This is a genomic window from Oceanobacillus arenosus (assembly GCF_003369575.1).
In the GTDB taxonomy this organism is placed as follows: domain Bacteria; phylum Bacillota; class Bacilli; order Bacillales; family Amphibacillaceae; genus Oceanobacillus; species Oceanobacillus arenosus.
On sequence record NZ_PIOC01000032.1, the window covers coordinates 14972 to 72642 of the forward strand.

Below are 57671 nucleotides of genomic sequence, written 5' to 3' on the forward strand. Positions count from 1 at the left end.
CTTTTTCCTTTTCAAGCATGATGAACCTTTTCGTCAGTTGATCTGATCCTGTTAATAAATTCATCACATATGCAGAAGTCTGTTCAATTTTTTCCGAAAGAAAAGTAGTTCGTTCATAAAGTACAGAACGGAAATGGCTGAGCTGTCTGGATATTTTCTCTGTTAATGCCTCTTGATTATCAAGACGACTCAACATCTTCTGTTGGGTATCATCTTGTGCCGACACTTTTTCTGTCAGCTCTTGCTGCAGTTTCATTTGCTCATCCATTTTTAATGAAATCTGTTCATTTGCTACACCGTATTGCGCTAGCTTCTCGCCAATTTCACCATAAGACGCGGTTATATCCTGTAATTGCGTGTTGAATTGTTCTTCGGAAAGCTGATGATTCTCAAACAGCTTTTTCAATCCATCATTACCTGCTTCTAATTTCTCCAATAGCAGCAGGACATGTTGTTCTAACTCCGTATACTTCTCATTCATGCCTTGTAGTTCATGTAATTTATTGCCAATTTCCATCCATCTTGATGTTTGCTGGTTTTCCTGCATTTCATAAACTTGCTTCAGCCCCTGGAATGAATCATGTAAGGAAGCATTCACTTGTTGTTGCTGATGAATCATTTCTGCCATATGGTTTTTTATAAAAAAATCCTGATTCGGCGCTTGAATAACACTATCATTCTTATAAATCTCACCATCTATATGTCGGTTTATATACAATCCCATTTATTAACACTCCTTCATACCGCCTAACATAGCTTATGCTGTTTAGACGATATTGGGACTTTCATGCGGTCGTCTTTATCGCACTATGCCTAAATAGCAACAAAGGATACTGTCTAATAATCGACAGTATCCTTTGATTTACTCTGAGGTAAATATGAATTTAGCTTACTTTTTAACATATTTCTTAAAAGCATTTAAAAATGGAAGGGGAGATGATTTTACAGTATAAGCGTATACCCCATTTGTAGTGTGCACATAGAGGAGTCCCCCTTCACCACCGATTGGTCGATAGGACAAATCATGAATATCCTGAATCGGAAACTCACGGTGTTTGGTGACAAGTTTTTCATTAAATAAATACATTGTCCGCTGATGTTCTGTATCAACTTGGCTGATACTGCTTACTATTCGCTCGACCTTGACATATTGCTGCTGGGCAATTAGATACATCTAACCCCTCCGAGTTAATTGGTACTTAGCGATGAAGGAATATTGTTTCGCTTACTATGTAAACGATACATCATTGGTATTCTTAACCTTCCGCAAGTTGCAATCGATTCAAGCGCCATTGTAACCACTGATATTCACGGGTCTTTCGAGGAAGGAATTGACGAATATCTTCTTCATGGTATCCAACCTGTAATCGTTTTACATCAACCATAATTGGACTACGTAATAATCTTGGATGCTCATGAATCAATTCAAGTAGTTCTTGTAATGGTAATGTTTCAATGTCTAAATCAAGATCCTTATAAACCTTTGATCTCGTTGAAATAATTTCATCTGTCCCATCAACTGTCATTCGAAGTATTCCTTGAAGCTCACTGACAGTTAACGGCTCTTTAATAATGTTTCTTTCAACATATTTGACTCCATGCTTTGTAAACCATTGCTTCGCTTTACGGGTAGATGAGCACGCTGCTCCATAAATTGTAACTGTCATTTATCTATCAAACCCCATTCTATATATTTTTTGAAGACCTTAGTTATACATTTATTATGCTTGGATGGTTTCACTTTTTCTTATAAAGCCCATTTTTCAATAAATTCATTTCCATTCTAAAAATTTCAATTGCTTCTTCATCTGATAATTCGCCAGAAAATTTCTCAACAAAATTGCGAAAGGCTACAGCTGTAACAATCTTTATAATGTGAAATACTTCCTTATCATCTGATACGTTTAAGCACTCTTTGTTTATTAAATTTGTGACTTCCCTCATTTGTTCACTACTATGATTTCCTTCGAATAACGAGGTAAAGGAATTTTCCACTTTATGTGTGACGCTCAATAGGGCATTCTTAAAGAAGTCTCGTTCATTCTCGTCGGGAATCTCAATAAGTAATTTATGGTACATTTCTGTTATTGCATCGATAATGTCTCCATTATTCTCCTTTAAGATGGAAATAAACCGTGCGTTTCTTTCTTTTATTTGTTGATTCAGCAAGAAAAAATAAGCATCCTCTTTGTCCTCAAAATATTGATAAAAGCTCCCTCTTGCAATACAGGCCTCTTTTACAATGTTCGCAATTGATGCCTCAGATAAAGGGGCTCTTGCAAATTCCTTCTCTGCTGCCACTATTAAATTGTACCTTTTACTCTCAGGTAGGTTAAAAAAAGTTTGTTTCGGCAATGCCCTTCCTCCATATTCTTCTGAAGTGACACAGTGTCATATTGCTATATTTCTATAATATATGACACCGTGTCACTTGTCAACATTTAAAGTGACACCGCGTCACCTTTTATTTCTACCTGATAATTATACAATATCAAACAATTGTGGCAGGTTTATGGGAAAAATAGGGTATTTTTTATTTTTTAAGAATGTATTCTAATAGATGATTTTCATTTTAGTAGTAATAATTAGTGAATAATTGATGTAAAGTGCGGACTAACTAAATTACAAATAGTATGTGCTAATCCGCCGTCCGAGTTCGCTACGGGCGGCTGCTTTCCGCGGGCACGGGCACGGCCTCAGCCTCCTCGGAAGAAAAGCACTTCCTGCGGGGTCTTCGGACTCGTGCTGTTCCCGCAGGAGTCTTCGGTGTATGGGGGCTGCGGACCTCGGCAAAGAAATTCTGAATTAAAGTTATCAGCAGTTTATATAAATTACTACAGACAATAAGAAAATGTCTTTTTATATTAACCCAAAGACAGCCATAATATTCGGATTGATTCATATTACAATCATGGATAAACTATTAACTAGAACTTATAGAAAAAGTAATACCATTTTAAAACAATTCGTGTATAATTATTTCGACATGCACGAAAGTTGTTAGAAATAATTAACTTTTAGCTGCAAATATAGTTAGGATTCACTTTAGAAAACTTGGTTGTCACCAAGCCTTTCGGTGACAGCTTTAGTTGCACTTATGTAGTAAGAAAATCGTTATACTTTCTTACCTACTAAATAATCCAATTAACCATGGGGGAGGTACTGCGATGACAAACACGATAATTCAGTTTAATAACGTGACAAAGCAATACGATAATGATCCAGTTGTGCTGGACAATGTAAGTTTTGAGATTGAACGGGGAAAGTTTTACACCCTGCTTGGCCCGTCAGGCTGTGGAAAGACGACGATTTTGCGATTAATCGCTGGCTTTACGGAAGCCACTTCAGGAGACATTTACTTTGATAATAAGAAGATAAATGATATCCCAGCCAATAAACGCCAGGTGAATACGGTCTTTCAAGATTACGCACTTTTTCCACATCTAAATGTCTTTGAGAATATTGCATTTGGCCTACGGATCAAGAAAATGAAAAACACGGAAGTAGAAGCAAAGGTAAAAGAAGCACTTAGCTTTGTAAACCTCCCTGGTTATGAACAACGAGAAATACATGATATGTCTGGTGGTCAAAGACAACGTGTTGCCATTGCACGTGCCATTGTCAATGAACCAGAAGTAATTCTACTCGATGAACCATTATCTGCACTTGACCTAAAATTACGTTATCAAATGCAAGGAGAATTACGAGACCTGCAACGACGACTTGGGATTACCTTTATCTTCGTAACGCATGATCAAGAAGAAGCCCTTGCAATGTCTGATGAAATATTTGTTCTTAACAAGGGGAATATCCAGCAAAGTGGTACCCCAATTGATATATATGATGAACCAATTAACCGCTTCGTTGCTGATTTTATCGGCGAATCCAATATTGTAAAAGGGACAATGATAGAAGATTTTCTAGTGGAATTCGGTGGAAAGCGATTCGAATGTGTTGACCAAGGGATGCATCCAAACGAGCCAATTGAAATTGTCATTCGCCCAGAGGATTTAGAAATTACCTCTTTCGATAGCGGCATGCTGAAGATTGAAGTAACCTCACAATTATTCCGTGGTGTTCACTATGAGATCACGGGTATCGATCACGATGGAAATGAATGGCTCGTCCATTCAACGAAAAAGGCGAATGTTGGCGATAAAATCGGTCTGCATTTTGGCCCTGAGGCAGTTCATGTTATGCGTTTCAATGAGACAGAAGAAGACTTTGACCGTCGTCTAGACTCATACTCGGAGGGGGAAGCAGATGGAAAATAAAGTAACACGTAATCTCTATATGATTCCGTATGCACTTTGGATTATTTTCTTTGTTATTGCGCCGATACTCCTTGTTGTCTACTATTCTTTTCTTGATATTGAGGGGAACTTCTCCATTGTTAATTACCAGAACTTCTTTACGTCGACCTATTTAAAAATGACGTTCAGTTCGTTTTGGTATGCATTTTTAATTACAGCTATTTCTCTTTTGGTTGCATATCCAACCGCGCTTTTCTTGACTAGGACAAAGCATAAGCAGCTTTGGCTATTATTAATTATTGTGCCCTCATGGATTAATTTGCTTCTAAAAGCATATGCATTTATTGGTATTTTCGGCGCATATGGTACTGCAAATAATATTTTGGAATTTATTGGGGTCGGCTCACAACAAATACTTTTTACGGATTTCAGTTTTGTGTTTGTTTCTGTATACATCTTTATTCCATTTATGATTCTACCTATCTTTAATGCTTTAGAAAGCTTGAATCCAACATTACTGGATGCCGCAAATGATTTAGGTGCATCTAAATGGGCAACATTTCTTAGAGTTGTGTTTCCACTAACAATCAATGGCGTGAAATCTGGGTGTCAGGTCGTATTTATTCCAGCACTTTCCTTGTTCATGCTAACAAGGTTAATCGCTGGAAACCGCGTGATTACGCTCGGTACAGCAATCGAACAGCATTTTCTTGTTACACAGGATTGGGGAATGGGCTCGACAATTGCGGTTTTCTTAATCATCATTATGTTTGTCATTATTTCTCTGACCGGCATACGGAAGCGAGGTGCATAAGTTGAGCAAAAAATCATCACTCTTTGCAAATCTATTTTTGATCATTATCTTTTTCGTTCTATATGCACCTATTTTCTATTTAATCTTTTACTCCTTTAATAGCGGTGGTACGATGAGCGGCTTCGATGGCTTTACACTCGATTGGTATAAGGAACTTTTCTCAAATACAAGACTGCTGATTATCGTCTTGAATACCGTTGTAATTGCCTTGTTGTCTGCATTAATTTCTACTATTATCGGTGTACTTGGTGCAATTGGAATCCGCGAGATGAAACGGAGAAAAAATCAGAATACGATACTTGGCTTGAACAATGTACTCATTGTTAGTCCTGATGTAATTATCGGTGCTTCATTTCTGATTTTATTTACAATGGCAGGAGTAAAGCTTGGGTTTTACTCTGTATTGTTATCACACATCGCGTTTAGTATTCCAATCGTCGTTATTATGGTTTTACCTAAATTAACGGAAATGAGCCCATCCTTAATTGATGCTGCCCGTGATCTAGGCGCAAGTCGCTGGAATGTTTTAACAAAGGTTATCTTGCCGTATATTACTCCCGGGATCTTTGCTGGATTCTTCATGGCATTGACGTACTCGTTGGATGACTTCGCTGTTACCTTTTTCGTGACGGGAAATGGGTTCTCCACATTATCCGTTGAAATCTATTCCTTAGCTCGTCAAGGTATTTCATTAAATATCAACGCCTTGTCAGCACTTATCTTTTTAGTTACCGTCGTTTTAGTTATTGTTTATTACTACATTAGCAGACGCGCCGGCAACCAAAATGTAGGAGGATTGAGAAGATGAAGAATCTTATTCGGGCATTTTTAGCCGTCCTTGTTGTTTCGATTGTTTGCTTGGTTGTAATCAATCGATTGAATGCATCTGCGGGGTATTCTAGTGCAAACACACTTACGGTTTATAACTGGGGCGACTATATCGACGAAGAAGTTATTAAACAATTCGAGGACGAGACAGGGATAACCGTTATTTACGAAACCTTTGATTCGAATGAAGCAATGATGACGAAGATTAAGCAAGGTGGTACAACCTATGATGTTGCTGTACCATCAGAATATATGATTCAAAAAATGATAGAAGAAGATCTACTAATTGAATTGGATCGTACAAAGCTTCCAAACTTAAAAAATATCGATGAACGGTTTATGGATCTCTCCTTTGATCCAGGTAATAAATTCTCTGTCCCATACTTCTGGGGAACTGTCGGAATTGTCTTTAATACCAAGATGCTGCCAGATATGGATTTCAATAGTTGGGATGATCTCTGGAATCCTGAATTAAAAAATGACATCTTATTAGTTGATAGCGCACGCGAAGTAATCGGGATGAGCTTAAATAGTTTAGGCTATTCATTAAATGATATCAATAAAGATCACTTACAGGAAGCAAAGGAAAAGTTAAATACATTAACACCGAACATCAAGGCGATTGTTGGCGATGAGAATAAGTTATTAATGATGAATGGCGAGGCACCTGTCGCACTTGTCTGGTCAGGCGATGCATCAGAGATTATGTTTGAGAATGAAGATCTAGATTACTCTGTCCCTGAAGAGGGATCCAATCTATGGTTCGATAATATGGTCATCCCTAAAACAGCAAAGAATATCGAAGGTGCACATCAATTCATTAATTTCATGCTTGATGCTGAAGTTGCTGCACAGAACACAGAATATGTTAGTTATTCCACACCAAATAAAGAAGCATTAAAGTACATGCCAGAAGACATGGTGAATGATGAACGCTTTTATCCATCACCAGAATTAACGGATAAACTGGAAGTGTATGATAACCTTGGTAAGCGGAATTTAGCATATTATAATGCGTTGTTTTTGGAGTTTAAGATGTATCGGAAATAGAGCAGAACAAAAGCGCTTGCGCTGGACGTGGCTATTCTCAGTAATTAAGTTATCCACAGCACCCAATTTTATAGTTTCCTAAGCTATTAAAAAGAGCTTGGATAGCAAAATGCTATCCAAGCTCAACTTTCTTCCTATCTTACTTATCAAACCATCACTTTACAAATATCATTCGTAAATTCTACTGGGTCATTGATTGGCAGTCCTTCAATAAGAAGTGCTTGATTGTATAATAGGTTTGTGTACAATTTCAATTTATCTTGATCATTTGCAAATGCATCTTTTAATGCACCAAATACTTCATGGTTGACGTTAATTTCTAATACTTTATCAGCCTTGATATTTTGATCATCTGGCATTGCATTGATGACCTTCTCCATTTCGATTGATATTTCTCCATCAGCAGTAATAACAACTGGATGTGATTTTAATCGTTTAGATGCTCGTACATCTTTCACTTTATCAGCTAAAATAGTTTTCATTTCCTCGAAAAGGTCTTTGTTTTCTGTTGCTGCCTCTTCTTTTTCTTCCTTATCTTCATCTTCAATGCCTAAGTCGCCACTTGAAACAGATTTAAATTCTTTTTCTTTATAGCTCATTAGCATTTTGATTGCAAACTCATCGATTTCCTCTGTGAAATATAAAATTTCATAGCCTTTATCTGCAACAACCTCTGTTTGTGGCAGCTTGTCAATTCGTTCATTAGAATCACCAGTAGCATAATAAATATACTTCTGCTCTTCAGGCATTCTTGATACGTATTCCTCGAGGGTTACCATTTTCTTTTCTGTAGAAGAATAGAAGAGAATTAAGTCCTGCAATACCTCTTTATGTTGACCATAGTCGCTATATAAGCCGAATTTCAATTGTTGACCAAATGATTGATAGAACTTCTCATAGCTTTCACGATCGTCTCTTAATAGGCTGAGCAATTGACTCTTAATTTTCTTGCTAATGTTTTTAGCGATAATTTGCAGCTGTCTATCATGCTGCAGCATCTCTCTAGAAATATTAAGTGATAAGTCTTCTGAATCTACCATCCCTTTAACGAAGCTGAAATAATCTGGAAGTAATTCAGGACTCTTCTCCATGATTAACACGCCACTAGAATATAATTCTAAACCTTTTTCATATTCACGTGAATAATAATTATATGGTGCGCTTTCTGGGATGAACAGAATTGCATTATATCGAACCGTACCATCAACACTTAGATGAATATGTTTTAATGGCTTATCGAAACCATAATGCTTTTCATTGTAAAAGTTCTCATAATCCTCATCCGTAAGCTCACTCTTATTCTTTTTCCAAATTGGAATCATCGTGTTGACGGTTTGTTCTTCGACTACATCTTCAAATTCGTTCTCAGAACCTTCTTTAAGCTTACTTTCTGTTACGTCCATTTTGATTGGGTAGCGAATGAAATCAGAATACTTCTTAATGATTTGCTTCAAGCGGTATTCTTCCAGAAACTCATCATAGTTGTCATCTTCTGTGCTCTCTTTAATTTTCAGTGTAATTTCTGTTCCTACTTCGCTTTTTTCCGTAGGTTCAATTGTATAACCATCAGAGCCTGTAGATTCCCACTTATACGCCTCGTCACTATCGATTGATTTACTTACGACGGATACAACATCGGACACCATGAACGCTGCATAGAAACCAACACCGAACTGACCGATAATATCATGGCCATCTTTTACTTCATTTTCATTTTTAAACGTATGGGAACCACTCTTAGCAATTACACCTAGATTACTTTCTAGATCCTCTTTCGTCATCCCAATCCCAGTATCAATGATTTTAAGGGTGCGTTCTTCTTTATTCGGAACTACTTTTATGTAGTAACTCTCTTGATTAAAACTTAAATTATCATCTGTTAATGCTCGGTAATAGATTTTGTCGATTGCATCACTTGCATTGGAGATAAGCTCTCTTAGGAATACCTCACGTTGCGTATAGATAGAATTAATCATCATATCTAATAGTTTTTTTGATTCTGCTTGGAACTCTTTCTTCGCCACTGCTATCTCTCCTTTAAATAAGATACTCTTCATTAGCACTCTAAGGGCCTGAGTGCTAATCCCTATACTTTAAATACCATATCAACCATACCTGTGTCAATCAAATTAACCAATAATGAGATAACAGGTATCGTTAGAAATAGAATAGCCTGGAAGAATGGTAAGAGGATATTAAGCAGGGTCTGTTATTCATGATGAAAAGATTGGGATATATTAAAAGAACTGGATGGCTAGCCGCCAATCCAGTTCTCCTCAAGGTTTATTTACAATTTATACCTCTACTTCATCTTCCCAATCGAGCATGCCGCCTTCCATGTTGATAACATGATAGCCCTCTGCCTCTAGAAATGCACTTGCTCTGCCGCTTCTTCCGCCAGAGCGACATACCATGTAATATTGCTTCTCTTTACTTAATTGATCTAATCGATCAGGTAACTCTCCTAAAGGAATATGTGTTGCTCCAGGGATTTTCCCTTGTGCTACTTCTTCATCTTCACGAACATCAATAATATGTAATGATTCTCCATCATTTAATTTCTTTGCCAATTCTGTTGCTGTGATTTCTTGCATTACTTCTAGCCTCCAGTAATATTTTATTAATTTTAATTTCCAGGTAAACTTCTAAGTGCCAGAGGCTCTCAAGCCGCTCGCTCCAGAAATACACTTCGCTGGGATAGGACTGAATCAAGATACAAAAGAATTACTTACCCACTAACTCTAGGAATAAAGACTCTTGTGAATAGCAACAACTGTCTAGATTTCAAATAGTAATTTTCTTTAGTTCACACTTTATATCAACTGCGGGGTAACAAAGGCAGATGTCTATAAAATTTAACTTATAACTAAAATAAACTATCTACTTTTTACTAGCAAATTAACTGCTTCTTGTACATGATCTTCGGGACTCTTCCCATTTCCTTCTTCATCACGGATGCTTTGCTCTAAATTCTGGGTGACGATAAGTGCGGCGGTACGATCTAAGGCATTTCTGGCTGCCGTTAACTGTGTGATCACATCTTTGACTGCCTTTTCCTCTCCCATCATTCTTAAGGCACCTCTCACTTGCCCTTCAATACGCTTCATTCTATTGGTCACTTTTTCATCATACTTCATTCTACACTTCTCCCTTATCCATTGATGTGAAGAACCCTAGTAGTACTTGAAAATATATGCATAAGACGGTACGGGTATGGAAAAAAATCCCAAGTGATAAGGGATTCATTTCTTCCATTTATAATAACAACTTATGCCATCCATTTCGGTGGCGTATTCTTGTCCCAGTAAATCTCGCCTATTTCATGATGCTCTTTGAAGCCATCCTCGCTTAAATGATAATGAAAGTTAAAATAATGGCCTTCTAATGGACGGTTATCACGGCGAACATGGAATCTTGCAATATCTTGTTCATTTAAATTATCGTAAACATGAAAGATTTTCTCTCCATATCCCTTTGATGGTTGCTCGGTAATTGCATAATAGCGGGATACATCTTCATCGACATCCGCTACTATTGACTGTAATGCCAATTCAATATTCGGTAAAATAAACGCGGTAAAGTCATCCTCTACCTGTTCTGCGATTTTAGGTCCAAACTTTGTAATCGTTTGGTCTTTCGCCTTTTCGATTAGATTATGAAAATAGTAATCCGAATCATGGAGATAATCTGTATTGATTGCATCATCAACTTCCGCTTCTTCCCTTACTTCAGCAATGGAGGTCGAAGCTGTCTCATCGGCCTCTGACGCAATACCATCCTTACTCTCATCTGCATCGACTTGTAATAATTCTGTTGGAATGTATATGCCTAGTGTAGCAACTGTAACCAGGGCTACGATAATCTTTCTCATCCATAACTTCATCGGAAAGTCCCCTTTATTTGTAAGCACTTACTAGTAAGTTTAACATGCTAGAGATAGATGTCTACAATATTTTCAATTTTTAACTAAAAATTAATACTTTTCGTCATAACCTTGATCCAAGTTAAGCTTGAATGGCCATTTATGCCAATGCCAACTTCTCATACTGCTTATATAGTGCGTGAAATTTCCCAGTATAGAATTATTATAACATGGTGGAAATTATTTATAGTGAATGGACTACATTTCCATTTAATAGATTGAATTTACAAAAAAATTAAATTCCAATGAATGTTTCTATGCTAGAATAAGGAAATGAGACTTTAATAGTTAGCAATCAAGTTGAGAGGATGAAAACAATTGAAGAGGGATATTCGCGTTTCTGAGAAGGCATTATTATTTGGTTATAGCTTTATCCTACTGTTCATGTTGGTACAAGACTGGGTCCCTTTAGGTCCATTAAATGACCTCGAAGCGATTGCTGCAGAAAACTCCACTAGTGAATTAATCGTTGTAACCTTAATTGGCGTTGTACAGATTTTAATCTTAATGGGACTTCTTTTGTTATTTGTCGGTAAAAGATATCCAATTTGGGCGAAGCTCTGGCTGATCATTCATCCATCTTGTATTTTTGCTGGAGCACTGATGAGCTGGTGGGTCCCATACTTCTTTGGAATTGGTGCAGAGGAAAGAGCGGAAAGATACGACACGATGTTTGGAGATACACACTCCTTCCTGCCAATTATGAATGGAATAGCGCCTAACACGTTACATTCCTTATTCCATGCTGTGCTTCTCATATGTATTATCCTTACTATTTATATTAGCGTCACAGATCGAAAAAAGAGGGATATGGTTTTCGAAAATAAGAAGGCCTCAATTAATTAAAACACCTCCAACCACTAGATGTACATCCAACGATTGAAAGTGCGGTTCAATATAATGCGATATATGTTTTTAATTATTCGTTGATGCTGGGAAGTAGCGATTCTTCAATTGCGTTGAGATAATTTCTAATACCACTGCGATAATTAGAATGGCATACGTAATGAAGCCAACTTCACGTAGATCAAAGTAGAATCCAGATGCCATGAATAACTCAAAGCCGATTCCGCCTGCACCTGCAGCCGCTCCCATCGCTACAGCAACACCAAAGTTAATCTCGAAGCGCAGGAATACCCATGATAGAATGTAGGTAAATGTTGATGGCAATACGCCATGTGTTACAACGTGCCACCAGTTTGCACCTGTTGCACGAAGCGCTTCAAGGATTCCTGCATCAACTTCTTCAAACGCCTCAGAGAATGCCTTCACTAAATATGCGGTGGAGTGAAATAACATCCCAAGAACGGCCGCTTCACTTCCAAGACCAGCAGCAATTGCAAAAATTAACACCCATAATACGGTTGGAACTGCACGTATAACGGCAACAACCGCACGAATCGATTTCGAAATCCATGGTCTTGATAGGTTTTCTGCTGCCATAAGTGCTAAGAATAATGCAATTACCGCACCAATAACCGTTGCAAGAACTCCTAGACCAACCGTTATCCCCACTTGATAAAATGCTTCTCCCCAGCTAAAGTGATTTAAGGCTGGTTCAAGGAACATCACACGTAGATTATGGGCTGTTTCCGGAATTGCCCGGTCCCATTGCAAGCCAATGTAATTAAAAAAGAAAAAGGCCATTACCGTTAGTATTGAAAGAATGATTAGTGTCCATTTGACAACAAGATCAATTTTATTGCCAGATTTTATATTGATCCGACCATCCTTCGTCCGCTTTATATATGGCAAATCATTTGTTCTTCCTGCTTCCATTATAAAATCACCCTCCGTATCCGGTTAGAAATCGAATCAATAATAAGCACGGCGATGACAATTGTAATCGTAACGAGTGCAACTGCATTATAATTTAAAGACTTATAATACAAGTCGAACGTATAACCAATTCCAGTCCCAGTTAGAATACCTACTAATGTTGCACTTCTAATATTGGTCTCGATCATAAATAAAATCCAGCTCAGCATTTGCGGCAGGCTTTGAGGAATAACGGCTTTATTCACAATTTGAAAATAGGTTGCACCAGTAGCTTGTAGCGCTTCTACAGCATCTTGGCTTGCTTCATCAATTGATTCAATAAAGGCCCTCGTTAAGAATCCAAGCGTACCGACAAATAACGCGAGAAATCCTGTAACAGAATTTTGACCAAAGGAAATTAACAAAATGAGTGACCATGCGACAACGGGAATATTTCTTGAAATGGAGGCGATTAATCGAGCGAAAATACTAAATATATTGTTTACCTTCGTTGTCTTCGATCCCATTAATCCTAAGAAAATAGAAAGAATTGCTGCAATGGTTGTTGCTGCAATTGACATAAAAATTGTTTCTAATAGTTTTTCCATAATTGCTGGCAATCTTTCTAGTGTCTCTGCAGTAATCAATAAATTACCAGCCATCCATCCCAATGCTTTTGGTATTGTTGCTAATCCGTCAAGAAAATTAAACTCGGTTATCGCAGCAGATAAATATGTGACGATAATGATGATAAGTAGGAAGACTACCGTCTGCATTCTGCTTTTTCGCATCTTTTTTTCGTTCACCTTCATTACTCCTTATACCGTAATTAATTCTCTAAGTTCCGTTCCATAAATATGATTGATTTGATCTTCATGGAGTAATTTACTCGGCCCATCAAATACAATTTCGCCCTTCCTGAGGCCTATAATTCGATCCGAATAATCCTGTGCAACCTCAACTTGATGTAGGTTCACTAAACAAGTAATCCCCATATCCGTTGTGATTGACTTCAAATGATCCATAATGACCTTCGAGGAATTTGGATCAAGCGATGCGATAGGCTCATCACAGAGTACAAGCTTTGGCTCTTGAATAAGCGCGCGACAAATACCAACCCGTTGCTGTTGACCACCACTCAACTGATCACAGCGCTTATATGCGTGGTCTTCAATGCCTAGTTTCTTAAGAAGCATAAATGCATGCTCCTTTTCCTCCTCTGTAAATCTACCCATGATTCCTTGCATCGTTGTCTTATAACCAAATCTGCCATGCAGCACATTTTCAATGACGGTTAATCGAGGTACAAGGTTGTAGTGCTGGAAGACCATCCCGATATTCGTGCGAAGCTTACGTAATTCCTTCTTCTTTAACGAGCCTACATCTGCATTATCAAAAATAACCTTGCCTTCATTTATTTCGACCATACGGTTAATGCAACGTAATAAAGTAGACTTTCCCGCTCCTGATGGACCAATAATGGAAACAAATTCGCCAGCGTTTACTTCAAAATCAACATTCTTCAATACTTGCGTCTCTGAATTATAAGACTTCCCAAGGCCTTTAACCTGTAGCAATGTCATGATAATTGGCTCCTTTTTTCCTTAATTAGTAGACACTTAATTTCCAATGAAGCATTTATTCTCTAAAAAGATTAGAGTATGCACTGTTTCGTACATGCATACTCTAAGTTTACAGTTATGAAGGAATCCCTGGTTTATTTTGAAAGCTCACGGATTGGATCAAACCATGAATCTTCTGCTTCTACAAATCTTTCATCAGCAGATTTGAAGAATAGTCCTGGCTCTCCTGAATCTTCAGGAACAAAGATCTTCTCATTATTAGCAACTTCATCAGAAGTAAATAATGCTTTTAATGTATCAAAGTCTTCTTGACCTAATACGTCAAGGTTCGCTGCAAATGGTGCGTTTAATACTGGTGTTACACTCATTAAAGTAAATTCTTTTCCTGTTACTGTGTTAAACGGCTCAGCAGCATCGTCTTTTACTTTATAAACCGCACCAACTGTATTCACATCACCTTCTGCAACATCTACATAGTTTTCTACGCAAGTATCACAGAATGCTGCAACATCTGCATTACCATTTAATAAGTTAACTGCTGAACCTTGGTGAGATCCACCGAACAATACTTGTTCAAATAATGGACCACCCTCCATTAAATCTTCTTGAACTAAATCAGCATATTCTTCTTGTTCGTTGAAATGAGCAAGAATACTTGATGATGGTACAACAAATCCTGAAGTTGAGCTATTTGATACGAACGAGAAGTTTTTACCTGCAATGGTATCAAGTGAAAACTCACCATCTACTTTATAATTATCCTGATCATCGACATTAACAGCTAACCAGCTGTAATAAATTGCATCGTCTAATGTACCAGACTCACCAGATGGAACTACTAAAGGAGTAACTGCATCATTACCGTTTTTTGCTTCGATATATCCTTGTGCACCCATAAATGCTAAGTCTGCATTATTATTAATTAATGTTTCAATTGCAATTGCATAATCTGTTGTTAATTGGTGTTCTACTTCCTTACCAGTAGCTTCCGTGATAACTCTGCCGATTTCATCTCGAGAAGCTTTCATATCATTACCAGATTCATTTGGATACCATACGATATTAATAACATCGTCTACTTCTGCTGCACCAGCACCTTCACTATCTTCGGAACATGCAGCAAGAAGAACTGCAAAAACGATTAGCATTACAAATAAAGACCATTTCTTTTTCATTGTAGACTCTCCCTTTTCACTTTGTAATATGATAGTATTCCTGTTAATCCCTGTACTGAGTAGCAAACGAAACTAGCATGATTTCAATCCCTAGAGAAAAAAACACCCCATTCCTTTCTCTACTAAGAACTAGTCTAATTGAAACATATTTTCTTGGAAAATCGTCCATTTTTACGTTATCTTCACGAATACTTAAGGTAATTTACATTATCCTAACAATCGATTAATCGGGCTTATGATTCTTCCAACCTCGATTGGTTCCCCAAATGAACCATGATAATCCGTTCCACCTGTCATCATGAGAGCATACTGCTTCGCTAATGCTTCTACCTTTTGAACATCTTCCACTACATGATCGAAATGATTGCGTTCAATCCCACCTAGTCCTGCTTGGACAAGCTCTGGAATAAGATCATAGGAATCGAGTTGGCCAGGATGGGCGATAACCGCGACTCCTCCATCAGCAATAATTGCACGTACTGCATCAAATACATCAACATAGGCAATGTCACCTGAAGCAGCACCACTCCCTTTAAAAAGCTTCATATAAAGCTGCTTATACTCAGGCGATGTGAAGGCTGCGTCCGTTAAACATTTCATAATATGCTGTTTATAAACAGTGTTACTTTGCTTTGCAGCTTCGATAACTGCATCGGCATCTAATTGATATCCAGCAGCATTAATCTGCTCCACTTGCCATAAGGAATGCTGATTACGTCGCTTAAGGAGCGGATCACAAATTGCTTTAATGTTTGTGGCATCTCCCTGGTGATTATATCCAAGTACATGTACCTTCCGATTTCGTTTAAAATCATATGCAGAAATTTCAATACCTGGAATTACCGTTATGCCATATTCCAAACCATGCTGCTGTGCTTCTGGTAAACTAGCAACTGTATCATGATCAACAAAGCTTATATGCGTAACGCCATTATCCTTTGCTTGTTTCATTACCTCCTTTACTGTATTAGATCCATCAGAATAATTGCTATGCACATGCAGATCAGCCTTCATTAGAAATCACCTCATGAACGAGCTGTCTTTCCTTCATGTCATAAACCTTGTCACAAAGCCCTTCCATAAATTCGATATCATGAAAAATTCCTACTAATGTCGTTCCATTCGCTTTTAGTTTCTCAATGATTTCCCGAACCTTTAATTTGGATTGCTGGTCTAGGCTTGCTGTTGGTTCATCGAGCAATAATAGCCGTGGCTTTTTCACCGTTGCCATGGCAATGTTTAGTCGCAATTTTTCCCCACCGGAAAAGGTATTTGGATAGGTATCCCATAATTTAGGATCAAGCTCAAAATGTGTTAATGCCTTTTCCGCTTCTTGCCTTGCAACTGCCTCTGATTCTCCCATTTCTAGCAATGCTTGCTCCACAAGCTGTCTAGAAGTCGTCCTCGGCATCACATTTAGGAACTGTGATACATAGCCAATTTCATGCTTTCGCAAATATAAGACTTGCCGCTCGGAAGCTTGGCATAAATCAATTCTCCCAAATCGGTCCGAATCATAAAAAATGCCGCCGGTATCAGGTAAGTAGGTACGATAAATACTCTTTAGAATGGTTGATTTTCCACTGCCACTCTTGCCAACAATCCCAATAAATTCTCCTTTTTCTAAGGAAAAGTTAATTTGTTCAACTGCTTGGCGTGTTTTACCTAGATGGTGAATCGTAAATCGCTTGCCAAAATCAATAATTGTAAGCATCGACATGATGTAACCTCCTCCTTATTTACTTCACGCGATAATTCGTCGTGGTCATTACCGAGCCATTGACCATTGTCGTCGTCAACATTGGATAGCCATCATCCATTCTTTCAATAATGAGAATATCCGCCTTCTTACCAGGCTTAATCGACCCAAGCTCGTCATCCATTCGTACAGCCTTCGCTGGATTCAAGGTAACCATCATAAACATTTGATGTAAGTCATTTCCGTATTTTTCACTTAACTCGAATACCGCATGCAGTAATGCAGCTGGATAGTAGTCACTGCAAAGAATATCGACACAGTTATTCTCAATTGCTTCTATAGCAGATAGGTTACCAGAATGTGATCCTCCTAATAATACATTTGGTGCGCCTGCAATGGTCTGTAATCCCAATTCCTTTGCCCTTTTAGCTACCTCTAATGTGATTGGAAATTCACTAATCGTTGTGCCGAATGATTTGACTAGTTCTAGTTTTTTAATATCATCGTCATCATGGGAAGCTACTGCAATGCCTTTCGATAATGCAATATCTGCGACCTGTTTAATCTTCTCCATTGTCATATATTTGCTGTTTTGACGTTCTTCGATAATTTCATTCACTTCATCATCAGATAAATCGCGATATCCTTTTAATGTTTCTCGATATACCTCTAGATCTCTGTACTGGCCTTGCCCAGGTGTATGATCCATAAAGGAAAGCAAATGCACCTTATCGTTGTTGATATTATTAACAAGTCGATCGACCTCATCAATATTGTCAATTTCAAATCTTGCATGGAGTCGATGGCGGATCAGATGTAATTCATGATGGGTTGCATCAATTGCATCGACTAAACGTTGCACATTTTTAGGATAACGCATCGGTTTATGTGTAAACACATCTTCACGGTAGAAGGATAGGGAATGAAACATCGTCGTAATCCCATGGCTAATTAAGATTTTCTCTGCCTCACGTAAACTAATATTGACATCCATCATACTTGTCGGACGTGGCGATACAATTGACTCGATATAATCGGAATGAATATCAATAAATCCCGGTGAAATATAGCCGCCATTTGCATCAATTAGTGTTGCGGACGGATGTTCAGATGCCTCATCCTCAGGTATGATTGCTTGAATATATTCGTTTTCAATCACAACTGCATACCCACTAATAATTGCTTCTTCTGTTACTATTTTTCCATTTGTAATGATATACATCGTTCCACTTCCTCCTATAACAATGAATAAACTAATTGCTGTGTATATGCATGCTGTGGGTCCTCTAGGATTTGATCTGTTAGTCCTTCTTCAATTATCTCCCCATTAAGCATGACAATGGTACGATCAGCAAGCATGCGGATAACTGCTAGGTCATGTGAAACGACAACCATGCTGATCCCCAATTCTCGTTGAATTCTTTTAATCAAGTCTAAAACATTCGCCTGTACAGATAAATCAAGTCCTGTCGTCACTTCATCTAGGAAGAGGATTGGTGGATTATTGGATAATGCTTTGGCAATTTGCACCCGCTGCTGCATGCCACCCGAGAAGTTTTTTGGTGCTTCCTTCATCCGAAATAGCGGGATATGGACATTTTCCAGCAACGTTTTACCGACTCCCTCCATTTCCGAAACATTACGATTTCCTGCTGCGATTAATTTTTCTGCAATATTGCCAATGGATGAAAAGTTCATCTTTAAGCCATGAACAGGATTTTGATAAACCATGCCATATTTATGATTGCGAATGTAGCGTTTTTTCTGCGAGGATAGTGAGAATACATTCTGCCCATCAAGTGCAGCATCATGAATATAGGCTTCTCCCGATGTCGCATCCGCGTCAAAATATAAGCACTGCATTAATGTCGATTTTCCACTTCCGCTCTCTCCAACAATCCCAAGAATTTCACCAGGGAATAAATCAAAGGAAATATCCTGACACGCATAGACGGTGCCGCAATTCGGACAATAGTTTTTCTCTAATCCCTTGTCATGTTCTTGATTACATTGGTGGCAGCCTGGTCCAAATTGCTTTTTCAAATTACGTACGCTTAATATTGGTTCCTCATACATGGTTTTCTTCCACCTCTGCTTCCACATTCGCATTTAAGCGTTCCATGCAATAGCTTGTATCATTACACTGATAAATCGTTTCACCTGTACTATGATCGATCAATTCATCCATGAAGACATTCGTTGCTCCACATAAATGACAATGCTTGCCTTCAAACGATTCAACGGCAAATGGATAATCATCAAAGGCGAGTGAGGCTACATCTGTGTATGGTGGTACAGCGTAAATTTTCTTTTCCCGACCAGCCCCTAAGAGAATCAATGCTTCTGATTGATGCATTTTTGGATTATCAAATCTAGGGATTGGGCTTGGTGCCATCACATAGCGATTATTTACGTATACGGGGTGATCTGCTCCTGTCGCTGTTTGCCCGTATTTCATAATTTGTTCAAAGAGCATCAGCCATGCCCCGCTATAATCTTCCTCAGAATGGAGGATTTTCGTCTGGTATTCTTTTGCTTCGTATGGTCTAAGCGGTTCTGGCATTGGAACTTGCAAAACTAAGATTTGCCCTTCTGTTAAGGCCACCTCTGGAATCCGGTGCCTTGATTGGATAATACTTGACTCCTGTGTCCGCTCCGTTAGCTTTACGCCGGTTGTTGCTTGCACTAATTTCTTAATACTGACCGCATTTACAGACTCATCTGCACCTTGGTCAATCACTTTCAATACGTCTTGTTTACCAATAATCGAGAGGGTAATTTGTAATCCGCCAGTACCCCAGCCACGAGCAATTGGCATCTCTCTTGAGGCGAATGGTACTTGATAGCCTGGAATTGCAACTGCTTTTAAAATGGCACGGCGGATTTCCTTTTTCGAACCTTCATCAAAAAACGCGAAATGTGTGTTAGTTTTCATCCTTGAATCCACCTTTCTTTACCTGACGAACACTGTCCAACTTCGATTGGAATGTTACATAATGTGGTAGCTTCAAGTGTGAAATAAACCCTGTCGCTTCAACAGAATCAATGTGCAATAGCACAAATTCCTCATCATGTGTCGGAAACTCCGCTTCCGGATGTTCTAAACATTGGTCTAAGATGCTCATTGCAATTGCTTTTGTTTCATTTTGCCCATAGCAAATGCCATAGCCAATTTCAAATTCCAACTCCGATTCATTCTGTTCGTTTTTCACCGTGACCGGGACAAACGATTCTACCTCGGTCACTTTAATTTCGCCGATATAAAATTCATTTTCCTCATTTTGTTCCATTTCATTTGGATGTGCTACATAGATTGGCAAATCGCCAACACGAACTTCGCCAACTGTCGGGTGGACTTGACCATAACCACGAAGTGACGCGTAGCCTAATGAGGTGACAGCCCCTGTTTGTCCACGGGTCAATACTTGTAATCTTGCACTTCTTGATGCTGGAAAATGTAAACTCTGTTTCGTAATATCATCTGGCTTTTCATTATCCATCTCGTGTCTTTTAAATAGACCTTCTTCACGCAAATAATCGACTACCTTAGGAAAATACTGCACTCCATCCAATGCTTTGATTTCAGCTAATTTATCTTTATAATCCCGTAACCATTGTTCGTTATGATTTTGATCCTCATCGATTAATTCAAAATCTAGTAGACGATGGGTGTAGTCGCGGGTAGCTCCGAGCAGTTGTCCACCAGGAATATCTTTAAAACTTGCGGAAATACGACGCTCCACTAACATCGATTCCGATTCGACTGTTTGACTATAATAAAGCCTTGGTAATGTGGAACGATGGGCACGCATTAAGAAAACTGCTTCTTCCATGCTGCCCTCGGCTTGCTTGATTGCGAGTGCTGCTAAAAGCGGGGAATATAAGCTACTCTCTGACATCACGTGATCAATCATCGCTTTCATCGTAGCTAATATTGTGTTGACTTCTAATATTTCTTCATCCTTTATCCGATCGTACTTCAATCGTTCAATCGAAGCCTCAATAGCGTTCGTACCGCCTTTTACCGCAACATAACCCATTATTCCACCTCCAGTATTACCACAGAAGTCGTTCGGGGAACACAAGCCAATTGTGCTTGTTCATCTATAAAAATGAAGTCAATCCCTAATGGATATTCGCTGGCTCGTTCATTTCGTGTCTGCCATATTTCCGGTGTTAGCCCTACTTGGAGCTGTGCTTCCTGTTTAATACCGGGTCCTGTTAATGTAAGTTCCGCTTCTTTTGCTATCAAGGGACTCTCAATTATCCAGGTTGCGGAATGTTGTGGATCAAGTAAATTACCGTTTTTGCAACGCTCCATCGCTTCTATAATGGAGGCTTCTGTATCATCTTGCAAAACAATCACAAAATCCGCTTCCGTAATGGCTGCATATTTTGCTAAGGTATATTCTGAAATTTTTTCAATCAATTCCTGATTTTTCTCGGATAGAATATGAAATGTTACCTCAGCGTCTAGTAATGTCATCACGCTTAGAAATGTTGCCCGATAGCAAGGAAGCTTATATTCCACTCGCTCTGCAATCTCGCGAATCGATGAAATCGTGCCTGGGCGTGACATACTTTGTAATAATTTCCTGTAAACCTGCTGCATATCATGTACTTGATCAATCGCCATTTTTTCACTCCTATCTGACTTTATTAAACGTCCATCGTTTCAAAATTAACCTTGGTTTCAAATAACTCTGCTTGTTCTTTCGCGCGTTTATTTATCACCTGTTGCTCTGCTCTCTGCAACTGTGAATTCCATTCCATTGTCTCTGGCAGGTTCGCTTTATATGCCGCATCAATTATCGCTAAATGCCTCGCAAGCTCATCCTGCATCCCTACGACAATCCCTATGCCAATTTGATTATTTATCTCAACTTTTGCTTCGGTTACAAGTACTTCACCAATATAAAAAAGAGAATTCTTTGCTGATTCGCGCATCTTAACCATCGTTAAGCCATAATGTGGAGCAACAATTTCCTGACAGTTATAGTTTTGAATAATCGATTCTGCGAAATCCTTCGCTAAACGGTGATCACTTTGAATGAGAATCTGAGTTCTTTTTCGTCTTTTCATCATTCGATACACCCTCCTTCATTTAGAAAACTAAGGTTCAACCAAGCATTTATTTAGATGACAGCCTTAGTTGCACTTACCTGACAAGACTAGCTTAACTTGTCGCCAAGTGCTTGTGTTTTAAGAAAAGGTAAAGTATATGTAAAGAAAATTAATAAAACGTGCTCGGGCAGTGCCTGTCAGTCCCAGAGTTTTGTCGAAAGTCAAAAAAACAGATAAGCAGCCCAAATCTAAGGGACAGCTTATCTGTTCAATCCATCGTTATATCATATTTAAATTTATCACTACGATATAAGATTTTCGTATGTTCTAAAACCTGCTTCGATTCTATATCGATGCAATCACTTTCAACTTTAATGAGCGGTACCATGCTTTTGCATGAGAGAAGTTGCTGTTCTTTTGAAGTCGGGAACGTGATACTCAGCATCGTTTTACGGCTGGTAAAATCGCTAAATCCTTGTTTTCGATAATACGCAAACATCGATTCAATTTCTGGACCATCCTCCTTAATTTCTGGAAAGCTGGATTCATTTACATATGAATTGTGGATTGCAATTGGTTCACCATTTATATAACGCAAGCGTCCAATTCGGTACACCGAATCATGCTCATCTGCATTTAATTTCTGATAAACCTCCATTTCATAGTCCATTTTTTCACAGTAGATATTGCTCGTCATTAGGTCATAGCCCATTTGATTCATCTTATCCGTAAAACTAATTCTCCCTGTTAAGCTCAATTGAATTGGAATCGATGCCTCTTTTACGTAACGCCCTTTTCCTTGCTTTGAATAGATATATCCACGTTCTTCAAATTTCGTTAATGCATTCCTTACTGTCATCCTTGGGACGCGATATTCATCCGCCAACTCATTTTCGGAGGGTAGCTTTTCCCCTGGACTTAGCTTCCGCTTAACAATTCTATCCATCATATCATCAATGATTCGGCTTTCCTCATCTATCGAAATAACAACAACCTCCATATCTTCACATCAATATATATGCGATGTTCCTATTCTTATTATAATCCAAATTCCCCTTAGGAAGGAAATCCATCAATTATGACCAATGATATAAAATAAGATATAATTGCATAAAAAACGAAGGAGCTGGCAAAATGAACCGATTAAATTTAATAACCCTAGGTGTAAAGGACATGGTAAAGTCCCTTCGATTTTACCGCGATGGGCTTGGATTTGAAGTAGTTGTACATGGTGATGAAACAAATCCGGACGTAATTTTCTTTAATAATGGTGGGACAAAAATATCGCTATTCCCGATCGAAAACTTAGCAAAGGATATCGATGAATCTAACCCGCCAGCAGTAACTGATGGTTTTAGCGGAATTGCGCTTGCATATAATGGCAAATCGAAAGAAGAGGTAGATGAGGTATTTGCATTAGCAGAAAAAGCTGGTGCAAAGATTGTTAAGAAGCCAGAAGTGGTTTTCTGGGGCGGCTATAGCGGATACTTTCAAGATCCAAATGGATTCTATTGGGAGGTAGCATTTGGAGAAGATTGGGCATTCGATGAGAATGATATGTTAATTGTAACGGAAAATTAATCCATTCTTACTGGGAGTGGTATTATGAGCCATCAATCATATATATAGAGTAAACGGATTCTATGGAGGTGATAGGATGGCACTTTGGATTGATATTTCAGTTAGTAAACATCAGCTAAAGCTTTACGATGCAAGCACATTGCTTAAGGAGTATCCAATTGCAATTGGGAAGATACTGACACCTACACCAACAGGGAATTACATGATTTCTAACAAAGAGGAAAATCCTGGAGGACCCTTTGGAGTATTGTGGATGGGCTTATCCAAGCCACATTACGGGATACATGGCACTAACGATCCATCCTCAATTGGGAAATCTGTTTCACATGGCTGTATTAGAATGCAGAACGATGATGTGGTAGAACTATCGAACATGGTTCCACTTGGCACAAATGTCTATATTCATCCTTAATAATAGAGAATTTTAAGATAAAAAATCAAATTGAAAAATAATAGGTTGTGACACCTCATTACTTTCTAACTAGCTTTAGCTGCTATCATTTTCCAAATGATGATAGTAGTCCTAGCTTTCTGGCTGGTATAGGAAAAAGATAGTATGAATATTTCGATTTGTTAAAAAACATTTACATGCATGTAATCTCCTATTAAAAGAGGTAGCTTATAATGAAGGGGTACCAAAATTGTTAGGAGAGGTGATCATGTTGAAGATTAAGAAATTAACATTAGCAACAATGGGGGCAATCCTTTCTACTGGTCTATTGTTTGGATGTGCGGCTGGAGACGAAGAAGATCCGGCAACAGGCGAACCTACCGAAGAACAAGATAACACAGAGGATGGTACTGGAGAAGAAGTACCTGAAGATGGTGCTGATGCAGAAGAAGGTACTGAAGGTTAAACTTAATGAAATAAGAATTTGGAAGCCTCCGCTTTTATTAGCGGAGGCTTTAATAGCCTTTCTTACAATCAAAGAGAGAAAGCCGTCTTAATTAATCAATGCCTGCAACGGAGCTGCGATTCTTCCACCGCGTTTAATGAATTTTTCTGAGCTATATGGATTTACACCCATAACAGGAGCACGACCAAGAAGTCCGCCAAACTCTACCATTTCGCCTTCTTCCTTTCCAGGAACAGGGATAACCCTTACTGCAGTCGTCTTTTTATTTATCATACCAATTGCCGCTTCATCCGCTATAATCGCAGACAAGGTAGCAGGTGTTACATTGCCAGTTAATGCAATCATATCAAGGCCGACTGAACAGACACAGGTCATTGCCTCTAATTTTGGAAGCGTTAAGGAGTTATCAGTAATCCCGCGAATCATGCCATTATCCTCGCTGACAGGAATAAATGCGCCGCTCAGTCCGCCGACAAATGAGCTAGCCATTCCCCCGCCTTTTTTCACTGCATCATTCATTAATGCTAGTGCTGCAATTGTTCCATGTGTCCCAACACGTTCAAGGCCAATCTCTTCTAGGATTTCGGCGACACTATCATTCATTGCATTCGTTGGCGCTAGAGATAAATCAACGATTCCGAATGGGATTTGGAGGCGCTCGGCAACCACTCTACCGATTAATTCCCCTGCTCTTGTAATCTTAAAAGCTGTTTTCTTAATAATCTCTGATACGTCGCTAAGGTTTGCATCATCGTGTCGCTTTAGTGCGCTTAGCACAACACCTGGTCCACTTACACCAACATTGATAACAGCTTCACCCTCACCAGCACCGTGGAATGCCCCTGCCATAAACGGATTATCCTCTACTGGATTACAGAAGACTACTAGTTTCGCACATGCTAAACCGTTTTGATTTTTGGTCCGTTCTGCGGCTTCCTTAATGATTACTCCCATTTTTGCAACAGCATCCATGTTAATTCCCGCTCTAGTCGTACCAATGGAAACGGAGGCACAAACTCGCTCCGTAACACTTAATGCCTCTGGCAGAGCCTCAAGCAATGTCTCGTCACCCTTCGTCATACCCTTGTGAACGAGTGCAGAATAGCCGCCAATAAAATCTACTCCAAGCTTAATTGCAGTCTTATCCAACGTTCTTGCTATTTCAATTGCTTGTTCCTTTGTAGCATTTCCTAGAATCTCTGCAATTGGTGTGATCGAAATCCGCTTATTAATAATTGGAATCCCGTATTCCCTTTCTACCGCTTCAGCAACTTCCTTTAGCCTCCCGGCATATCGGGTAATTTTGTTATAAACATTTTGCTTGAGGTTGTCGAAATTAGCATCTGCACAATCTTGCAGACTAATTCCCATTGTAACGGTACGAATATCTAAATTCTCCATCTGAATCATTCGTATTGTTTCGATCATTTCATTATGTGCAATGTCCATTTCAAAACCTCCTGATTATTATACCCGGTGCATCGCTTGGAAAATTTCCTCAAGCTGAATATTAATTTTTAAACCAAGATCATCTCCTAAATGATTAAGCTGATCCTGTAACTGGTCGAGATCCTCTCGTCCAGCCACATCTACAATCATCATCATTGTAAAGAAGTCTTGAAGAATTGTTTGGCTAATATCTAGAATATTAATCTGATTATCCGCTAATATATTGGTTACCTTTGCAATAATCCCGACTTGGTCCTTACCAATCACACTTACAACCGCATGTCTTTCCGTCATCCTGATCACCTCTTAAAAATATTTATAAAAAAGTTACTTTCTAATTATTGATGCTTACTCAAATGAATATTGATATTTAGTTGTTGATGAAAACTTTGGACTAGTTTAGTGCTAAGGGCTCTCAGGCCGCTCGCTCCAGAAATACACTACGCTTTTCGCGGGGAGCTGGTGAGCCAACTCGCGCTATCGCGCTTCATTGTCTCACCTAGGCTCTTCTTCCCGCAGAAGTCTCCGTGTATTTCTTCCGCTGGGATTGTGAAAAACCACATATAAAAGAGTTACTTACCACTGACAATCGACGTTAGACGTAAATAGAAGTAAAGGAGTGAAACTCACGTGTGAACAGCAACTACTGTCTAGATTTGAAATCAAAATTGTCACTATTCCGCTATTTATCTAAATACCAACAAACAAATACAAATGAGCTTTAAAAATAAAAAAACGAGATTGGAATCGATCCAATCTCGGTAGATGTAAGAATAACATACATAAAAATATGTATACGTTACTCTTCCGTCCTTTTGCCTGAGATTATGAATCCTTCGGCGCCGCAAATTGCGATCTCTTCAGAAGTTGCTCCCATTATAGTTTTATCCATAATGCTCATCGCGTATTTAATTAAAAGATAGGATTATCTTAGCAATTAACAGTGAAATGGTCAATAGGTGATTTCTATATTAGTGTTTGTGTATTAGTGTCGACATTACATCAGGACAGTGGTTTATAGCCCACTGTTCCTTAATATTGTCCTTTGAACATGCACTATAATGTTTATTTTACATTTACTTCAATATCTTTCTCTTCATCCGAAGGTTGCCCTGGTTCTCCTTCTACAGGTCCAACTGGTTCATCCTCAATAAATGCTGGTGGGTTAGGCGGTGCTGAAGTATTATTGCTAATACTAATCTCCACTGTGTAAGTCATTGGTACAAATTCATTAAATTTACTCATACCGACCACCGTCCCCTTTACTTCCGGGGCATTGACAAACTTAACAATATATTTGATATTAGCACCTTTTGATTGATATTCCTCATAAAACAATCTTGGCAAGTCACCCTCTAATTGTCCTCGAAAATCTTTTAAGTAAGGTCTACCTAACGAATATGTAACTGTAACATTCTTATCATCTTTTTCCGTTAACTTTATATCTGCTGCAACAGATTGTGAAATAAGTGTTCCATAAGAAGCGTCTGCATTGAATACCTGTTTTGTTATCACGTTTAAATCTGGATAATTAATAGCAGCTTCCTCCGCAGTCAGTCCCCAAAAATTCGGAACTACAGTGGCTTTACCTACAGATACAACAACTTCCATCTTGTCCCTTTTTGCGATTTTCCCATCTGCGGCTTCACCTTGACTAATAATATTTCCTGCTTCGATACTATCAGAGTCTGCCTCTTCATACGTCATCTCAATTTCATTGGTTTCCGCCCATTTCTCCACTTCTTCTTTGGCAGTTCCTGTAAAGTCAGGTATGGTGATATTCTTTTCGAAGACTTCTTTCCCTTTTGAATAATAGACAGCAGCACTGTCTTTACGTTGGTATTCTGATTCAGCAATTCCACTATCCTTGATGGTAACCTTAATAAAGGTACCTTCTTCAATATCATCACTGTATTCTGTGACCATCTGCAGGTTTTCTGCTTTATTTTCATCAATCCAGCTCTCTGCTTCCACTTGACTCATTACTGAAAAATCAGCAAGTGGAATAACTTCTTCTGGATCAGGACCTAAGCTGCTCATTAATTGGAGTGTCTTCCCTTTTCGTATTTTATCTCCAGCAGGTACACTCTGCGAAATAATCTGATTTGCATCATGCTCCATATTATATTCTTGTTCTAATTCAACCTCTACATCATTTTCTTTCGCCCAAGCACGGGCTTCTGCAACAGGCTGCCCCACAAAATTTTCAAGCCTAACATGAACAAGCATATAATAAATGAAGGAAATCAAAATACAAGCTATAACAGCTCCTGCAATAATCAGCCACATCCGACGTCTCTTTTTCCTTTGATAATCCACATCAATCTCAACTTCTTCTTCCGCATCCTCTCGACGGCTGATCCTAGAGGAAACGGGACCTGGCTTAATCTGGGTCTCACGCTCAGGTACAATTTCTTCTAACTCCGCAGCAGAAGCAAGACTCTCCTGCGTTTGCTGCGATTCTGTTTCTTCCTTGTTTTCCGCTTTCTTATCATTTCCATCTTTTATTTTCTTGTCCTCTTGCTCATCCACCAGGTCATGATACTTGTCTTTGTTGAATTTTGATAAAAAATCACTCATAGGAAGACAGTACACCCTTCCTCAAATGGAAAGCCTGATCAGACTGCAAAGCAATTTCATTGGAGTGCGTTACCACAATGACACATTTCTCGTGTTCATGTGCCAATTTTTTAAAGATATCAATGATTTCCTGCTCCATCTCTTCATCAAGGTTTCCTGTTGGCTCATCGGCAAGAATTAATTCCACATTAGTCGCCAGCGCGCGGGCAATAGCCACACGCTGCTGCTCTCCCCCAGAAAGCTTATTAACGAAACGATCTGCTTTGCTTTTTCCAATACCAATGAAATCTAGTAAATTATATGCCACTGTCTTTGTATCTTCCGGAATTTCATTTTCCGTAATCGACATCGGAACGAGTACATTTTCCACAGCTGTAAAGGTCGGGATTAAATTATAGCTTTGAAAAATAATTCCGACATTATTACGGCGGTATTTTTCATAGCCAATTTTCTTAATGTCTTCTTCGTTAAATGATACTGTTCCACTTTGTGGCGAATCCAAGGCACTGAGTAATGATAACAACGTGGTTTTCCCTGAACCAGACTGTCCTAGAATCGTATAAAACTTACCCTTCTCAAAAGAGACAGATGTATCTTTTAATATATAACGACGCTGCTCACCATCTTGATAATAATAATTTAAATCTTTCGCTTCTAATATCATAATCTCACCTCCCAATTACATCAGTATTTTCTTCGGATTTAGCCTTACAATATAAATTAGCGGAATAACGGTTGAAATTAACATCGTTAACAGACCGATTCCATAAAAACCTAGAATATAGCTTGAATTAAGGTTTACCTCATAAGAATCTAAGACATCTTCTGTTGTTAAATTGGTTTGCTGAATCTCACTGTAATAGATAATACCTTCATCAGACGTATTACTGTCCGCTTTCATCATCGTATCAGATACCTGTCCAGCTAATAAGTTTCCGCTGAATAAAGATAAAGTGATACCAATTACCGCGACAACCATTACTTCGATTAGTATTTGTCCGACAACACGGCTTCGTCGTTCTCCTAAGGATAAGTAAATACCCAATTCACGTTTTCTGTCCCGGAGGAATAGTAAAACTACTAACCCAGTTATCAGCAACGTTGCAATTACTGCAGCTATCAGAACATATTTTGATAGATTGGACATCGACTTCATCGGGCCGGCAATGCTATCATATTGATCTGAAGCATTGATTACTGTATAAAATTCCGGCAGCAATGGTGTTACCTCTTCCTCAAATGCTGCACTATCTTCGGGGTTATTTAAGACAAACATCGGCGTGTAATATTCGAAAGTTTGCTCTTCCCCCTCCATCGCTGCTGCAAATTCCGCGTCTGCTTTCATGTATTCTTCCATATTGAATTTAGTTTCACTGACAATAATTTCATTCGGAACATACACCGTATTTTGATACTCAATGTCCATCCAATCAAACATACCGCCATCTGAACTCTCTCCCTGGTCTTCTTTGATTGATTGGGGTTCAAATAATCCAATGACTTCTAATACGACATCACGAGAATTAGCTAGCTCCTCTTCACCTGTCTTGTCATCATATGTATAGACCGCATTGGTCAATGTAAAGGTATCTCCAACTTGAAGATTATTTTTTTCTGCTAATTTTTTTGAAATAATGGCAACAGAGGTACCGTTATCCACTTCTTCTTGGGTGAAAACGCGACCATCAACTAATTTGCCCTTCTGCTCTTCAAAATCAATTACAGGAGCATAGTTAATTCCTTTCAGTCTATAGTCCATGCTTGGACCTGTCATAACAACTTGATCTTCCATCCCTTCACCCTGATAACTCTCAATACTCTCTGATCCTAAATTGGTAGACATACTGTAATCATAATATTTTACATAGGAAAGCTCACCAATTTGTTTAATCAAATCAACGCCTATGTTCTCTATCTCTACTCCTTCCCAGTCTGCCTCGCTTAGCGCATTCAATTCTTCTTGATCAAGCTCAACCGTCGCAGCAGCTCCGAGTCTTTCTTTAATGTTCTTTTCTACATTACCAGTTGCTTGTTGAATAGAAAATGCTCCTGATATTAAATTTCCTAAGATAAAAATAACGGCTAATAAAATTAATGATTTCCCTTTTTTTCTTGTAATACCTAAAAATCCACGTTTAATAAAATTCATTTCAAGCCCCCTTAAAATCATCCTACTTTTAATTTTCAAATATTTCTATCTACACAAGAACATTATATATGATAGTTAACCATTATCCAAGTACATTTTTAAGTATTCTTACCTACTAAAATTAGACTTTCGCCTAGTAACTTTTCTAGGCATCCGCATACCTTATAGAGAATGTTCAAAGGTCTTATCATAGCGACCATTCGAACTTCTAAGCATTTACGCTTAAAAAACTGCTTTATTATAGTTCGTTGCTTCATAAGGTAAAAAATAATAACGATAGCAATAAGCATCTTTTAAACAATTAAAAAGGAAATGAGGGTTACTTAATGGAAAATCAAGTGCAGGAAACGTTTCAATCGCAAGAGCCCCTTGAGATGCAAGATAGTAACAACATGCAGGTTCAAGGAGAATATATGTACGAAGATCTATATAGAAGACCATTTCTCGGAGGTTTCCATGGTGGTTTTGGAAGGCCTTTCTTTGGAGGATTCCACGGCGGATTCGGAAGACCTTTCTTTGGAGGATTTCACGGCGGATTCGGAAGACCTTTCTTCGGCGGATTCGGTGGGCCATTCATTGGAGGATTCGGTTCACCATTCCTTGGCGGATTTGCAGGAGGATTATTAGCTAGTACACTTTATAATCCATATGGATATGGCTATGGTTACGGCTACGACGGATACTATCCACCGTACTATTACTAAAAATGATTTAAAGGAGCAGTCAGCATAATGATTGCTCCTTCGCTTTTACATACCACCAAGATATGCCTTCCTGATTTCCTCACTTGCCTGTAGTTTCTCAGCAGTTCCTGAAGTAATCACCGATCCAGTTTCAATGACATATGCCCTAGTTGCAATGGATAGTGCCATATTTGCATTTTGTTCAACTAAAAGAATAGTCGTTCCATTCCGATTAATTTCCTCAATAATACTAAAGATCGTCTTGACTAATAGTGGCGCTAATCCCATTGATGGTTCATCAAGAAGGAGCAGCTTCGGCTTTGCCATCAGCGCTCGCCCCATCGCCAGCATTTGTTGCTCACCACCGGAAAGCGTACCAGACAACTGTTTCTTCCGCTCAAATAATCTCGGAAACAATTCAAATACCTTTTCAAAATCATTGCGAATCCCTTTCAAATCCTTTCTCAAATATGCACCAAGCTCTAAATTCTCCTCTACCGTCATATTTGCAAATACACGGCGTCCTTCTGGAACATGAGAGATACCTGCTTTCACGATAACTTGGGCAGGTCTCCCGGCAATCGATTTATTGCCATATTCGATTTTTCCCTTCTTTGGCTTTAATAATCCAGATAATGTCTTTAATAACGTACTCTTTCCTGCCCCATTTGCACCAATCAATGTCACAATTTCACCTTCATTTACATTTAGGGAAATACCCTTTAATGCCTTAATATTTCCATAATAAACATCAATTTCCTCCACATTAAGCATGGGAACTCACGACCTCCTCACCGAGATACGCTTCAATTACTTTTGGATGATTTTGTACTTCATTGGGTGTCCCCTCTGCAATCAGCAGGCCATGATCGAGTACAGAGATTCGCTCACATATTCCCATTACTAGTTTCATATCATGCTCGATTAGGAGAATGGTCAAATTAAATTGTTCTCGGATAAAGGATATTAATTCCATCAAATCTTTTGTTTCCTGTGGATTCATACCCGCTGCTGGTTCGTCGAGCAGGAGCAACTTGGGACCGGCTGCAAGTGCCCGCGCAATCTCTAGTCTTCTCTGCCCGCCATATGGTAAATTCTTCGCCTTTTCATCTTTTACTTTATCCAATTGAAAAATCCTGAGAAATGCCAACGCCTTTGCTTCCATCTCCTTTTCGCCAATAAAATGACTCCGCAAGCGAAAAATAGAGCTGAAAATCGAATGGCTTGCTAAAGAATGATATGCAACCTTTACATTGTCTAATACAGACTGCTCATTGAAGAGGCGGACATTTTGAAAGGTACGACTAATCCCCTTGCGCGTCACCTTATAAGGTGCAAGCCCATTAATCCGTTCACCATTAAAGACTATATCACCCTCTGTTGGTGTATATACCCCTGTTAATAGGTTAAATACAGTCGTTTTTCCCGCGCCATTTGGTCCAATGAGTCCAATCAATCCCCCAGGATAGAGCTTCAGATTAAAGCCATCTACAGCCTTTAATCCACCGAAGTTAATCCCAACCTGACTGACGTGAAGAATCGGCCTAGCCTCCATACTGATTTCCTCCTTTTACCCGCTTCCATTTCCAATTTCCGAAGTAATCCGTTATTTCACGCGTTCCCATCAATCCTTGAGGCCGATAAAGCATGACCAAAACGAGTACTAAGCTATAAATAATCATCCGTGTCTCTGGAAGCTCTTGAAGAAATGTGGATACAACCGTTAATAATATTGCGGAAATAACAGCCCCAGATAAGCTTCCCAGTCCACCTAATACAACAAGAATCAATATATCAAATGATTTCAAGAATCCAAAGTTTGCAGGTTGAATGATATAGAAGTTATGTGCATATAATCCTCCAGCAATCCCAGCAAAGAAGGAACCGATTACAAATGCGGCAACTTTATAATATGTTGTATTTATTCCCATTGCATCGGCAGCAATTTCATTTTCACGAATGGAAATACATGCACGGCCATGTCTAGAATTTGTAAAATTAACGATCACAACAATCGTGAGGATTAGGCATAGAAAGGATGTCGTCCATGTTGTTGCATGAGTGACTTGCATTCCTGCTGCGCCACCAACATAATCAATATTCAGGAAGATAATCCGAATGATTTCCGCAAAACCAAGTGTGGCAATTGCTAAATAATCCCCGCGTAAACGTAAGCTAGGAATCCCAACAACTAACCCAGCTAAGGCCGCAACAATCCCACCCGCAAAAAGAGCGAACGAAAAAGGCATATCAAGCTTCATCGTCATAATCGCTGAAATGTATGCACCAAGGGCAAGAAACCCCGCATGTCCGATAGAGAATTGTCCGGTAATCCCGATTACTAAATGCAAACTCACGGCGAGAATTATATTAATACAAATAAAGATAAGTGTATTCGTATAAAACGGATTTAAAAATCCGTTTAAAATAAGCAGTTGAACAACCCCATAGAATACAAATGCAAGAACGATAGCTAACCAAAATGTACTCACCTTTTTCAACATGTTACACACCTACACTTTCTCTTTCGAATTTTTCCCAAAGATGCCTGAAGGTCTAAAGATGAGGATTAAAATGAGAATAATAAATGCTGCTGCATCTCTCCAAAGGGAAAATCCAAGCGCACTTACGACTGTCTCGACAATTCCTAGAACAAATCCGCCAATTACAGCTCCAGGAATAATGCCAATCCCCCCTAGAACAGCGGCAATAAAAGCCTTTAATCCAGGAATAACTCCCATCAATGGATCAATTTTTGTATAGTAGACGCCAAAGATCACGCCTGCAGCCCCCGCAAGTGCAGAACCAATTGCAAATGTGGCGGAGATCGTATTGTTTACATTAATCCCCATCAATTTCGCTGCATCCGGATCATAGGAAACGGCACGCATTGCTTTGCCAATCTTTGTTCGATGGACAATAAATTGCAAGACGATCATAAGTACGACAGAAACGACTAGAATAAGGAGTGATTGACTACTAATTTGCACACCAAATACATCAAACGATCGATTAGGTAATACATTCGGATATGCCTCCGGTTGTGCTCCGCGAATATAGATAACGACATATTGAATCAATAAGGAAACCCCAATCGCTGTAATCAAGGCAGCGATTCTTGTAGAGTCTCGCAGTCGCTTATATGCAACCCTTTCAATTAAAACTCCAAACACGGCACAAACTGCCATCGATAGAATAAGCGCTGGAAAAAATCCAAGTCCCCAAAATGCTATTGCATAAAATCCTGTAAACGAGCCAATCATAAATACTTCCCCATGGGCAAAATTAATGAGCTTGATAATTCCATAAACCATCGTATAACCGAGGGCAATTAGTGCATAAATACTGCCGAGTGATATGCCATTAAAAAGCTGCTGGAGCCATTCCATCGATTCTCACCCCTTAAATCATAAGTTTATAAATGGGAGAAGTTTCCTTCTCCCATTAACCAGTTTGCTTTATTGATAATACTTAAATGGACATTTCTTTTTATGGCTCATTATGGATTAATTTTTGTTTTAAAGACTTGGTTCCCATCAACATATTCTAAGATCGTTGCTGATTTTATTGGATTATGGTCCTTATCGATTGTCACAACCCCAGACACAAGCTTAATGTCCTTCGTTTCCGCCAGTGCATCTTTAATTGCAGTAGAATCCGTACTTCCTGCACGCTCGATTGCATCTGCTAAAAGATAGACAGAATCATAGCCAAGTGCATTAAAGGCGTCAGGTGATTCCCCATTATATTTTTCTTTATATTTCGTTACAAAGTTTTGAATGGTTTCATCTGGATCTTCCGATGAGTAGTGGTTAGTAATAAATGTATTATTCAATGCTTCCGCGCCAGCTAGCTTTACAAGGGTAGGAGAATCCCAACCATCTGCCCCCATAAGTGGTACATCGATACCAATTTCCCTTGCTTGTTTAACAATTATTCCTACCTCTTCATAATATCCAGGAATAAAAATAAATTCTGGGTCTGCAGACTGAATACTTGTTAAGATTGAACGAAAATCAGTATCCTTCGCTACATAAGCCTCCTCCTTTACAATTGTTCCACCAGCCGCTTCAAAGGTTTCCTTGAAAGCAGTACCTAGCCCTTTCGCATAATCGCTTGCATTGTCTGCTAGAATCGCAGCATTTTTAATTCCTAACTCATCAATTGCAAAATTTGCCGCTACTGTTCCTTGAAAAGGATCAATATAGGATGTACGAAAAACAAATTCATTCAATGTTCCATCATCCTTAATCGTTACATTCGGACTCGTACCAGAAGGAGAAAGCAGTACCGTCTCTGTATCATTGGCAATTTGCGCTTGGGCTACCGTATTTCCACTCGTAGCAGCTCCAATAATCGCAGTAACCTTATCCTGACTCGTTAATTTAATTGCCGCATTTGTTGCCTCCGCTGCATCTGATTTATTATCTACTTTAATCACCTTTATCTGCTTCCCGTCGATGCCACCATCTTCATTAATCTCTTCAACAGCAAGCTCAATTCCTTCCGTATCTGATTGTCCATAAGATGCAACCGCTCCAGACAGCTCCATGTTAACACCGATATCGATCGTATCCCCGTTACCATCACTAGTATCGCCTGAATTCTCTGAACCACAAGCTGCAAGTACCATTCCAAGTAAACCTAAGGTGAAAAGAATCTTCATTATGCGCTTCTTCATGACCAAATTCCCCCTCTTCCATTATCTTTTCCAGATAATTTATATCGAGCTGCTTCGTCCTTTATGTATTATTCTGATTAATTATCTGAAAATAAAATATTTATTTATTATTTAATTAATTTATAATATTATAAATCCAAATAGTGAGTTAGTCCAGCTATTTTTTCAATTAGTACACTTTGCAATGTTTGTTGCTATATAGATAAACTGCGAACTAACCAGAAGAGCAATTGCTCTTCTGTTGCTCCATAAATACACCTCGCCGAGATTGTGTGAAAGCATTTAATTTCTTAGCTCTATAAAGGTAAGAAAGCGTTCCCCTGGATTATCACCATTAATTGCTACTCTTGCTTTTATTATCGACGCTTAAATTATCTGAATTGCACAAGGTAAAATTAGTCATTGACTTAATCAAACTTTGAATCTATGATTAGATTTAAATCTTACAAAAATTAAATATACATCAATTCTTATCAAGAGAGACTGAGGGATAGGCCCGATGACGTCTCAGCAACAGGTTCTAAATTAGAATACTGTGCCAATTCCTACAAATGCCGATGCATTTGAAAGATGAGAACTAGGGTGGCTTCTAATAATAGAATCCCTCTTTTCTTATCTACTTAAGAAAAGAGGGATTTTTCGTTTTATCTCTATAATATTCAAGGGGGAACAACAGACGATTGAATTATGGAAGATTTACAAGAGTAACAATGATAAATAGGGGGAGATTGCAATGAGTACTGTAAAAGATCGTAAAGGCGTTTTGTTTCAATCGATTGAAAAGAATAAAGAGTTTTACATAAAAACGAGTCAGGATATCCATGCGAACCCTGAAATAGGCAATAAGGAATTTTATGCAAGCAAAATACATGTAGAAAACCTAAGAAACGCTGGGTTCGATGTTACAACAGCTGTAGCTGGACATGAGACCTCCTTCTATGCCGAGAAAGATAGCGGCATTGGAGGTCCAACGATTGCATTTCTAGCAGAATATGATGCACTACCTGGCATCGGTCATGCCTGTGGTCATAATATTATCGGTACAACAAGTGTTGCCGCAGCTATCGCATTAGCAAAAGCCTTACCAGAAACAGGTGGACGCGTCATTGTACTCGGAACACCAGCAGAAGAAGGCGGACCGAATGGAAGTGCAAAGGGAAGCTTTGTAAAACATGGTTATTTAAAGGACGTCGATATAGCGCTTATGCTACACCCAGCTGGAAAAACATCGCTAACTAGTGAAACACTTGCTGTCGATCCACTTGACTTCCATTTTTACGGAAAACCTGCACACGCAGCTGAAGTGCCTGAGAAGGGAATTAACGCACTTGATGCGGTCATCCAGTTATTCAATGGCATTAATGCCTTGCGCCAGCAGCTGCCATCTGATGTACGGGTTCATGGCATCATTACACACGGCGGAGATGCACCGAACATCATCCCTGAATATGCATCCGCACGTTTCTTCATCCGTGCAGAAACATGGGCAAAAACGATTGAAACATCTAATAAAGTTCGTGCCATCGCTGAAGGTGCAGCACTTGCTACTGGAGCGTCAGTGACAATTGAACGTTTCCAAAATGAAGTGAAAGACTTTGTACTCAATAGTGTGTTGGATAATGTGTTGCAGGAAGAGCTCGAGGCACTCGGCGAAGTGGTTCATACGGAACAACCTAAAGGAAGACAATCCACTGATGCTGGAAATATTAGCTATGAAGTGCCAACTGCACATGGGCATATCAAGATTGGTCCAGACGATCTCATTGCCCATACAGCTGAATTCCGAGAAGCAGCTAAATCGGAGCTAGGAGATCAAGCATTGATTACCGGAGCGAAGGCACTAGCATCAACAGGGTACCGTTTACTAACAGACTTCGAACTGTTACATCGGATAAAAAAGGAATATGAGAGCGCACTAGCAGAGAAACAGCAATAGAGGGGAATATAGGCTGAAGTGACGACAGGTCGTTTCAGCTTTTTATTTTGGATAATAAGATGTTGAGAACTTGCGAAGCACTGATGCAATCTTACTTAACCTCGCACGCTAACATTCGTTGCTGAATTTTCCCAATAAATTCTATTCCACATCTCCCTATAAAAATGGAGGTATAATGCTGACACCAATCATTTTTTCGGATAAAATATTTGAATGGTACCACAACATACATTTTTTCTAATACGCTTTATAGCTTCTTAAGGAGGTACTATTTTCATGAAAAATTTAATTGTTATTGCCGGCTCACTTATAATAGCATTTGCCTTTAACTTCTTCCTCGTACCGCACGGCATTTTGAGCAGTGGAATAAGTGGGATTGCCATCTTACTCGGAATTCTTACACCGTTTAATACAGGCTTACTAAATCTAATACTTAATCTGCCTTTACTTATTTTAGGCTATTATAAGCTTGGGAAGAAAATTACCATCAATACTATGGTTTGCGTCGTATCGCTTTCCGTATTTTTATACTTATTGCCAGTCATTACCGTTACCGACAATATTCTGCTCTCATCTATTTTCGGTGGGGTAATTGGCGGGCTTGGGATAGGGTTCGTCATGAAATACTCTGGAACTTCTGGCGGGCTTGATATTATTGCCATCATTGTTTCACGAACTAGTAATTTCAGTGTCGGTCTGCTGCTTACAGGAATGAACGGTGTAATTGTACTAATCTCCGGCGCGGTCTTTAATTGGGACATCGCATTATACACCCTGCTCTCGATTTACATAACAGGGAAAATGATCGACAAAGTACACACAGACCATATCAAACTAACGATGCAAATTGTCACGACTAAAGGGGAATTAATCCGTGACGAATTACTAGCATCAATCTACCGCGGAATTACCGTAATGAATGGTTACGGCGGCTATACAAAAGAACCAAAGCAGATCATTATGATGGTCGTGACACGCTATGAGACATTGCAAATTAAGGAAATAGTCCGCAAGCATGATGATAAGGCATTTATTAATGTCTATGAAACTGTTGAGGTCGATGGAGAATTCGCACAGAATACAAAGAACTAACTTATGCTCATCTTTAACAGCCCCGATTGCAATCATGCAACCCGGGCTATCTGCTTCCTTATTATCGAGCAGAATTCAATATTTATTAAACATTCTTCCATACCTTTGCATATTTCTTTTGATATTTAGCGTCTGCTTCCTTTTCAATTAAGTCTAGGGCGATTCGCTTAATTCCCGCTTCCTGTATTTCGTCATACAGGTTTCTCAAGTCTTGAATGATATCAAATCGGACGAGCGTGTAATTTTTCTCTCCCTCATTTGTTTCAAATCGATTAACAAGCTGATTAACGACCATGTCTCTCTGTTCCTTCCCCGCGAGCGCAATTCGCCAAATCGCCTGCAAACTATGTCTTGCAGTAACTGTTCGTTTATCCTTCGTCACTTCCCAAACAGTAGGAAAATCCGTTAGCATCCTTTTTTCTGGATCACTAATCGCTAAATTGGCAAGAAACTGCGCATAGCGTGAGCGTTTATGATTATCAGGTGATGTCAATCCTATAATTAATACATCCCAAACTTCATATGCCCAGTCCACTTCTTGCTTTGTTGCTTCAATTATATTCATAAATGCCTGATACTGAAGATTCTTATCTTCTGATTCCAGATTATCAAAATTTGCTTGCATCGCTGTGTCCATCTATTCCACTCCCCTAAGAAATCGGTTTGCTTTCATACTTAGTTTACCAAATAAGGGGCGAAGGATAAGCTTTTCTAAAAAAAAACTGGAAAAGTGACGCGTAAAGTTTTATAGTTTTATATAGATTCAGTTGAAAGTGAGGGCACAACATGGGCCGTAAATGGAATAATATTAAAGAAAAGAAAGCATCAAAGGATGCAAACACTAGTAGAATATATGCAAAATTTGGTCGTGAAATATATGTAGCAGCAAAACAAGGGGAGCCAGATCCAGAGGCAAACCAAGCATTAAAAGTTGTACTTGAGCGCGCAAAAACATACAGCTTGCCAAAGCATATCATTGATCGAGCAATTGAAAAGTCAAAAGGCGGAGACGAAGAAAACTATGACGAAAATCGTTATGAAGGCTTTGGACCCAATGGATCAATGGTCATTGTTGATACATTAACGAATAATGTTAATCGTACGGCATCTGAAGTACGTGCTGCATTCGGTAAGAATGGCGGAAACATGGGTGTTAGTGGCTCCGTAGCATATATGTTTGATCATGTTGCTGTTTTTGGTATCGAAGGAAAATCAGAAGAAGAAGTACTTGAGCTTTTAATGGAAGCAGATGTGGAAGTCCGTGACATCTTAGACGAAGATGGAACGATTATCGTTTATACAGAGCCAGATCAATTCCATACAGCACAGGAAGCATTTAAAAGTGTTGGCATTACCGAATTTACGGTTGCTGAGCTAACCATGCTTGCACAAAATGATGTCACTCTCCCTGCGGATGCATTGGAACAGTTCGAGAGAATGATTGATGTATTAGAGGAATTAGAAGACGTTCAACAGGTTTATCATAATGTTGATTTAGGTGAATAATTTAGAAAAGCAGACCAGGTGAAGGTAACTGGTTCCCTTTAAGAGTACAAAACATTAAATAACAATCCTTTTAGCAGTTCAATTATCATATAAATTGGACTGCTTATTTTTATTGATTTATCAATGTTTATATATAAAAGTAACATTATTAGCAGCAGCTAATTTGACAAGGTGACATAAATTCCTGACATCCGAAAAACACATAAGCTAAAACGTTTACCAAAATATATGTTAAAATCTAAATAGACTGATATTTTGTACAGAAATTTATGATGAAGTAAATATAGAGATTGTGAAGATATTCACTTAAACTAATGGGGCAGGTTAGTTGAACAAGGCATTTGAGTTATAATTACATTAAAATTTCGATAGAGGTAATAAACTGAAACTTATTTTACTAGCTGCGCCAATACTTTCTGCAATGTTTTGATAGCTTTCGTTTTCAGTTAAATAGTGTTCCACCGCTTGTAATTTAACTTCTACTGTATATTTAGACATAAAAATACCCCGTAAATGTTAGTTGGTGTCTAACATTTATAGGGCAGTTCAATATAGGAGTTTTTTGATAAGCAATTTTAGCGCATAGCACATAAATGGCTACTGTAAATTTAGAAACGCCCCCCGGCAGCGAAGCCTTTTGGAGAGATACGTTCAATTTCTTTGAAATCCGCTGGAGTAAGTTGAACCTGCAGAGCACCAAGATTCTCCTCCACCCGGTCTGTTCGTCTTGTGCCAGGAATTGGTACAATGAAGTCTTCTTGGGCGAGGAGCCACGCCAATGCAAGTTGAGCAGATGTACACATCTTTTTAGAAGCCATCTCTTCAATCTGCGCTGCGACTTCCACATTTTTAATGAAGTTATCACCTTGGAACCGTTCATAATTTCTCCTATAATCATCCTTTGTCAAATCCTCGAACTTTTTAACTTGCCCTGTCAGGAATCCCCGTCCAAGCGGGCTATAAGGTACAAAACCAATTCCCAATTCTTTGAGAAGCGGAAGTACTTCATCTTCTACTTCTCTACTCCATAAGGAATACTCCGTTTCCACTGCAGTAATGGGATGAATGGCGTGCGCACGACGTATGATATCAACAGGTGCTTCGGATAGACCGATAAAACGAATTTTCCCCTCTTTGACCAAGTCGGTCAACGTTCCTATGGTTTCTTCAATAGGGGTATTCGGATCGTAGCGGTGTTGATAATATAGGTCAATGTAATCCAATCCGAGATTGGATAAGCTAGCATCCAGCGATTTTTTGATATACGCCGGATCACCTTTAGGCCCCTGGGTATGCGTTACACCAAATTTCGTGGCAATCACCGCTTTATCCCGTCTAGACTTAAGCGCACGCCCTACCAACTTCTCATTTTCTCCAAACCGTTGCTGTGCAAATTCACCATAAATATCCGCTGTGTCAAACATAGTGACGCCGATATCCAGCGCCTCATGAATCACACGAACCGATTCCTCGTTATTCGGCATCATCATGGTTCCGAGACCTAATGCTGAAACCTCTAATCCCTCTCGTCCAAGTTTCCTTTTTTGTATAGCTTCCGAATTCATCCATTTTACCTCCTAGATTTAATGGAACCCATTTTTGGGTTTGCACTTGCCCAATCTCTTATCTAGATTTATCTGAAGTTGGTATTGAAGTTGCTGTCTTAGATGATGCAGGACGTGTCATACGTTCTGTCATGATGGCCGTAAATTTTCGTGTTAGAAAGCGAGCGCTTTGAGCCAGCCAATAATTGGAGGTGCCATCTATGATATAGCTTCGCCCTTTATCGATTCCACGGAAGCCAGCTTTCACAACTGACTCGGGAGTGCCGTTAATTCCTCCTGGCATTTCCTTCGTGCCAATCACATCGAAAAATTCCGTCTTGGTCGTTCCCGGGCATAATGCAAGGACACGCACCCCAAGATGGCGGTTTTCTGCAAAGATTGACTCAGTGAAAGAAAGAACAAATGCTTTGCTCGCTGCATAAGTGGCCATATATGGGATTGACTGAAAGGAGCCAAGGGAAGCTACATTTACAATAATCCCATCCTTCTGCTGCTGCATATAGGGTAAAAATTGATGGGTCATATCAACGAGCGAAGCTATATTCAGGCTAATCATGTCCTGTTCCCGCTCACTTGAAATCTCTTCGAAACGACCGTGGGTACCGAAACCTGCATTATTGATTAGAATGTTCACGTTCAGATTTAGCTTTCCGATTTGTTCAGCCAACAGACGCGTCGCAAATGTTTTGGATAAATCAACCGGTATGGCATACGCCCTAATGCCGTATGTGGATGACAATTCCTTCGCCAGCGTCTCTAATTTGTCCTTCGAACGCGCTACCACAATCACATGGCAGCCTCTAGCAGCCAGTTCCGTAGCGTATGCCTTTCCAATCCCTGCTGAAGCACCGGTAACCAGTGCTACCTTTCCTTTGTAATCGACCATTGAAAAACCTCCTAGAATAAAATTTTAATTTCTGGATTACTTATCTCTCTTTAGAATATTTATTCCACTTCACTATAGTTATTAAATAGAAAGAAGTCAATGAATTTCGGAATATATATTCTAAAATTATGCATTAATCACTTTAAATCACTTATTAAAAACAAATATACACCTTTTTATAGAATATTTATTCCGCAGTTTGACACATTATCAATCAAACTGTATTATAAATTAGAATAATTATTCTTTAGTGAGGTGCGAAATGAGTAAACGTGAAGACATTTTGGTTGCAACACTTGATTTAATTACCGAAGAGGGCTTGCAGTCCGTTACCTTTTCGAAAATATTCAAGAGGGCAAATGTAGGTTCTAGCACCTTTTATAATTACTTTAACAGCAAAGAGGAACTAGTTAGTGAGCTCTTTATGAATGCTCGTACTCATATGGGAGAAACAGTTATGACTGGGAATGATTCTAGTCAGACTGTCTATGAAAGAATAAAAGGTATTCTTAAAAGCACGGCGGATTATGCACTCAACTATCCCAAGGAACTTTCGTTTATTGAGAACTATTGCGAGTCACCATATATCTCCGAAGAATTGAGGAATAGGTTAGATCCCTCGGCCATTGAAATTTTTTCAATCATTGAGCAGGGGCAAAAACAGGGCATTATCCGGGAAATGGATATCATATTATGTTGCCAACTTGTCACCGGAATGGTCAACTCCGTGATAAAAGGCTATTTGGCAGGAAAATATTCTCTTGATGAATATCAAATTCAGCAGACTATTGAAGCTTGCTGGAAAGCAATTAAGGTTTAATGAAAGAGCTTGTGTCGATTAATACTAGGTGGGGATTCACAACAAGTATCCAGAAAGTGTTCCTCAATGGTAGAATTTTTTACACGATTCATAATCAGTACTGGGGAAAATGGTACGGAAAAGAAGAGTTAACAGGTGCACTAAGTATTGCTTTTTAGGACTTGCTGTTTCTTCAGATTGAAGCATGTATAAACGTTGATAATATACCTTATTAGCAGAAGAGAGCTGTTGTGGAATTTGACTGTGTCGTAAAGAGGTTGTCTATGAATATGAGTAGTGGACTGGCCATCTGGTCTATTACAAATTCCAATAATCCTTATTGAGCTAACTGGTGCGTTAGTCAAATAGAGCAACGTCACTAGGTGGTTACCGACACCCGAAAGTAACAGCGTCGTGAATTTGATAGCACACATTTCGGTTGTTGTTCATCAATGGTTTTGAAACCGAATACTTCGGTATACTGTTGGAAAACAGTTTGACTTTGATCGAACGATCGATTATAATCGGTTTATGGAAAATAAAACCGAAAACAAAATGGAACTTATCTATCAGACAACCATTGCACTTCTCAATGAAATAGGGCTATCTGATATATCCATGTCCAAAATTGCGAAAAGGGCAAGCATCTCTTCATCATCCATTTACTTTTATTTTGAAAGTAAAGAAGACTTACTGATTAAACTATATTTTAACCTCAAGGATCAAATGCATCAGGAGATGTTTAGAGGCATAACGGCGGATATGTCAGTCAGGGATGGTTTTGAGAAAATCTTGCGTAATTATTCCAATTATATTGTGAATAATAAAGCTAACTTTCTGTTAATGGAACAGTTTCTTGACTCTCCGTTTATACGCAAAAGCTGTAAAGATCAAAATGGTGGTGTGTTCAAGCCGATTTATGCTCTATTCGAGAGGGGGATCAAAGAAGGACTATTCAAGGATTTGGAGACCAATCTTCTGGTTACCTACTCCTGTCTGCCATTTGTTCAAATGGGGAAAGAGTATATAAATGGTGAATATGAATTCAGTTCTGCTAATATAGATATAATGATTCAAATGAGCTGGAATGCTATTAAAGCATAAACAGCCCTTTTTTTGAAGTAAGTTGAACGAACGTTCGATAATTTTTAGGGCATATTGAACGAACGTTCGACATTTTTTTTAATGAAAATTGAACGAACGTTCGATAGAAAGGAGGTGAACGTCATATGCTTTCTAACAACAGCCAATGGCATCCTGATGCGTAGGAAAGCCTGTTGAAGAATTGATTTTATTTATTTAGATTCAATATCCATTTTATATTAGGAAAACGGAGGATCAGAAGCATTATGAAGGACTACAACATGAAGAGCTACAAATTGATTATTTATTTTCTTGCACTAGGTGCGACCGTGGTCGGTACGGCCGAATCGATTATTACTGGAATTCTTGACATGCTTGCCTCTGATATAAATGTATCAATAGGTCTTGCCGGACAATTAGTTACTGTGTATTCCCTTGCCTACGCATTGGGTACGCCGATTCTAATCGCAATCACATCAAAAGTAGATCGTAAAAAGCTATTATTGGCAGCATTATGTATTTTCGTTTTCGGCAATATCATTGCTGTTCTAAGCCCTAATTACGCATTACTTATGATTTCCCGGGCTGTCTTGGGAGTAAGCGCAGGCGTTTTTGCCGTAGTTGCTTTGGGTGTAGCTGCACAAATAGCTCCGCCGGAGAAAAGAGGAAGTGCTATCGGTACTGTCTTAATGGGAACAAGTCTTTCACTCGTCATCGGACTTCCTTTAGGCACTTTGATCGGGGAGTACATGGGATGGCGCTGGATCTTCGCTATACTTGGCGTAATTACCATAATAATGACTGTTCCCATCGTAAAAGCCGTTCCTAAGTTATCCGGTCAAGAAGCGATTCCGCTATCTAAACAACTGGCCGTACTCAAAGAATTCAAAGTAATAAGTGGCTTGTTAACTTCTTTGTTCTTTATTACAGGTTATTCTGTTGTTTCTACGTATCTAGCTCCATTGCTGCGCGAAAACGCAGGTCTTAACTCCAATACAATCAGCCTTGTCTTGCTAGGCATGGGACTAATGGCAGTTGTAGGATCGCGTGTAGGAGGTTACGGAGCTGATAAATGGGGAATTGGTCGTACACTGATTGCAAGTCTGCTCCTTCATGTGATTGCCCTGTTTTTTCTCCCGATTGTTGCGGTCACCTTTTCAGGTGCCTTGTTCATACTAGCTCTTTGGATGCTTGGAGCTTGGACAACGGCCCCAGCACTGCAGTTTAGTCTGGTTACTATGGCTCCTCAATCAACCGATATTATTTTGAGTTTGAATTCCTCTGCATTCCATCTTGGTGTCGCCTTGGGGGCAGTTCTAGGTGGTGTGGTTGTCGAACAACTCTCCCTATCATCGATTGGTTGGGTCGGAGGGCTAATCGTATTGCTTGCAACTGTATTTGCAGTGAATTCGATTGCTTTGAAAAATAAACAGAATGTAGCAGAACAACTCAAAAGAGTATAGGAAAAAGATATCGAAATGCAAAACATACCGTTTTGTGATTACAACATTGAACATGAGGAGTGATTTTTTTATGGAGAAAAGAGCACTTGGATCAAGCGGGCTGGAAGTATCAGCTCTTGGATTAGGCTGCATGTCCATGTCGGACTTTTACGGCAGCGACCGGGATGAACAAGAATCCATACGGACGATTCATCGTTCACTGGAACTTGGTGTGGGTTTCTTGGATACCTCGGATATGTATGGTGTCGGCGAAAATGAAAGACTGGTGGGAAAAGCGATCAAAGATCGACGTCATGAGGTCACTTTGGCTACCAAGTTTGGGGTAGTACGAGACAAAGGGCCGATGTGGGAATATAACGGAAGAGCGGAATATGTTAAGGCTGCCTGTGAGGCAAGCTTGCGCAGATTAGGCGTTGACCACATCGACCTGTATTATCAGCATCGTATTGATCCCTACACTCCAATCGAGGAGTCTGTAGGAGCGATGGCTGATCTGGTGAAGGAAGGGAAGGTCCGTTATATCGGCCTTTCAGAAGCCTCGCCAGCTATGATTCGCAGAGCACATGCGGTTCATCCAATATCTGCGGTGCAAACGGAATATTCCTTGTTGTCCCGAGACGTGGAGGACGAAGTCCTTCCTACCTTGAGAGAACTTGGCATCGGCTTTGTAGCCTATAGTCCGCTTGGACGTGGTTTCTTAACAGGTACGATTCAACGATACGAGGATTTGGGAAACGACGACATCAGACGAAACTTCCCTAGATTTCAGGGACAAAACTTACAGAAAAACCTTCAATTTGTCGCCCGGATTCAAGAGATGGCTGATGAAAAGGGGTGTACCGCACCGCAATTGGCGCTGAAATGGATATTGATGCAAGGCAGCGATATCGTACCTATTCCAGGAACGAAAAGAAGAAAGTATTTGGATGAGAATATTGGATCTTTGCAGGTTGAGCTTACGGATTCTGATCTTAAACGAATCCATGAAGTTGCGCCAAGAAACGTTGCCGCAGGACATCGATAATATTTCTGTCTGCGATCAACACGATAAGGAGGATCAGCTATGGCTGAATATACAGATAACTTTGAAATAGGCATCAATACTTTTCTAGAGAACTCACCGGATCCCGTAACGGGCAAGAGGATTAACCATCCCGAGCGGATTCGGAACGGGATCGAAGAAATCGTTATAGCCGATCAAGTCGGCCTTGATGTGTTTGGAATCGGAGAGCATCAACGGTCGGATTATGCCTCTGAATCGCCAGCCGTGGTGCTTGCAGCGGCTGCAGCTTTAACCAAGCAAATTCGGCTCACGAGCGCCGTTACCGTTCTTTCCTCAGATGATCCGGTTCGAGTATATCAATCTTTCTCAACGTTGGATAGCATCAGTAACGGCAGGGCGGAGATTATGGTGGGTAGAGGATCCTTTATTGATTCATTTCCATTGTTTGGATATAGCTTGAATGACTACAGCGAATTGTTTGAAGAACACCTTGAGTTGCTTCTGAAGATTAGAGCTTCGGAAAAAGTCACATGGCGAGGTGGTCATCGCCCCGCGATCCATGATCTTGGCGTCTATCCGCGATCCGTCCAAGAATCGCTTCCGGTGTGGGTCGGAACCGGAGGGCGCCCAGAGTCGGCCATTCGAGCAGGAGCGCTGGGGCTGCCCATCGTCTTCGCCATAATTGGCGGAATGCCGGAAAGATTTGCTCCGTTAGTCGAATTGTATAAACAAGCTGCTGCCGAGTTACACTATCCTTACACGTCGGTTCAAATGAATGAACTCGGCAAAGTGTTAGGATGGCCGCCATACAGCCGTGCATCCTACGATACTGCGCGTAGTATTGATGGCGCCCTTTATGTTGGCGATCCTGAATATGTCGCGGAGAAGATTCTTCTCGTCCGCAAAAATCTAGGAACAAACCGTTTTTTCTTACATCTAAATATCGGTACATTGCCGCATCGCGAAGTCTTGCGCGCCATCGAGTTGTTTGGCACCCGCGTCGCACCGATTGTTCGAAAAGAGATTGCTCGAGAGAGCAAGCAAACAACCATTTGAAATCGCCTTCCCTAAGGTGGAGTCATGGATAAAGGAGTTTAGATGAGTATGACGCTAAAGTCAGCGATTGATGACAATGATGATGCATCCAGGGAACCTGGAATCGCTTTGAAGTTAGATCATCCTGTTGAAACTTCTCTTCCTCCTGTTAGTGCCGGATTTTCAGAGGATGGTCGTCTTACTGTGCGAGTAGGGTCTGATTTTCTGGTAGGAGATATGTTTCTTGCGGATATTCTGGAAACGATTATTGCAAATGAAAGTTTCATATATATGTATTTGAACGAGGATGTGTTATCCCTTAGCAATTTGTTGCTGAAGTCAGAACTCGTATTATTATCTGAAAGACTTAAAGAACACTTTGCTAAAACGATCAGCCATCCTATTGACCCTTTCCAGCCTGAAGAAATTGTCGGATTATTGAGTCTTGACGCCGCTTCAATAAGCAACGAGGCTAATAAAGATCTTTTGCTTGAGAATTTAGATGATGTATTGGTGAGACGTTTTGGTTTAATTTCCGATACAGGCAAGTATAGAGAGTCTTGGGGCAATAACAGAGCATTAGAGATTAATAATGAAGGAACTGCACACTCGACACTGAAAGTTACGTTGAATAAGGATGAGGGAACACTTATGTTCCTTGATTCTTATTTTAAAGCAGAAGTCGTTTCTACGTACGGAAATACAGCAATAGGTGCATCTGAGACGGTTACAGCCATTACCAAAACGATAACAGTATTTGAACGTATCATCCCTCAGCTTGGGATGTACTATGCTTTATCTCAAGCTAAGATCGCCTTGCTTCGTTTAGGATGGGGATCAGAGGACTTGAAACGAAACGACAGCGTATTAAAAAACTGGATTAGCGATGCTGCCGCAAAGCTGGTACCTTCAAGGAGAATGCCCAGCGAAACCACGATTTTATATTTCATGAAGGCGACTTTAGCGGATGGTTCCGAGATTAATGGGATGTGGCCCAATACATTATCAGCCGATTTATTTTACAACCTTGAAAGCGGTCTTGTAGAAAAGTATGTTTCCGAGCATGAACATTACTTGGAACTGAAGGATGGAAAAAGATTCACCATTGCTAACACGGCGGATGGGGGTGTATCCGTCAGAGTCGTTTCGGATCATACTGCTGATACGCATCATATCCTTCATTTCTATTACGATACCGAAAGTTTGGACAAAGGTTTACTATTAGCAGGTGCAGACTGCACAGTTTCTTTACTTGGTCAAAAAAGCAATACAGCCAGCCCTTATAAAACAGTGCATTTGAGAGCCCCTCGGGGCAAGGAATTTAGATTTGTCATGTGGGGATCAAATAATTTTGATGTTTATGTAGTTGAAGAGGGACTTGGTGGGGTTTATACAATAAATGATACTTTGGGCAGTTAACTACCTATGTCAAAAGAGATTGAAAGTAGGGTAAGTTCACTTGTCGTTTTCGTTTTCTAAGCACTAAGCTAGGCCCGTAAGGGGGCACTACGTTTTGCCGAATTGGGTTTACCCGGACCGCTTCGCTTTCAACCTGCATCCTGGAGCTTGATTTGATAGATGAGTATAAAATTACGGTTTCACCCGTCCTGATTGACAGCGGGTTGCCGTTATTCCAAGGTCTCAAGGAGAAGATCAATCTTAAACTTATCGAAAACAAGACATTTGATTCTGGAGCCATAGGCCTCGTTTACCAGAAGGTTAGATGACCTTGTCTCCTAAAGTAGATTACGCTAACCTGATTACGTTAGCACAATAAAAGCAGCGGCAGTCTAGGTCTTTCGAGTTCCTAGACCGTCACTGCTTTTTTTACGAGTCAGTCTAATTCAGTTTGTCGGGTGATCGTGTCGTTAAGATTGGATCTTCCACAAACGGGCGAAATTGTTACATAAGCTTCTCTGTTTCTTCTTTTCCTATATGGTGCGATAATCAAAGAAGGATTATCGCACCAGTTTGTTGAAGTTATTAAAAAATGTCAATCTCAGAGCTCGCCGAAAAAGCAGGAGTTGCGAAGTCCTATTTAAGTTCTATTGAACGAAATTTGCAATCCAATCCTTCGATCCAGTTTATCGAGAAGATTAGTAATGTGTTGGGAGTCTCTATAGACGACTTAATTAATACCAAGGAAAACGATTCATCTGAATTAGACAGCGAATGGTTACGAAGGAGTTGACGTATTATTTTAGAAAATATATTTGCTGTCATAATCTTTTTGTTAATACTAGGGTTTTGCTTTTTATTAATGTATCCAGGTTTTAGAATCATATATAAAACAACACAAATGTCAAAAAAAAATAGTGATACAGAGTTAACAAGGGAATTAGATTCATTGAAACAGCGGGTTGAGTTGCTTGAAAGAAAATTAGATAACAGATAAAAGAAATAAACACTAATTCGTTATTCAGTTAACTGGTGCAATCCTTAAAGAAGGAAAATGCACCTTTTTTGTTGAATTTATACTATAGAGTTAGTAAAGATGAATAAGTAGAAAGGATATGTTTGTTTGGCATTAAATGTTGATTTATCTAAATTTAAAGTTAAAAGAGGTAAGACTGAAGTAGTTGATGAATGGATGAACTTTTTAAACGAACATATTGATCAAGTACTCTTAACTTTAAAAGGTGAGAAAATGTATGTACGGGTGGCGTCAAGAAAATGCGGATTTACAACGCTAAGCACATTTCCCTGACGCCACCCGAGAATAGACTCTTAAAATGGAGAATTAATTTTCCTGTAACTCTTTCACTTTTCTATAAAATGTTGTCTTTTTATCCTCTGTCGTAGTCAATGATTCTCATTATGAGAATCAAAAAGCATTAGATATGCAAAAAAATTAGGTGTGTCTTGTTTAACATGAGATGTGTCGATTCCACGTTCGATAAGCATATCCACTTTTAGTTCTTCGCAATTGGAGGTTATTTCATTTAACTGGGATTCAATAATGACAAGTATTCTTTCATTACCGGAGTTAATCTTCATATGATTGTAGTAATAATCACTTTTTTCATTTTTTACTACTTCATACGAAATGAAATTTAAGTTATCCAAGTTAGATATTATAGGGTCGTTTTTGTGTGCATGAGTATAGTTAAGAATTGTCATTTTCAAGAAAATAATTTCAGATTCAGATAATTCTGTTTCGACAAGATCTAATTTTTTTTGAAATGCGGAGATAACGTCATTAACTGATTGTAACGGTCGAATCTTATGGGAATATTGCTGTTTCAAATATGCTTGGTACTCATCATGATCCACTTAATCACCTCAATAAAAAAAGAAATGAGAGATGCTCTAGAGAACATCTCGATATTATTACTATAGCATATAATCGCATAGGGTACTTTAACTATACCAACAGTTACTTCTGATCTGTACCTTAGTTTCCTTAATTGGGCTTCTTGAATAAGCCATGATGTTTGCTGTGAATCAATAAGTATAAAGTTTTATTGAATTGGCCATTGTCCAACAATATTCGTGGTACTCAACCAACCGGAGCTTGTTACATATAGACCAGAATTGTTACGCATGAAAATATAATGGCCTTGCTATTATATTTTTATAATAAAGAGTTTGGATTTGAAGATTGGAATAAGATAAGTAATCCAGATATTTATTTATTAAAGTCAGAAAACAATGAAATAACATGTGAGCGTATATGGAGTTGAAATGTTAGCTGAGATTGTTAACATTTTCACTTGAACTAACGGGTGCATTACTTCAAGAAGGAGTTCGCACTCTCTTTATTGAAGTATAAAGAGATGTAAGTGCTGCGGTAATAACGAATTAAATAAAAGAGAGGGGAATTTTTTTGGGACAAAGTACTACACATACATACACACCGCCAAAACATTTTGTTTCAGCTGCAACTATTGTAATTAATGATAATAAGGAAATTCTGTTAATCAAAGGTCCTATGAGGGGTTGGGAAATGCCAGGTGGAATAGTTGAATTAGGAGAATCATTGAAAGATGGTGCGATTAGGGAAACCAAAGAAGAAACCGGCATAGATGTTGAAATTTTAAAGTTCTGTGGCATATTTCAAAATGTAAAGAAATCAATTTGCAATACACTCTTTTTAGCTAAACCTATTGGTGGCAACTTAACAACCTCAGCAGAAAGTTTGGAAGTAGGTTTTTTTCCTATTGAACAAGCCTTGAAAATGGTTACGGTAGGAAATTTCAGAGAAAGAATTGAATACTGTCTTGATAATAGCAAACACCCTTTTTATATAGAATTTTAGATTTCATGGAAATTAGAGATATTGGTATTTGTTCTTCAACAAAATGGTGCTTTAACACAATAAGCAGATCGTCTATACGGCGGTCTTTTTTTAACTAATGGGGCAGAGCTGAAGAAGGAAATAGAAAATAAAAGTAGAATTTATTTAAAGGATTGAAATTCTTATTCTGAGTCAGAATAGTTAAACAACGATTAATTAATTGGGAGTTAGAAGATGAAAAATAAAAAAAGAAATAGAGACGGCTTTTTTAAAGATACCCTAATTGAGTTTTTATTTGAATTGGTTTGGAACATCTTAATGTTTATACCAAGAATGATAATTCGCTTAATAGGGAACATTTGGTGAAGTAGTTAGTCAAAATAGAGCTAACGAGGGCGATTACAAATAAGAGCTGTCGTTTTTTTACAACTAGATAGGTTAGTGGAAGAAGAAACTTATGATAGAGTATTTCCGACTATATATAAAGGGGGTAATACATTGGCTAAAAAGTTATTTTACGTACTGATTGCATTAGCGTTATTTATGATTAGTGGATGTTCTAATGAAGGGGAAGCAACCACAGTAACAAGTGACAGTATTGATGCTGAAGAAGTCTTAACATTGAATCCTGATGCTGATATTTTCCAGTATGATGGAGTTATTTATGAAACTAATATCGATTGGGTTGAAGAATTGTCTTTAACAAAAGACGTTCAAATCGGTGAAATAAAAACAAAAAATGATAGTAATACAGATTTCAAAGATGAAATGGCAAATAAACTTCCAGTTGGTGCAAAGATTTTTTCAGCCAAGGAAAGAGGAGATATTTTAATCGTTGAATTAGAAGGAGAAATCTTGAAATACCTTGCAATAGTTGAAGGGTAATCAATAACAGTCAATGATTGTGAAAAACAACCTTTTTAAACATACAGGGCAGGATTGTTTAAAAAGGTTACTGAATTTATAAGGGAAATACGTATGGAAGCCAGTGGATACAAGGGAGGAGAATTATGAAGAAAACAATTAAACTACTTATTTTCGGGATTTTAGGGGTACTTTTAATATTTATGGTTATTGGAATAGTTTCTTTGTATTCTACATCCAAGTCCGAGAACCAAATGCCAATTGAGATGGTAGCTTTCAGTAGTTTAACTGATGAAGAAAGTGCTTTAATTCCAGTAAGCCCAAAGGATTCAATTGTAAAACAAGTACCTGTTAATAATGATATAAAAGCATCAATTGATAAAAATTATGCCAAAGACAAAGTTTATTCTGTTACTTTTAATAACACTGAGACTGATACCACTGGAAACCTTGTAGTGTTTGTTGGTTTGGATAAAAAAACAGTTCTTGGGAAATGGTTCACCAGTGAATAAAAAAGGTTCTTCAACTAACTGGTGCTTTACTTTAATAAGGATTGTACTCAAAAAATTTATAAAACATAATCTTTTGAGTCAATCTCTTATTTTTAATGATTTTATGAATGGTGAAATAGCGTTCATGTAAGAGAGTATGGCATAGGTGCCTTACCAGTTAAATTGTAATGGTGTAATTTCGTTCAAGCGTGGATATATTACTTGAACCACTCCATGGTATAAACTTAGTTGAATTAGTTGTGGTTCGGTTGGTTCAGGGAGTTGGATAGTTCGTTCAAAGTCTCCATAATATCGTTCTGTTACGATGGCTGTTTCTGGTGAAAGCGATGGTTGCTGAACCGTTCCCTTAATGATTAATTGATGTCTTGACTGTAAAGATATGTGAATAGCTTTCGGGTCTATTCCAGGAGCTTCAATCAAAATATAAATATGCGTACCATCATTATAAACATCGATTTTAGGATAATCTGTTTCTTTCTTTAGATCTACGGAATCCTTCTTTTCTTCTCTTTTGAAGAATTTTTCTGGTGGATATTTATCATTCATATTAGGCCATAATCCGCTTTTTTGGAAGCTATGCGTAAAGTCAACCCACTTTTTTACTTTCTCCACATCCATAACATCACCCCACTAATATCCACTTAGACCTGACCAACCATTGGCAGTGATGGGTTTGCTATTTGATCTTGATCACTAACATCTGAATCAGCAATACTTGTATTTAATTGTGATCTAGCACCAGACAAATCCCCCATAGAAAAGTTAACACCAAATAACTTTGTATTAGAGGTATGACTGTTATGAACAGTTGGACCAAAATCTAGATTTCCATTTTGTGTTACACCGTTTACCTTAATACCTGAAATGTTTATCTGATAAGGCATATGAATTCTCCTTTTTTTAAAATTCTCCGAGTTTTAGGTTTGGAAGCCCTATATTGGCTGAATCGGCATTTCCGATGTCTGTTTGATCATTTACATCTGGATCAATATAAATATTTTCCATCATTGCTTCATTGTTTGATAAATCACCATAAGATGAATTTACGCCCTGGGATTTAATTTTGGAACTATGACTATTATGCACTGCTTCACCGATTGTTATTGAGCCATTACCTGAAATACTATTAACTTTAAAATTATATAGGTTAATCGTAATGTGCATCTTACTCATCCTTATGAAGTCTTTGATGTACTATATGTAAGTTTATACGTATAAGTTCATGTGGAAAGGGCGGACGGTTTTTCTATTCTCCCCGTTCTGACTAATCGGCTAACTCTGCATTATAAAATAGTGTCGTTTTTCTTATATTTCTCTTTATTCGTCTTATGAATCTTCTTACTTAACTGGAAAGGATAACAAACCATGCAAAAGTAACTCCCGAAAAAGTAGTTATGCTACATAATCGGATTTTAGTTCCATTTCTGCACTAAGTTTTTCTCGTCGATTCCTTTCCAGAATAATAAAACAGCAATTAGAATGGTCAAGACGATTCCACCCATATGAGATATATGGTATGTAAATCAAAATCAATGTTAATATCAAATAAGATATATGTTAAGTTATGTCCGTAATAAAATAGATATTTCTCATCGGTTTTGTTGGTTCCTTCATCTCTGGAATGGTTGGGATAGGTGGATCAATCATTATATATTCAATGTTATTATATATCCCTGCAATGATTGGGCTATTTCGGGCACATTGCCATTCAAGTATTGTTTGCAACCATTGGTAGCGTATGGGCATATCGAACAAAACCTTAACCATTTATATGTGTGCTGCTATTCTGATTGGGTATTTTAGTTCCCAGTCCACGTCTGAAAATGGATCAGCTTTTAGAAGACATGCTCATAAATAGGTATCTAACGTATATTGTTAATAAATACCTTTTTAGGAGGGATGTGTTTTGTACTACTACAATGATCCGTATTTGAACAATTTCATTAAGGGGTATAATTTTGATACGCAATATCTATATCCAAGTACAGGAAGTCATTGGTATAGAAATACTGGTTCTATCAATAGAGTTAAATCTTTTTCCAAAGAGGAAGCAGCAGCAATCGCATTACTTTTAGGCATTGATTTTAATAAAAGCAAGTTTGATTTAGATGAGTTCTGGATAGGGGTAAATACAGAACTTGAACATGGAAAAATATCCAGCCAAACGAATGTTACAGACGATAATCCTTTAATTACTGGGAAAATTGCATTGGCTCATCTTAATGAGTTTCCTGATTACTACAAAAGATTAAAGGTGCTTGAGAATGAAGCAAAAGCCTATTGGAATAAATGATTTAATTGGATAAATGATAGAAGTAGCTTATATTCGAAGCGAGTTTGTGAAGAGATAATCAAAAAAATATGCACAAGAGATAGGAGGTTAAATACGTTTACACCAATATCATTTGGGTCTGGGGTACAGCCCTTAGAAATACAAATTATTTATGAAAGAGTTCTTGAATAATATGCGTGCGTTCATGTTTCGTTAACGGGGGCTTTATTTAATAAGAAAATGTTCTCATTGATGGTCTGATATCCAGTTTTCTTAAATATATAATATTATGAAGAGTTTAGAAGGAGGAACTGTGAATAAATATTATCGCTATAGAAAATTCAAGTTGATTATCCAGTTAATTTCTTTTATTTTTGCAATCGTTTTAATTATGTCATCTATTTTAGGTTTTAATGATATGAAATGATTATTATTATTGCTCTATTCAGTATTAGGTATCTTGTTTGCACTTGAAATCACATTTGCGTTATATAAAAAGCTTAATAGAAAAATACGCATTCCACATAAACAAAAAGATGTTTTTTCTTCAACTAAATGGTGCTTTAGCATAATAGGCAAATAGTCAGTATTGCGGTCCTTTTTAACTAAATGGTCGCAGTTTAGTGAATTAAGGCGATATAAAAAAACGCTCGGAGTTGATTTTACTTCGAACGTTTTTCTATGCTAACTGTAATATGACTTATGCTATTAATTCAGTTGTATTTCTATTACTATTTTACTTTTGATTTTTAGTTTTCACCTCAAAGCCGAACCCGTTAATATAAAGGTCTGCTTTTTTACTTCTTATTCGCTTCATAAACTTTGAGTAATTTACCTTTTACTTTCGTGTTCTTCATCGTCTGTAAAACAAGTGGACCCTTGCCATTTAATATTTCTACGAAGGATATCGTATCCTGGATTGTAATAATCCCGATGTCTTCTGCCGATACACCATCTATTTTTGCAATGGTACCAACGAAGTCAACTGCCCGAAGCTTCTTTTTCTTTCCACCATTAAAGTATAACTTCATGATTTGTTTATTTAGCTGTTCACTTTTCGACTTCTTAATTGTTGGCTTCTTTTTCATTTTTTCTTCAAAGCCCGGTTTATTAGTCGCGACTTCCTCTTCTGATGGTGCAAGTCTAGTTGAAATTTTAAAACCGATATATTCCTCAACCTCGCTCAAGAAGCGATCTTCAAACGGCGTTACCAAGGTAATGGCTTTTCCGCTGAGTCCTGCTCTTCCTGTTCTTCCTGTACGATGGACATAGCTTTCCTTTTCTAAAGGGAT

The 57671-nt window shown here is 38.6% G+C and carries 63 protein-coding genes, 3 pseudogenes and 2 riboswitches (1 of these 68 cut by a window edge); of the genes and pseudogenes, 26 read left to right on the forward strand and 40 right to left on the reverse strand.

Annotated features, from left to right (window positions below; all coding sequences use genetic code 11):
- From CWR48_RS20550 to CWR48_RS18630, 4 genes are all read right to left on the reverse strand, one after another.
- The coding region (locus tag CWR48_RS20550; protein WP_115774792.1) for a hypothetical protein at positions 1-724 on the reverse strand (724 nt) is incomplete at its 3' end.
- A gap of 165 nt (positions 725-889) precedes the next feature.
- Positions 890-1174, reverse strand: a complete 285-nt coding sequence (locus CWR48_RS18620; protein ID WP_115774793.1) for a hypothetical protein — start codon at positions 1172-1174, stop codon at positions 890-892.
- Between the two features lie 82 nt (positions 1175-1256).
- Entirely contained in the window at positions 1257-1667 is a 411-nt protein-coding gene (gene spx, locus CWR48_RS18625; protein WP_115774794.1) for a transcriptional regulator Spx, read from the reverse strand.
- A gap of 70 nt (positions 1668-1737) precedes the next feature.
- Complete coding sequence (locus tag CWR48_RS18630) at positions 1738-2355, reverse strand: TetR/AcrR family transcriptional regulator (protein WP_115774795.1); 618 nt, start codon at positions 2353-2355, stop codon at positions 1738-1740.
- Between the two features lie 812 nt (positions 2356-3167).
- Here CWR48_RS18630 and CWR48_RS18635 point away from each other — a divergent pair.
- Genes CWR48_RS18635 through CWR48_RS18650 form a run of 4 tightly spaced genes read left to right on the forward strand, consistent with a single transcriptional unit; the run spans position 3168 to position 6945 of the window.
- On the forward strand, positions 3168-4274 hold the full coding sequence (locus tag CWR48_RS18635; protein ID WP_115774796.1) for an ABC transporter ATP-binding protein: 1107 nt from the start codon (positions 3168-3170) through the stop codon (positions 4272-4274).
- Positions 4264-5067, forward strand: a complete 804-nt coding sequence (locus CWR48_RS18640) for an ABC transporter permease (RefSeq protein ID WP_115774797.1) — start codon at positions 4264-4266, stop codon at positions 5065-5067. The genes CWR48_RS18635 and CWR48_RS18640 overlap by 11 nt, the downstream gene beginning before the upstream one ends.
- Position 5068: 1 nt before the next feature.
- Entirely contained in the window at positions 5069-5875 is an 807-nt protein-coding gene (locus CWR48_RS18645; protein WP_115774798.1) for an ABC transporter permease, read from the forward strand.
- On the forward strand, positions 5872-6945 hold the full coding sequence (locus CWR48_RS18650) for an ABC transporter substrate-binding protein (protein ID WP_115774799.1): 1074 nt from the start codon (positions 5872-5874) through the stop codon (positions 6943-6945). Before CWR48_RS18645 ends, CWR48_RS18650 begins: the two co-directional genes overlap by 4 nt.
- A 146-nt stretch (positions 6946-7091) precedes the next feature.
- Here CWR48_RS18650 and htpG read toward each other — a convergent pair whose 3' ends face one another.
- The 4 genes from htpG to CWR48_RS18670 all read right to left on the reverse strand — a co-directional run bounded on the left by htpG (position 7092) and on the right by CWR48_RS18670 (position 10828).
- A complete protein-coding gene (htpG, locus tag CWR48_RS18655; protein WP_115774800.1) occupies positions 7092-8969 on the reverse strand; it encodes a molecular chaperone HtpG in 1878 nt (625 codons plus the stop codon).
- Positions 8970-9239: 270 nt separating this feature from the next.
- Positions 9240-9539: a rhodanese-like domain-containing protein gene (locus CWR48_RS18660; RefSeq protein ID WP_115774801.1), complete on the reverse strand. Its 300-nt coding sequence runs from the start codon at positions 9537-9539 to the stop codon at positions 9240-9242.
- Between the two features lie 282 nt (positions 9540-9821).
- Positions 9822-10082, reverse strand: a complete 261-nt coding sequence (locus tag CWR48_RS18665) for a metal-sensitive transcriptional regulator (RefSeq protein ID WP_115774802.1) — start codon at positions 10080-10082, stop codon at positions 9822-9824.
- 131 nt (positions 10083-10213) lie between these two features.
- Positions 10214-10828 carry a YpjP family protein gene (locus CWR48_RS18670; protein WP_115774803.1) on the reverse strand — a complete coding sequence of 205 codons (615 nt, stop codon included), beginning with the start codon at positions 10826-10828 and terminating at the stop codon, positions 10214-10216.
- 357 nt (positions 10829-11185) lie between these two features.
- Between CWR48_RS18670 and CWR48_RS18675 the strand changes: the two genes are divergently transcribed.
- Positions 11186-11713: a hypothetical protein gene (locus tag CWR48_RS18675; protein WP_115774804.1), complete on the forward strand. Its 528-nt coding sequence runs from the start codon at positions 11186-11188 to the stop codon at positions 11711-11713.
- 69 nt (positions 11714-11782) lie between these two features.
- On the opposite strand, the gene CWR48_RS18680 is transcribed toward CWR48_RS18675, so the two are convergent.
- The 13 genes from CWR48_RS18680 to CWR48_RS18740 form a co-directional block, all read right to left on the reverse strand.
- Positions 11783-12646 carry a phosphate/phosphonate ABC transporter permease gene (locus tag CWR48_RS18680; RefSeq protein WP_115774805.1) on the reverse strand — a complete coding sequence of 288 codons (864 nt, stop codon included), beginning with the start codon at positions 12644-12646 and terminating at the stop codon, positions 11783-11785.
- Positions 12646-13431, reverse strand: coding sequence for a phosphonate ABC transporter, permease protein PhnE (gene phnE, locus CWR48_RS18685; RefSeq protein WP_115774806.1), 786 nt, complete (start codon positions 13429-13431; stop codon positions 12646-12648). The genes CWR48_RS18680 and phnE overlap by 1 nt, the downstream gene beginning before the upstream one ends.
- A gap of 12 nt (positions 13432-13443) precedes the next feature.
- Positions 13444-14208 carry a phosphonate ABC transporter ATP-binding protein gene (gene phnC / locus CWR48_RS18690; RefSeq protein ID WP_115774807.1) on the reverse strand — a complete coding sequence of 255 codons (765 nt, stop codon included), beginning with the start codon at positions 14206-14208 and terminating at the stop codon, positions 13444-13446.
- 134 nt (positions 14209-14342) lie between these two features.
- The gene (locus tag CWR48_RS18695; RefSeq protein WP_115774808.1) at positions 14343-15383 is read right to left on the reverse strand and encodes a PhnD/SsuA/transferrin family substrate-binding protein; all 1041 of its coding nucleotides are present in this window, start codon (positions 15381-15383) and stop codon (positions 14343-14345) included.
- A gap of 207 nt (positions 15384-15590) precedes the next feature.
- Positions 15591-16397 carry a PHP domain-containing protein gene (locus CWR48_RS18700; protein ID WP_115774809.1) on the reverse strand — a complete coding sequence of 269 codons (807 nt, stop codon included), beginning with the start codon at positions 16395-16397 and terminating at the stop codon, positions 15591-15593.
- On the reverse strand, positions 16387-17103 hold the full coding sequence (gene phnL, locus CWR48_RS18705; protein ID WP_115774810.1) for a phosphonate C-P lyase system protein PhnL: 717 nt from the start codon (positions 17101-17103) through the stop codon (positions 16387-16389). The genes CWR48_RS18700 and phnL overlap by 11 nt, the downstream gene beginning before the upstream one ends.
- A 19-nt stretch (positions 17104-17122) precedes the next feature.
- Positions 17123-18304, reverse strand: a complete 1182-nt coding sequence (gene phnM, locus CWR48_RS18710; RefSeq protein ID WP_115774811.1) for a phosphonate metabolism protein PhnM — start codon at positions 18302-18304, stop codon at positions 17123-17125.
- 14 nt (positions 18305-18318) lie between these two features.
- Positions 18319-19158 carry an ATP-binding cassette domain-containing protein gene (locus tag CWR48_RS18715; RefSeq protein ID WP_115774812.1) on the reverse strand — a complete coding sequence of 280 codons (840 nt, stop codon included), beginning with the start codon at positions 19156-19158 and terminating at the stop codon, positions 18319-18321.
- Positions 19151-20017, reverse strand: a complete 867-nt coding sequence (locus tag CWR48_RS18720; protein WP_115774813.1) for an alpha-D-ribose 1-methylphosphonate 5-phosphate C-P-lyase PhnJ — start codon at positions 20015-20017, stop codon at positions 19151-19153. The genes CWR48_RS18715 and CWR48_RS18720 overlap by 8 nt, the downstream gene beginning before the upstream one ends.
- Positions 20007-21122, reverse strand: a complete 1116-nt coding sequence (locus tag CWR48_RS18725) for a carbon-phosphorus lyase complex subunit PhnI (RefSeq protein WP_115774814.1) — start codon at positions 21120-21122, stop codon at positions 20007-20009. The genes CWR48_RS18720 and CWR48_RS18725 overlap by 11 nt, the downstream gene beginning before the upstream one ends.
- Entirely contained in the window at positions 21122-21718 is a 597-nt protein-coding gene (gene phnH / locus CWR48_RS18730) for a phosphonate C-P lyase system protein PhnH (protein WP_115774815.1), read from the reverse strand. Before phnH ends, CWR48_RS18725 begins: the two co-directional genes overlap by 1 nt.
- 23 nt (positions 21719-21741) lie before the next feature.
- A complete protein-coding gene (gene phnG, locus CWR48_RS18735; RefSeq protein WP_115774905.1) occupies positions 21742-22164 on the reverse strand; it encodes a phosphonate C-P lyase system protein PhnG in 423 nt (140 codons plus the stop codon).
- Between the two features lie 250 nt (positions 22165-22414).
- A complete protein-coding gene (locus tag CWR48_RS18740) occupies positions 22415-23146 on the reverse strand; it encodes a GntR family transcriptional regulator (protein ID WP_170140812.1) in 732 nt (243 codons plus the stop codon).
- A gap of 134 nt (positions 23147-23280) precedes the next feature.
- Between CWR48_RS18740 and CWR48_RS18745 the strand changes: the two genes are divergently transcribed.
- From CWR48_RS18745 to CWR48_RS18755, 3 genes are all read left to right on the forward strand, one after another.
- Positions 23281-23727, forward strand: coding sequence for a VOC family protein (locus CWR48_RS18745; RefSeq protein WP_115774816.1), 447 nt, complete (start codon positions 23281-23283; stop codon positions 23725-23727).
- A gap of 76 nt (positions 23728-23803) precedes the next feature.
- Positions 23804-24139, forward strand: coding sequence for a L,D-transpeptidase (locus tag CWR48_RS18750; protein WP_115774817.1), 336 nt, complete (start codon positions 23804-23806; stop codon positions 24137-24139).
- A gap of 247 nt (positions 24140-24386) precedes the next feature.
- Entirely contained in the window at positions 24387-24584 is a 198-nt protein-coding gene (locus tag CWR48_RS18755) for a hypothetical protein (RefSeq protein WP_115774818.1), read from the forward strand.
- 87 nt (positions 24585-24671) lie between these two features.
- Here the strand turns inward: CWR48_RS18755 and CWR48_RS18760 are convergent, their stop codons facing one another.
- From CWR48_RS18760 to CWR48_RS18780, 5 genes are all read right to left on the reverse strand, one after another.
- Positions 24672-26033, reverse strand: coding sequence for a PFL family protein (locus CWR48_RS18760; protein ID WP_115774819.1), 1362 nt, complete (start codon positions 26031-26033; stop codon positions 24672-24674).
- An 18-nt stretch (positions 26034-26051) separates the two neighbouring features.
- The gene (locus CWR48_RS18765; RefSeq protein ID WP_115774820.1) at positions 26052-26327 is read right to left on the reverse strand and encodes an ACT domain-containing protein; all 276 of its coding nucleotides are present in this window, start codon (positions 26325-26327) and stop codon (positions 26052-26054) included.
- Positions 26328-26830: 503 nt separating this feature from the next.
- Positions 26831-26907, reverse strand: a riboswitch (glycine riboswitch).
- A gap of 191 nt (positions 26908-27098) precedes the next feature.
- A complete protein-coding gene (locus CWR48_RS18770; RefSeq protein WP_115774821.1) occupies positions 27099-28613 on the reverse strand; it encodes a PASTA domain-containing protein in 1515 nt (504 codons plus the stop codon).
- On the reverse strand, positions 28606-29277 hold the full coding sequence (locus CWR48_RS18775; RefSeq protein ID WP_211316780.1) for an ABC transporter ATP-binding protein: 672 nt from the start codon (positions 29275-29277) through the stop codon (positions 28606-28608). Before CWR48_RS18775 ends, CWR48_RS18770 begins: the two co-directional genes overlap by 8 nt.
- Before the next feature lie 15 nt (positions 29278-29292).
- On the reverse strand, positions 29293-30762 hold the full coding sequence (locus CWR48_RS18780; RefSeq protein ID WP_115774822.1) for an ABC transporter permease: 1470 nt from the start codon (positions 30760-30762) through the stop codon (positions 29293-29295).
- 413 nt (positions 30763-31175) lie between these two features.
- On the opposite strand from CWR48_RS18780, the gene CWR48_RS18785 reads away from it, so the two are divergent.
- On the forward strand, positions 31176-31466 hold the full coding sequence (locus CWR48_RS18785; protein ID WP_115774908.1) for a hypothetical protein: 291 nt from the start codon (positions 31176-31178) through the stop codon (positions 31464-31466).
- A gap of 45 nt (positions 31467-31511) precedes the next feature.
- Here the strand turns inward: CWR48_RS18785 and CWR48_RS18790 are convergent, their stop codons facing one another.
- The 5 genes from CWR48_RS18790 to CWR48_RS18810 all read right to left on the reverse strand — a co-directional run bounded on the left by CWR48_RS18790 (position 31512) and on the right by CWR48_RS18810 (position 36126).
- The gene (locus CWR48_RS18790; RefSeq protein WP_115774823.1) at positions 31512-32219 is read right to left on the reverse strand and encodes an ABC transporter ATP-binding protein; all 708 of its coding nucleotides are present in this window, start codon (positions 32217-32219) and stop codon (positions 31512-31514) included.
- On the reverse strand, positions 32212-33000 hold the full coding sequence (locus CWR48_RS18795) for an ABC transporter ATP-binding protein (protein ID WP_115774824.1): 789 nt from the start codon (positions 32998-33000) through the stop codon (positions 32212-32214). Before CWR48_RS18795 ends, CWR48_RS18790 begins: the two co-directional genes overlap by 8 nt.
- Positions 32990-33949, reverse strand: a complete 960-nt coding sequence (locus CWR48_RS18800; protein ID WP_115774825.1) for a branched-chain amino acid ABC transporter permease — start codon at positions 33947-33949, stop codon at positions 32990-32992. Before CWR48_RS18800 ends, CWR48_RS18795 begins: the two co-directional genes overlap by 11 nt.
- 9 nt (positions 33950-33958) lie before the next feature.
- Complete coding sequence (locus CWR48_RS18805) at positions 33959-34834, reverse strand: branched-chain amino acid ABC transporter permease (RefSeq protein WP_115774826.1); 876 nt, start codon at positions 34832-34834, stop codon at positions 33959-33961.
- Positions 34835-34944: 110 nt separating this feature from the next.
- Positions 34945-36126: an ABC transporter substrate-binding protein gene (locus tag CWR48_RS18810; RefSeq protein ID WP_115774827.1), complete on the reverse strand. Its 1182-nt coding sequence runs from the start codon at positions 36124-36126 to the stop codon at positions 34945-34947.
- 467 nt (positions 36127-36593) lie between these two features.
- Positions 36594-36703: riboswitch (SAM riboswitch) on the forward strand.
- Between the two features lie 156 nt (positions 36704-36859).
- Between CWR48_RS18810 and CWR48_RS18815 the strand changes: the two genes are divergently transcribed.
- Positions 36860-38062: a M20 family metallopeptidase gene (locus CWR48_RS18815; RefSeq protein WP_115774828.1), complete on the forward strand. Its 1203-nt coding sequence runs from the start codon at positions 36860-36862 to the stop codon at positions 38060-38062.
- Between the two features lie 276 nt (positions 38063-38338).
- A complete protein-coding gene (locus CWR48_RS18820) occupies positions 38339-39154 on the forward strand; it encodes a YitT family protein (protein WP_115774829.1) in 816 nt (271 codons plus the stop codon).
- An 85-nt stretch (positions 39155-39239) separates the two neighbouring features.
- Here the strand turns inward: CWR48_RS18820 and CWR48_RS18825 are convergent, their stop codons facing one another.
- The gene (locus CWR48_RS18825) at positions 39240-39791 is read right to left on the reverse strand and encodes a hypothetical protein (protein ID WP_115774830.1); all 552 of its coding nucleotides are present in this window, start codon (positions 39789-39791) and stop codon (positions 39240-39242) included.
- Between the two features lie 149 nt (positions 39792-39940).
- Here CWR48_RS18825 and CWR48_RS18830 point away from each other — a divergent pair, with 149 nt between their 5' ends.
- Positions 39941-40660: a YebC/PmpR family DNA-binding transcriptional regulator gene (locus tag CWR48_RS18830; protein WP_115774831.1), complete on the forward strand. Its 720-nt coding sequence runs from the start codon at positions 39941-39943 to the stop codon at positions 40658-40660.
- A 357-nt stretch (positions 40661-41017) separates the two neighbouring features.
- On the opposite strand, the gene CWR48_RS18835 is transcribed toward CWR48_RS18830, so the two are convergent.
- From CWR48_RS18835 to CWR48_RS18845, 3 genes are all read right to left on the reverse strand, one after another.
- Positions 41018-41158, reverse strand: coding sequence for a transposase (locus tag CWR48_RS18835; protein ID WP_115774832.1), 141 nt, complete (start codon positions 41156-41158; stop codon positions 41018-41020).
- Between the two features lie 110 nt (positions 41159-41268).
- Entirely contained in the window at positions 41269-42210 is a 942-nt protein-coding gene (locus CWR48_RS18840) for an aldo/keto reductase (protein WP_115774909.1), read from the reverse strand.
- 73 nt (positions 42211-42283) lie between these two features.
- Complete coding sequence (locus CWR48_RS18845) at positions 42284-43111, reverse strand: SDR family NAD(P)-dependent oxidoreductase (protein ID WP_115774833.1); 828 nt, start codon at positions 43109-43111, stop codon at positions 42284-42286.
- 262 nt (positions 43112-43373) lie between these two features.
- Here CWR48_RS18845 and CWR48_RS18850 point away from each other — a divergent pair, with 262 nt between their 5' ends.
- The 9 genes and pseudogenes from CWR48_RS18850 (at position 43374) to CWR48_RS20635 (ending at position 51201) form a co-directional block, all read left to right on the forward strand.
- Positions 43374-43931, forward strand: a complete 558-nt coding sequence (locus tag CWR48_RS18850) for a TetR/AcrR family transcriptional regulator (RefSeq protein ID WP_115774834.1) — start codon at positions 43374-43376, stop codon at positions 43929-43931.
- Between the two features lie 510 nt (positions 43932-44441).
- A complete protein-coding gene (locus tag CWR48_RS18855) occupies positions 44442-45014 on the forward strand; it encodes a TetR family transcriptional regulator (RefSeq protein ID WP_115774835.1) in 573 nt (190 codons plus the stop codon).
- 245 nt (positions 45015-45259) lie between these two features.
- Positions 45260-46456: an MFS transporter gene (locus tag CWR48_RS18860; protein WP_115774836.1), complete on the forward strand. Its 1197-nt coding sequence runs from the start codon at positions 45260-45262 to the stop codon at positions 46454-46456.
- Positions 46457-46526: 70 nt separating this feature from the next.
- On the forward strand, positions 46527-47480 hold the full coding sequence (locus tag CWR48_RS18865; protein ID WP_115774837.1) for an aldo/keto reductase: 954 nt from the start codon (positions 46527-46529) through the stop codon (positions 47478-47480).
- Positions 47481-47519: 39 nt separating this feature from the next.
- Complete coding sequence (locus CWR48_RS18870) at positions 47520-48515, forward strand: LLM class flavin-dependent oxidoreductase (RefSeq protein WP_115774838.1); 996 nt, start codon at positions 47520-47522, stop codon at positions 48513-48515.
- A 42-nt stretch (positions 48516-48557) separates the two neighbouring features.
- Positions 48558-49913, forward strand: a complete 1356-nt coding sequence (locus CWR48_RS18875) for a hypothetical protein (protein WP_147294901.1) — start codon at positions 48558-48560, stop codon at positions 49911-49913.
- Positions 49914-50050: 137 nt separating this feature from the next.
- Positions 50051-50221, forward strand: a pseudogene (locus CWR48_RS21110) (dihydrofolate reductase family protein); the annotation flags it as partial.
- Between the two features lie 263 nt (positions 50222-50484).
- Positions 50485-50676 (forward strand): annotated as a pseudogene (locus CWR48_RS18885) (helix-turn-helix domain-containing protein); the annotation flags it as partial.
- A 339-nt stretch (positions 50677-51015) separates the two neighbouring features.
- Positions 51016-51201: a DUF6176 family protein gene (locus tag CWR48_RS20635; RefSeq protein ID WP_115774841.1), complete on the forward strand. Its 186-nt coding sequence runs from the start codon at positions 51016-51018 to the stop codon at positions 51199-51201.
- A 95-nt stretch (positions 51202-51296) separates the two neighbouring features.
- On the opposite strand, the gene CWR48_RS18895 is transcribed toward CWR48_RS20635, so the two are convergent.
- The gene (locus CWR48_RS18895; protein ID WP_115774842.1) at positions 51297-51767 is read right to left on the reverse strand and encodes a hypothetical protein; all 471 of its coding nucleotides are present in this window, start codon (positions 51765-51767) and stop codon (positions 51297-51299) included.
- 553 nt (positions 51768-52320) lie between these two features.
- On the opposite strand from CWR48_RS18895, the gene CWR48_RS18900 reads away from it, so the two are divergent.
- The 3 genes from CWR48_RS18900 (at position 52321) to CWR48_RS18910 (ending at position 54107) form a co-directional block, all read left to right on the forward strand.
- Positions 52321-52752, forward strand: coding sequence for an NUDIX hydrolase (locus CWR48_RS18900; protein WP_115774843.1), 432 nt, complete (start codon positions 52321-52323; stop codon positions 52750-52752).
- Between the two features lie 477 nt (positions 52753-53229).
- Positions 53230-53616 (forward strand): hypothetical protein, encoded by a 387-nt coding sequence (locus CWR48_RS18905; protein ID WP_245976864.1) that lies wholly within the window; start codon positions 53230-53232, stop codon positions 53614-53616.
- Between the two features lie 125 nt (positions 53617-53741).
- Entirely contained in the window at positions 53742-54107 is a 366-nt protein-coding gene (locus CWR48_RS18910) for a hypothetical protein (protein WP_115774844.1), read from the forward strand.
- A gap of 150 nt (positions 54108-54257) precedes the next feature.
- Here the strand turns inward: CWR48_RS18910 and CWR48_RS18915 are convergent, their stop codons facing one another.
- The 3 genes from CWR48_RS18915 to CWR48_RS18925 are packed head-to-tail and all read right to left on the reverse strand — an operon-like array spanning position 54258 to position 55271.
- Positions 54258-54725, reverse strand: coding sequence for an Hsp20/alpha crystallin family protein (locus tag CWR48_RS18915; protein WP_115774845.1), 468 nt, complete (start codon positions 54723-54725; stop codon positions 54258-54260).
- A gap of 23 nt (positions 54726-54748) precedes the next feature.
- On the reverse strand, positions 54749-54991 hold the full coding sequence (locus tag CWR48_RS18920) for a spore germination protein (RefSeq protein WP_115774846.1): 243 nt from the start codon (positions 54989-54991) through the stop codon (positions 54749-54751).
- Between the two features lie 16 nt (positions 54992-55007).
- Positions 55008-55271 carry a spore germination protein gene (locus CWR48_RS18925; protein ID WP_115774847.1) on the reverse strand — a complete coding sequence of 88 codons (264 nt, stop codon included), beginning with the start codon at positions 55269-55271 and terminating at the stop codon, positions 55008-55010.
- Between the two features lie 418 nt (positions 55272-55689).
- Here CWR48_RS18925 and CWR48_RS20950 point away from each other — a divergent pair.
- Both CWR48_RS20950 and CWR48_RS18930 read left to right on the forward strand, forming a co-directional pair.
- Positions 55690-55908 (forward strand): annotated as a pseudogene (locus tag CWR48_RS20950) (sulfite exporter TauE/SafE family protein); the annotation flags it as partial.
- Positions 55909-56013: 105 nt separating this feature from the next.
- Positions 56014-56400: a DUF5661 family protein gene (locus CWR48_RS18930; RefSeq protein ID WP_211316782.1), complete on the forward strand. Its 387-nt coding sequence runs from the start codon at positions 56014-56016 to the stop codon at positions 56398-56400.
- Between the two features lie 776 nt (positions 56401-57176).
- Here the strand turns inward: CWR48_RS18930 and CWR48_RS18935 are convergent.
- A protein-coding gene (locus CWR48_RS18935) for a DEAD/DEAH box helicase (protein ID WP_115774848.1) crosses the window boundary here: on the reverse strand, positions 57177-57671 show its final stretch. The gene runs 954 nt beyond the window's last position; 495 of the gene's 1449 nt are visible here — the last part of the coding sequence; the start codon falls outside the window, past its right edge — the gene reads right to left on this strand; its stop codon occupies positions 57177-57179.

Coding starts and splice junctions, on each gene's coding strand:
- CWR48_RS18650 (WP_115774799.1), top strand. CDS start 5,872: ATGAAGAATCTTATTCGGGCATTTTTAGCCGTCCTTGTTGTTTCGATT.
- CWR48_RS18920 (WP_115774846.1), bottom strand. CDS start 54,991: ATGCCTTATCAGATAAACATTTCAGGTATTAAGGTAAACGGTGTAACA.
- CWR48_RS18875 (WP_147294901.1), top strand. CDS start 48,558: ATGAGTATGACGCTAAAGTCAGCGATTGATGACAATGATGATGCATCC.
- CWR48_RS18915 (WP_115774845.1), bottom strand. CDS start 54,725: ATGGATGTGGAGAAAGTAAAAAAGTGGGTTGACTTTACGCATAGCTTC.
- CWR48_RS18660 (WP_115774801.1), bottom strand. CDS start 9,539: ATGCAAGAAATCACAGCAACAGAATTGGCAAAGAAATTAAATGATGGA.
- CWR48_RS18680 (WP_115774805.1), bottom strand. CDS start 12,646: ATGGAAGCAGGAAGAACAAATGATTTGCCATATATAAAGCGGACGAAG.
- CWR48_RS18665 (WP_115774802.1), bottom strand. CDS start 10,082: ATGAAGTATGATGAAAAAGTGACCAATAGAATGAAGCGTATTGAAGGG.
- CWR48_RS18845 (WP_115774833.1), bottom strand. CDS start 43,111: ATGGTCGATTACAAAGGAAAGGTAGCACTGGTTACCGGTGCTTCAGCA.
- CWR48_RS18825 (WP_115774830.1), bottom strand. CDS start 39,791: ATGGACACAGCGATGCAAGCAAATTTTGATAATCTGGAATCAGAAGAT.
- CWR48_RS18865 (WP_115774837.1), top strand. CDS start 46,527: ATGGAGAAAAGAGCACTTGGATCAAGCGGGCTGGAAGTATCAGCTCTT.
- CWR48_RS18715 (WP_115774812.1), bottom strand. CDS start 19,158: ATGTATGAGGAACCAATATTAAGCGTACGTAATTTGAAAAAGCAATTT.
- CWR48_RS18850 (WP_115774834.1), top strand. CDS start 43,374: ATGAGTAAACGTGAAGACATTTTGGTTGCAACACTTGATTTAATTACC.
- CWR48_RS18830 (WP_115774831.1), top strand. CDS start 39,941: ATGGGCCGTAAATGGAATAATATTAAAGAAAAGAAAGCATCAAAGGAT.
- CWR48_RS18855 (WP_115774835.1), top strand. CDS start 44,442: ATGGAAAATAAAACCGAAAACAAAATGGAACTTATCTATCAGACAACC.
- CWR48_RS18770 (WP_115774821.1), bottom strand. CDS start 28,613: ATGAGTGATTTTTTATCAAAATTCAACAAAGACAAGTATCATGACCTG.
- CWR48_RS18790 (WP_115774823.1), bottom strand. CDS start 32,219: ATGCTTAATGTGGAGGAAATTGATGTTTATTATGGAAATATTAAGGCA.
- CWR48_RS18810 (WP_115774827.1), bottom strand. CDS start 36,126: ATGAAGAAGCGCATAATGAAGATTCTTTTCACCTTAGGTTTACTTGGA.
- phnC (WP_115774807.1), bottom strand. CDS start 14,208: ATGACATTGCTACAGGTTAAAGGCCTTGGGAAGTCTTATAATTCAGAG.
- CWR48_RS18635 (WP_115774796.1), top strand. CDS start 3,168: ATGACAAACACGATAATTCAGTTTAATAACGTGACAAAGCAATACGAT.
- CWR48_RS18765 (WP_115774820.1), bottom strand. CDS start 26,327: ATGACGGAAAGACATGCGGTTGTAAGTGTGATTGGTAAGGACCAAGTC.
- CWR48_RS18780 (WP_115774822.1), bottom strand. CDS start 30,762: ATGAATTTTATTAAACGTGGATTTTTAGGTATTACAAGAAAAAAAGGG.
- CWR48_RS18815 (WP_115774828.1), top strand. CDS start 36,860: ATGAGTACTGTAAAAGATCGTAAAGGCGTTTTGTTTCAATCGATTGAA.
- CWR48_RS18740 (WP_170140812.1), bottom strand. CDS start 23,146: ATGGAGGTTGTTGTTATTTCGATAGATGAGGAAAGCCGAATCATTGAT.
- CWR48_RS18860 (WP_115774836.1), top strand. CDS start 45,260: ATGAAGGACTACAACATGAAGAGCTACAAATTGATTATTTATTTTCTT.
- CWR48_RS18640 (WP_115774797.1), top strand. CDS start 4,264: ATGGAAAATAAAGTAACACGTAATCTCTATATGATTCCGTATGCACTT.
- CWR48_RS18820 (WP_115774829.1), top strand. CDS start 38,339: ATGAAAAATTTAATTGTTATTGCCGGCTCACTTATAATAGCATTTGCC.
- spx (WP_115774794.1), bottom strand. CDS start 1,667: ATGACAGTTACAATTTATGGAGCAGCGTGCTCATCTACCCGTAAAGCG.
- CWR48_RS18725 (WP_115774814.1), bottom strand. CDS start 21,122: ATGGGTTATGTTGCGGTAAAAGGCGGTACGAACGCTATTGAGGCTTCG.
- phnH (WP_115774815.1), bottom strand. CDS start 21,718: ATGGCGATTGATCAAGTACATGATATGCAGCAGGTTTACAGGAAATTA.
- CWR48_RS18910 (WP_115774844.1), top strand. CDS start 53,742: ATGAAGAAAACAATTAAACTACTTATTTTCGGGATTTTAGGGGTACTT.
- CWR48_RS18700 (WP_115774809.1), bottom strand. CDS start 16,397: ATGAAGGCTGATCTGCATGTGCATAGCAATTATTCTGATGGATCTAAT.
- phnG (WP_115774905.1), bottom strand. CDS start 22,164: ATGAAAAGACGAAAAAGAACTCAGATTCTCATTCAAAGTGATCACCGT.
- CWR48_RS18670 (WP_115774803.1), bottom strand. CDS start 10,828: ATGAAGTTATGGATGAGAAAGATTATCGTAGCCCTGGTTACAGTTGCT.
- CWR48_RS18835 (WP_115774832.1), bottom strand. CDS start 41,158: ATGTCTAAATATACAGTAGAAGTTAAATTACAAGCGGTGGAACACTAT.
- phnL (WP_115774810.1), bottom strand. CDS start 17,103: ATGTCGATGCTTACAATTATTGATTTTGGCAAGCGATTTACGATTCAC.
- CWR48_RS18800 (WP_115774825.1), bottom strand. CDS start 33,949: ATGTTGAAAAAGGTGAGTACATTTTGGTTAGCTATCGTTCTTGCATTT.
- CWR48_RS18795 (WP_115774824.1), bottom strand. CDS start 33,000: ATGGAGGCTAGGCCGATTCTTCACGTCAGTCAGGTTGGGATTAACTTC.
- CWR48_RS18720 (WP_115774813.1), bottom strand. CDS start 20,017: ATGAAAACTAACACACATTTCGCGTTTTTTGATGAAGGTTCGAAAAAG.
- CWR48_RS18760 (WP_115774819.1), bottom strand. CDS start 26,033: ATGGACATTGCACATAATGAAATGATCGAAACAATACGAATGATTCAG.
- phnM (WP_115774811.1), bottom strand. CDS start 18,304: ATGTATATCATTACAAATGGAAAAATAGTAACAGAAGAAGCAATTATT.
- CWR48_RS18870 (WP_115774838.1), top strand. CDS start 47,520: ATGGCTGAATATACAGATAACTTTGAAATAGGCATCAATACTTTTCTA.
- CWR48_RS18775 (WP_211316780.1), bottom strand. CDS start 29,277: ATGATATTAGAAGCGAAAGATTTAAATTATTATTATCAAGATGGTGAG.
- CWR48_RS18925 (WP_115774847.1), bottom strand. CDS start 55,271: ATGCACATTACGATTAACCTATATAATTTTAAAGTTAATAGTATTTCA.
- CWR48_RS18695 (WP_115774808.1), bottom strand. CDS start 15,383: ATGAAAAAGAAATGGTCTTTATTTGTAATGCTAATCGTTTTTGCAGTT.
- CWR48_RS18745 (WP_115774816.1), top strand. CDS start 23,281: ATGAACCGATTAAATTTAATAACCCTAGGTGTAAAGGACATGGTAAAG.
- CWR48_RS18750 (WP_115774817.1), top strand. CDS start 23,804: ATGGCACTTTGGATTGATATTTCAGTTAGTAAACATCAGCTAAAGCTT.
- CWR48_RS18620 (WP_115774793.1), bottom strand. CDS start 1,174: ATGTATCTAATTGCCCAGCAGCAATATGTCAAGGTCGAGCGAATAGTA.
- CWR48_RS18805 (WP_115774826.1), bottom strand. CDS start 34,834: ATGGAATGGCTCCAGCAGCTTTTTAATGGCATATCACTCGGCAGTATT.
- CWR48_RS18785 (WP_115774908.1), top strand. CDS start 31,176: ATGTACGAAGATCTATATAGAAGACCATTTCTCGGAGGTTTCCATGGT.
- CWR48_RS18755 (WP_115774818.1), top strand. CDS start 24,387: ATGTTGAAGATTAAGAAATTAACATTAGCAACAATGGGGGCAATCCTT.